This is a genomic window from Hymenobacter edaphi (assembly GCF_003258365.1).
GTDB lineage: Bacteria > Bacteroidota > Bacteroidia > Cytophagales > Hymenobacteraceae > Solirubrum > Solirubrum edaphi.
In genome coordinates, this window is record NZ_QHKM01000009.1 from 57,672 (window position 1) to 115,342 (window position 57,671).

Below are 57,671 nucleotides of genomic sequence, written 5' to 3' on the forward strand. Positions count from 1 at the left end.
CCTGCGGGTTGTTCAGCACCAGCGTGGTGTTGACGCCGAGCGAGAGGGTGCTGATGCCTTTGATGAACTGCTTGCCGCCGGTGCCGTTCAGGGTGAGGCTGGCGGCCGAGGCCGGATCGAAGTACAGGCCGGCGCCGTACTGGGTGGCGCCGTTTACTTCGATGTTGCCCCCGACGCTAACGCCGCCGGTGTTGTTCAGGCTCACGTTTACCGACGTAGCCGGGCTGGCGGGCGGGTAGTTTACCGTCAGGCTGTTCAGCACGGTGGTAGCAAAGGCCCCCGTGGTGGAGTAGCTGGCCTGAAAGTCCCAGTTGGGATACGTGCGGGCCGCGGCCGAAATGGTGCCGCCGAGGTAGCGGTAGGTGCTGCCGCTCAGGAACGAAGTGACGGCCGTGGCGCCGTTGCCGAACGGGTCCAGACCGCTGCTCTGAATAAACGTGGCGCCGGCTTCGAACACGACCGAGCCGGCCCCGGCCTTGCCGGATGCTTCGTTGACGTTGTTGTTGCCCGTCAGCGTTTCGGTACCCGTCGTGCCGAAGGGGTGGCCCACTACTTCGGTCGAGTTGAAGACGGAGCCGCTCTTGAAGCGCAGAGCCCCGGCATCGGCGGCCACGAGACGCTGCGGAATGTTGAGGCTGGTGCCGAGTACGTTCTGGATGGTACCGCTGAGGCTGGCCGTGGTGCCGGTGGGCATGGCCAGGACGATGTAGCGGTTGTCGGTATTCGAGCCGGTGGTCATGGTCAGCGTCGCGCCGGCTTCTTCCACGAAGTCGTCGCCCGTGGTGGTGGCGTTGCCGATCTGCAGCGTGCCGGCGGTGTTGGCCGTGCTGGGCGCGTAGAACGAGGCGCTAACGTTGTTGACCAGGTAGAGCTGACCGAAAATCTGCTCCTGCGTTTGGTTGCCGCCGAAGCCGCGGGAAATCTGCACGGCCGGATTGGCCGTGGTAGCTCCGTTGAAGACCAGGACGTGGTTGGCGTTGGCCCCGTTGGTGTTGGACAGCGTGCGCGCCGGCGTCCAGTTGGAAGCGGTACCAAAGTCCTGGGCGATGGTCGCGTTGGTGTTGTTCCAGGTGTAGGTGGGCAGGGCCAGGAAGGCCACCGTGGCCGGGTTGGTCAGCAGGTAGTCGGTGCCCCCGGCATCCTGGTTGTAGGCGTACACGTCCACCACGTAGTTGGAGCCGGCAGCCAGACCGGTGACGGTGATTTTATTGAACACCGCAGCCGTGGGCGGCACGTCGGCATACACCACGTAGTTACCGGCACCGGTGGTGCGGTTGGTACCGGTGTTGTTGCCGTAGGCCAGGTTGGGAGTGTAAACAACCCCGTCGGTCGGGGCTACGCGCGTGGCGGCGGCCAGGCGCACAATCACCAGATAACGCCCTCCGTCGCCCGCGGTCAGCTTCAGCGCGGCCGACGGCGTGTTGGCCGTGGCGCCGCTGGCCGGGTGGTAGCCTACGACCGGCTGGACGGTAGGCTCCGTTGCCGCCTGAGCCGCATAGCCAAGCCCCATTCCTAGCGTAACCAGGAAGAGCTTCGTAAAATTGTTGATCATGCAAATGGAGTTGGAATGGAAAAACGCGCAAAAGTGGGCGAGCTACGCGTCTAGTCTCATTGCCATCGACAAGACACAGTTCGTCACACAACCCGAAATTATATTATTTTTTTAATAATTGTGTGTATACACCAGACAAATATTTCCAGAATCGGTAAAAATCAGGCTTTTGTTTCCCATTCAGGGACATTGTCGTATTGCACTGAAAAAAGGCCCCCGGCTCCAACTGAGCCGAGGGCCTTTGACAAAGGTAAGCCGAATGCTACTGCCTTACAAAGCGCAGTAGGTGCCGGCCGTTGCCGCCGGTAGTCAGCTCCAGCAGATACACGCCGGGGTTCAGGCTGCTCACCGGCACCCGGTCGGGCTGGCCAGTGCCGCGCAGCAGCGGTGGGCCCACCGGGCTCAGCACCCGCCAGGCCCGCACCGGTGCCGAGGTGCTCACGCGCAGCAGGTCGGTGGCCGGATTCGGGAAGGCGGTGGCGGTGAAGGCCATCGTGCCGCCCAGCACCACAATGCGCGAGTCGGAGGCCGTGCCGTCGCGGTCGACCTGGTGCAGGCGGTAGTACACCGGGCCGGCCGCACCCTTGTCCAGGAAGCTGTAGCTGCTGGCCCGGGTGCTGGTGCCCTGCGCCTGCACCCGGGCCAATGCGCGGAACTCGCGCCCGTCCAGGCTGCGCTGCACCTCAAAGTACGCGCTGTTCTTCTCCTGCGCCGTGGTCCAGCGCAGCAGGGCATCGGCGCCGCGACGCTCGGCCGTGAAGCTGCTCAGCTCCACCGGCAGCGGGTTGGCAGAGAGGTCGGCCGTGCTGGTGGCCAGCACAAACTCCGTCAGGGCTGTAAAGGCCGTGGTGGAGGTAATGGTGCCCGTTGGCACGGCCGTGACGGTGCCGCCGAGGTTGTTCCAGGCGCTGCCCACGCGCTGGGCCACCCGCAGCGTGCTGGCATTGTCCGCCTGGTCGTCGGAGCCGAAGCTGAGGGTAATGGCGCCGTTGGTAAACGTGGTGCCGGCGCTGCTCAGGGTGAAGTACCGCAGGCCCGACACGCGCTGAATGCCCGTCCCCGGCGCCAGATTGGCAGCTCGTCCTTCCGTCTGCACGGCGGTATAGGAGCCGGCAGTGCTGCTCTGCGTGGCCGTCAGCGTCACGGGCCGGTACACGTTGGTGGTGCCGTTGCGCAGCGCGCCGATTGGGAAAGTAAAGGTTTTGGCGCCGGTGGCGGAAGTCGTAATGTTCAGCGGCCCGTTGACGAAGCTGGTGGCGCTGCCGCCGCTGATGAAGCTGGCTGAGTTGGCTTGGTTGGCAATGGCAATGGTTAATGGGCTGCTAACGGACGTGTTCAGCAAGCCATTGGTCAGCACCAGTCCTTCGAAGGTCAGCGGCTTTTGCAGCGTGACGCCGCCGGGGTTGTCGATGGCCAGCCGCACGGTGGTAGGCGAAATGCTGAAGGTGCCGTCGCCCTGAATGTGTTGGATTGTTGCTCCGTTCAAGGTCAGGTTCACGTCGGAGCCGGGATTGAGCTGCAGCGTCCCGCCGTCGACGATGATATTGCCCCCCACCGCAATGCCCGTCGTGGCACTGGTGCCGGTCAGGTTCAGGGTAAGCGTGGCCGTATTGGCCGCGGTCAGCTGCAGGTTGTTGAGGATGTTGAGCCGGGTGGTCCCGGTGTACGTGGGCAACGCGGCGGAAGTGGCAAACACCAGGTTGCCGTACGTGCGGCCCGCCAGGTTGGAGCCGCCCGGGGCGGTGCCCCCGCTGAAGGTATAGGTGCTGCCCGCCTGAAAGGCAGCCGGGCCGTACGGGTCGTCACCCGCCTGTTGAATGAAGCCAGCTCCGCTTTGAAAAACGGCCAGCCCGGTGGTCGTCCCGAAGGGCGTGTCGGTGGGGTCCAGCGTAGCGCCTTGGGTGGTGAGGGAGCCGCCCGCTTGAAAGACCACCGAGCCGGCCGCGCCCAGAAACTTATGCACGCTGGCCGCATTGGCATTACCCCCGACTCCGCTGAACACCACACTGCCCGCAATGCGAGCCGTAGCCCCGGGATTCAACGACGCCACGAAGTTGCTGGCGCTGCTCGAGCCGGTGGAACCGTTACCAACGACCGTAAGCGTGCTTCCGGCATCCACGATAAAGTCATCGTCGGCCGCGGTGGCCTGGATGGTTAGCGTGCGGGTAGTAGTCAGGTTATTGGACGTGCTGATGGAAAACGTGGCATCGGTGTTGTTGCGAAACCGAATGCGCCCGATTGTCTGCGTTGCGCCTGCATCCAGGGTTGCCGAGGGCGTGCCGCCGTTGAACTCCAGGATGTCCGTGGTGGTCGGAGTATTTCGGGGGGGCGTCCAACTGTCAGCAGCACTGAAATTGGCCCCGCTGGCCCCATTCCAAGTGTACGTCGTCTGCGCCAGGGCAGCAGAAGCCGAACAACTCAGCCATATACCGACAAGTACAGGAAGCCTACTGCTTAAGCGGGGGTAGGGTGCTAGCTTTTTCATGTCGCAATGAGGTGTTTGTGTTGGATATTTTTTTCAATTTATATAACATTATTAACATATTAAAAACTACTCCCATTTTCCCCTCCAGGGCGTAGCTTATACCGAGGGCCGCTAAAATGGCAACACCCCTGCACGACGCGCGTGCAGGGGTGTTGCCATTTTAGCGGCCCTCGAAACGACTTACTGCTTCACAAACCGTTTGGTGAGCTGAATGCCGCCATTCGTGGTAAGTTCGAGCAGGTAGCTGCCAGCGGCCAGCGGCGTCACGTCGATACCCGCTTCGGCACCCGAGCCGGTCCGCAGCACCTGGCCGGCCAGGCTCAAGATGCGCCAGCCTTTAACCGGCGCCGCCGCCTCGATGCGCAGCAGGTCGGTGGCCGGATTCGGGAATACGGTAGCCGTGAAAACGGCCGATCCGCTCAGCACCCGCACTTCCGAAAGCGTGGCCGTGCCGTCGCGGTCAACCTGGCGCAGGCGGTAGTACACCGGGCCAACGGGGCGGCGCGCATCCTGGAAGGCGTATTGACGGCCGGTGCTGCTGTGCCCGGCGGCCTGCACCTGGCCAATGGCTTCAAACTCCTGGCCACCGTTGGTAGAGCGCTGCACCTCGAAGTAGGCGCTGTTTTTCTCCTGGGCGGTGGTCCACTTCAGCAGGGCGCCTTCGCCCTGGCGCTGGGCCGTAAACCCGGTCAGCGTGACGGGCAGCGGGTTGGTGCCGGCCGCGGTGGCATTCGTAGCCAGGCTGAAGTCGCCGAGGGCGGTGATGCTGGCCGCAACGGTGCCGCTGAGGAAGCTGGGCCCGGTGGCGGTGATGGTGACGGTGGGCGTGCCCAGGTCGGTGTAGGCGGTGCTGCCGTTGGGCGAGCTGGCCAGGCGCAGGGTGGCCGCGTCGTTCACGCCGTCGTCTTCACCAAAGGCCAGCTCCACGCTGCCGCCGGTGAGGGTGGCGCCGCCGGCTTCCTGGCTGAGGGCCACGTAGCGCACGGCCGACACGTTGGTCAGCGGCGCCGTGACGCCGCGGCTGTTGCCGGTCAGCTCCTGCAGGCGGGCGGTGTAGCCGCTGGCCGGGCCGTTGCTGGCCTGGGCCACCGTCAGCGTCGCGGGGCGGTAAAAGCCCAGGCTGCCGCCCAGCGGGAAGGTCAGCGTGGCGGCCGTGGCGTTGGCGGCCGTGGGCAGCGTCAGGGCGTTGACGTAGCTATTGGCGTTGCCCCCGGTAAGGGTGCCCGTCACCACCAAGCGCGTCGAGGGGGTAAACTGCAGCACGCCGCGGGTCAGCGTCACGTTGGCCACGGTGAGGGTGTTGGTCAGTTCAATGGTCACGTTAGCGGTCCGGTTCAGCACCAGTGAGGCCAGCATGCGCGCCGCCGTCGAGTTGACGAAAGCCAGCGTGCCGACGCTGCCCGTGCCGGTAAAGGCGAGGGCGCTGGTTGCGGAGCCCCGCAGCTGGCCGGCCACCGAGACAATGGGGCCGTCACTGGTGAGCGTACGACCGTTCAGCACCAGAATGCCGGAGGTAAGATTGAGGTTGGTGACGGTCAGGTCGGCTCCCAGGAACAGCTCGTCGGTGGCGTCGGCCAGGTTGAGGGTGAGCGTGCCCAGGGTTTCGCCCGCGCCCAGGTACAGGGTGCCGGGGGCCGAGGTACCGGCCGGCTTGGTCACATCCACGGTGGCGGCGGCGGCGGCCGTCAGCACGCCGCTGCCCACGAAGGTGCCGTTACCGGTCAGCGCCAGCGTGTTGCCGTTCAGGGCCAGCGAGGTGCCGGTGTTCTGCGTCAGGCCGCCGCTGGTGACGGTGCCCAGGTTCAGGTTGGTGCTGCCGCCGGTGGCAGCCAGCACGCCGCCGGCCGTGTTGTTATTGGTCAGGCGGAACAGGTTGATGGCGTTGCCGTTGCCGGTCAGCGTCTGCGGGGTGGTACCGTCGAGCACCAGGGTGTAGGAGTTGTCGGCGGTGCCGTAGGTCACGGTGCCGAGCAGGGTGAAGTTGCCCAGCAGGCTCAGGGTGGTAAAGGTCGGGCTGCTGCTGCCGGCAAAGCCGTTGTAGCCCGTCACGTTGTCCACCGTGAAGTTGCCGCGGATAACGGTGGTGCCGGTGGGTAGGGTCTTGGTACCGCTGGTGAGCTTGAGGTTGCCGTAGCCGCCGCTGGGGGTGCGGCTGGCCGGCACGGCGTAGGTACCGGCCTGGGCGTAGTCGACGGTGCTGCTGGCGGCCACCGCGCCGAAGGTGAAGCTGGGCGCCGTATTGAGCACCGTCAGGGTGCTGTTGGCGCTCAGGTCGAGGGTGCCGGTCAGGTTGAAGCCGGCCGGAATGGTCAGGTTCACGGCGGCCGTGCCGTCGCCCACCACCACTTTGCTGCCGGTGCCCAGCGTCAGGCTGGCCGTCAGCGTCGGGGCGAGGTTATTGACTAAGTTCAGGGTGATGCCGGGGTCGGTTAGGCTGGTGGGCGAGGCACCGCTGCCGTCGGGGTTCAGGCCGAAGGTGGCCGGGTCGTTGAGCGCGCCGGAGGCCTTGGCGTAGTACACGGGCAGCAGCACCGTGAAATTGGTGGTGCTGGTGGCCGTCTGGCCGCCTACCGCCACGCTCACCGGGCCGGTGGTGGCGCCGGCCGGCACCAGGGCCTGCACCTCGGTGCTGCTCACGAAGGTGACACTGGTAGCGGCCGTGCCGTTGAAGAGCACGCCGGTGCCCCCGCTCACGAAGTTGGTGCCGGTAATGGTGACGGGCGTGTTGATCAGGCCCTGATCCGGGGTAAAGGAAACGATGGTGGGCGCCGGGGCCGGCGAACCGTACAGGGCCACGTCGTCGATGCTCCACCGCTCGGCCCCGTCGTTGGTGGTCGGGACGATGCGCACGCGTACCTGCGTTGCCGAGGCCGGCAGGTTGATTTTCACCGTGCTGTAGCCATCGGTGTTGCGCACTCCGCCGCCCGACGGCACAAAGGGCACCGGCGTGTTGTCGCCGTCGTAGGTGGTTTCGGCCACGCCGGTGGCCGTGTAGTCCCAGCGCGCGTTGTTGTTGCCGCCCACCAGCAGGGTGCTGCGCCAGGTCGTGCCGTTGTCCAGGCTAACCTCCACCGTCACGTTATCAGAGGCATCCATGCCGTTGCCGGTCGAGCCAACGGAGAAGGCCCCGAGGCGGAACGTGACGTAGGCATTGCTGTAGCCCACCAACGACTGGTTGGCGAAAGTGGCCGTGGGCGAAGCCCCCGTGGCCAGCCAGGCTTTGGCGCTGCTGGTGAAGAAGGGCGAATTAGCCGGGGAACTGCCGCCGGTGCTGTTGCCCGCCACCGTGGCCACGCTGCCGGTGTACGTCCAGGCAATGGTGGGCTGGTTGTCCTCAAAATCCTGGAAGACCAGCGGGGCGGGCAGCACCGTGAAGGCTACGGCGCTGCTGCTGCCGCCGCCGGGAGCCGGGTTGGTTACCGTCACGCTGTAGGAGCCGGCCGTAGCCACGGCCGCCGCCGGCACGGTGGCCGTCAGCGAGGTGGCCGAGACAAACGTGGTGGCTAGGTCCGCGCCGTTGAAGGTCAGTGCCGAGCCGGCTACGAAGTTGGTCCCGGTGGCGGTCAGCGTGAAAGCGCCGCTGCCGGCCAGGCGGTTAGCGGGGCTCAGGCTGCTGAGCGTGGGCGCGGGGTTGTCGATCAGGAAGCTGCTGCCCGAGGTACCGGTGCCGCCGGGCGTGGTCACGGCCAGGGGGCCGGCCGTCACCCCGCTCGGCGCGGTGGCCGTGATGCTGGTGCTGCTGTTGACGGTAAAGCTGGCGGCGGCTACCCCGTTGAAGGTCACGGCCGTGGCGCCGGTAAAATCGGTGCCGCTGATGGCAACCACGGTACCGGCCGAGCCGCTGGGCGGGTTGAAGCTGGTTACCGTCGGGGCCGGAATGGGCGTGGCGGTGGTTACCGCGAGCAGCGTGGGGGTGGTCTGCAGGTTGGGCACGGCGTCCTCGGCCACCGCGTACACGTCGTAGGCGGTGCTGGCCGTCAGGCCGCCGATGGCCGCTGTGGCGGCCGTGTTGGCGGTGGCGTTGGTGATGGAGCCCGATTGGGCCGCGGCGCTGCCGCTGGCGTCCTGCCCGGCTTTCACCTGGGCACTCGTGGGGGCCGCGGCGCCGCTGGCCAGCACCACGTAGTAGGTTTTGCCGACTTCGTTAATCGTCGAAGAAAGCGTAAAGCCGGTGGTGGTAACGCCCGAAGCCGCAGGCGAACCGCTGCCAAACGTGGGCGGCGTGGTATCGGGCGAAAGGGTCGTCACTTCCAGCAGCGTCGCGGCGGTCTGCAGGTTGGGCACGGCGTCCTCGGCCACCACGTACACGTCGTAGGCGGTGCTGGCCGTCAGGCCGCTGATGGCCGCTGTGGCGGCCGTGTTGGCGGTGGCGTTGGTGATGGAGCCCGATTGGGCCGCGGCGCTGCCGCTGGCGTCCTGCCCGGCTTTCACCTGGGCACTCGTGGGGGCCGTGGCGCCGTCGGGGAGCACCACGTAGTAGGTTTTGCCGACTTCATCAATAGTAGAGGAAAGCGTGAAGCCGGTGGCCGTAGTGCCCGAAGCCGCGGGCGAACCAGTGGCGAAGGTAGGCGGGGTTGTGTCGGCAGGAGTTGTACCCGTAGTGAAGCTAACCGATACTTCATCAATAGCAAGGCCATGATCTGTACCATTGTGGTCTACATCTTTCCACCGTAGCATGATGTAGCGTCCAGCAGCTAGTGGGCTCGAAGTCAAATCAATAGTAGTAGCTGCTATTTGCACTCTATTTGCTGGCGCGTTGCCGTTTAAGGATGCAGCAGAACTGGTGTTAATAGGGCTGGTAAAATTGAGCGCTGCAACATCTGTCCAGCCGGCATCTGCTGTAGGGGCACCACTTGCAACGCCAATAGGAGTTAACGTGGTTATTTGTGACGCACTTGTTTGATAAGAAAAGGTTATGACGTTGGGTGTCGTGTTGCCACCATTGCGCCACTGCTCTCCTACATATGATATCGAAAGGGAGGTAATTGGGGCACCAGTATTATTCTGGAAAAGAATGCCATGAGCAAAACTTCCAGCCGCAGCATTGCTTGAGCCAAGCGTTCCAAGTGCTCTGTCCGTTGCCGAAGCAGCTCCGTAGCTGTATAAATTGCCGCCATTTGCCCCGCCAGCATCAGCAACGATGGACGTGCCTGTACCAGTTCGCTGAGAGTATAGTCCAACAATGGTCCCGTTCTGGGTGAAGGTTGCACTACCTGAAACGGGTAGTGCATCGAAGTTTTGACCATAAGTTGGATTGCTACCCGTTAGAATAACCTGCCCCCACCCTACCAGCGGCGAGCAGAAAAACAACAGGGCGACAAGCCACCTCAAGCGTCGGCGTGGACCGGCGGAACTACGGGTAAGTTGTTGTGTCATGCAATCAGGCTGAAGGAAGAGAGTTGGAGCGAACTAAGATACAAAAGTACCATTTGCGCCCCCCTGCCTGTCGAGTTCGTTGTTAACGAATTGTTATGTAGCCGTTATCCGTAGGCCACAAAAAAAGCCCCTGCCGGCTGGCAGGGGCTTTTTCGTACGGAAGGCAGCGCGGGGCTAGCGCTTGGAAATGCGGCTGGTAGCCACGCCTTCGCGGGTCGAAATTTTCACCAGGTATTGTCCGGTCGGCAACTGGCGCAGGTCCAGGCTACCATCGGCGGCCAGACGGCCGCTCCACACGGGCCGGCCCAGCATGTCGAGCACCGTTACCTCGGCCGCGGGCACGGCACCGGCCAAGCGCACGTGCAGCTGGTCGGTCACCGGGTTGGGGTACACGCTCAGGCCCTGCAGCTTACCGGCATGGGCGGCCGTGGTGCTCGTCACCGTGAAGGTTACGGTGCTGGTGGCCGTGCCGCCCGGCGTGGTCACCGAGATAGTGCCCGACGTAGCGCCGGTCGGCACCGTGGCCGTGATGGACGTAGCCGATACCACCGTGAAGCTCGGCGCATTCACCCCGTTGAAGGCCACGGCCGTGGCGCCGGTCAGGTTGGTACCCGTAATCGTCACCACCGTACCCACCGTACCGCTCGTCGGCGTAACCGCCGTGATGGTCGGGGCCGGGTTGGGCACCGTCACGGTGAAGCTGGCCGTCGAGGTGGCCGTGCCGCCCGGCGTGGTCACGGCAATGGTGCCGGAGGTGGCGCCCGTCGGCACCGTGGCCGTGATGGAAGTGGCCGAGTTGACGCTGAAGGTCGTGGCCGCCGTGCCGTTGAACGTTACCGCCGTGGCGCCGGTCAGGTTGGTGCCGGTGATGGTCACCACCGTGCCCACCGGGCCGCTCGTCGGCGTGAAGCTGGCCACGGTCGGGGCCGGAATCGGGGCGGGCGTCACCGTGAAGGTGGCCGCCGCCGACGTGCCGCCGCCCGGGGCCGGGCTGGTCACGGTCACGTTGTAGGTGCCGGCCGTGGCAATGGCCGAGGCCGGCACGCTGGCCGTCAGCGAGGTGGCCGACCCGAACGTGGTGGTCAGCGCCGCCCCGTTGAAGGTGACGACCGAGCCCGATACGAAGCCCGTGCCCGTCACCGTGAGCGTGAAGCCCGCGCCGCCGGCCACGGCCGTGTTGGGCGCCAGCGCCGTGATGGTCGGCACCGGGTTGGGCACCGTCACGGTGAAGCTGGCCGTCGAGGTGGCCGTGCCGCCCGGCGTGGTCACGGCAATGGGGCCGGAGGTGGCGCCAGCCGGCACCGTCGCCGTGATGGACGTAGCCGACACCACCGTGAAACCGGTGGCTGCCGTGCCGTTGAAGGCCACGGTCGTGGCGCCGGTCAAATTGGTGCCGGTGATGGTCACCACGGTACCTACCGGGCCGCTCGTCGGCGTGAAGCTGGCAATGGCCGGGGCCGGCGTCGGCGCCGTCACGGTGAACGTCACGGCCGAAGAAGTGCCGCCGCCCGGGGCCGGGCTGGTCACGGTTACATTGTAAGTGCCGGCCGTGGCAATGGCTGAAGCCGGCACCGCCGCCGTCAGCGAGGTGGCCGACACAAACGTGGTGGTCAAAGCCGCGCCATTGAAATTGATGACCGAACCGGCCACGAAGCCCGTGCCAGTAGCAGTCAGCGTGAAGCCGGCGCTACCAGCTACGGCCGTGTTCGGCGCAACGCTGGTCAGCGTCGGGGCCGGGTTGGGCACCGTCACGGTGAAGCTGGCCGTCGAAGTAGCCGTGCCGCCGGGCGTGGTCACGGCAACGGCGCCGGAGGTGGCGCCCGTCGGCACCGTGGCCGTGATGGAAGTGGCCGAGTTGACGCTGAAGGTCGTGGCCGCCGTGCCGTTAAACGTTACCGCCGTGGCGCCGGTCAGGTTGGTGCCGGTGATGGTCACCACCGTGCCCACCGGGCCGCTCGTCGGCGTGAAGCTGGCCACGGTCGGGGCCGGAATCGGGGCGGGCGTCACCGTGAAGGTGGCCGCCGCCGACGTGCCGCCGCCCGGGGCCGGGCTGGTCACGGTCACGTTGTAAGTGCCGGCCGTGGCAATGGCCGAGGCCGGCACGCTGGCCGTCAGCGAGGTGGCCGACCCGAACGTGGTGGTCAGCGCCGCCCCGTTGAAGGTGACGACCGAGCCCGATACGAAGCCCGTGCCCGTCACCGTGAGCGTGAAGCCCGCGCCGCCGGCCACGGCCGTGTTGGGCGCCAGCGCCGTGATGGTCGGCACCGGGTTGGGCACCGTCACGGTGAAGCTGGCCGTCGAGGTGGCCGTGCCGCCCGGCGTGGTCACGGCGATGGGGCCGGAGGTGGCGCCCGTCGGCACCGTGGCCGAAATCGTGGTGGCGTTGGTCACGCTGAAGGTCGTGGCCGCCGTGCCGTTGAAGCTCACCGCAGTAGCGCCGGTGAAATCCGAGCCGGTGATGGTCACCACGGTACCTACCGGACCGCTCGTCGGGGTGAAGCTGGCAATGGCCGGGGCCGGCGTCGGAGTCGTCACGGTAAAGGCCGCCGTCGAAGTAGCCGTACCGCCGGGCGTGGTCACGGCAATGGTGCCGGAGGTAGCGCCCGTCGGCACCGTGGCCGAAATAGAAGTAGCCGAGTTAACGGTGAAGCTGGTAGCCGCCGTGCCGTTGAAGGCCACGGCCGTGGCGCCGGTTAGGTTGGTACCCGTAATCGTCACCACCGTGCCCACCGGGCCGCTCGTCGGCGTGAAGCTCGTAACGGCCGGGGCCGGGGTAGCGGAAGTTACAGTGAAGGGCAGCGCCGCGGAGGTACCACCGCCGGGAGCCGGGTTGGTCACGGTCACGTTGTAGGTGCCGGCCGTGGCAATGGCCGAAGCCGGCACCGCCGCCGTCAGCTGGGCAGCCGAAACGAACGTGGTCGGCAGGGCCGTCCCGTTGAAATTCACCACCGAAGAGCCCAGGAAGTTGGAGCCGTTTACCGTCAGCGTGAAGTCCGCGCCGCCGGCCGCAGCCGTGTTGGGGGCCAGGCTGGTCAGCGTCGGGGCCGGGTTGGGAGCCGTCACCGTGAAGTTCAGGCTCGAGGTAGCCGTACCGCCGGGCGTGGTCACGGCAACGGCGCCGGAGGTGGCGCCCGTCGGCACCGTGGCCGAAATGGAAGTAGCCGAGTTAACGGTGAAGCTGGTAGCCGCCGTGCCGTTGAACGTTACCGAGGTAGCACCAGTGAAATTCGAGCCGTTGATGGTTACCACCGTGCCCGCCGGGCCGCTCAGTGGCGAAAAGCTGGCAATGGTCGGGGCCTGGGTAGCGACGTTGATGGGCGCAAAAGCCACGCCCCGGAACACCGTATTCGCCGGCGCCGCTTTGATGGTTGCCAGCGACGAGCCGGCAGTGGGGGCCGCGTTGTAGCCCGTCGCGTCGGTAGCCGAGTACAGCCCGGTAGTGCCGGTGGCAAACAGCGTGGCCGAGTTGCCCGAAGCCTGCACGGTCAGGCCGCGCAGCCCCGCCGTCGAGGCAATGACGCCGTTGTAGGTCCAGGTGCCACTTACCAGCGAGTATTTGTTGATGCCGCCGCCCGCGCCCGAGCGGTCATCGGCCACGTAGGCCACGTCGGGGCCGGGCACCGTGGCATCCAGGTCCACCAGCACAAAGCCGTAGGGCGAAGGGGTAGCCCCGTTGCCCGGGATGACCAGCGTAGTGGTCTGGCCCGCCGTGGTGGGCAGGCCAGTGCCCACGGTATTCACCCCGATATTCGAGCCCGAGCTGGAGGAAATGTAAAGCTGCCCGCCGTAGATGCCGACCGCGCGCACGTTAGTGGGTGCGGTGCTCAGCAGCGTGGAGGTGGTGGCCCCCAGCGTGGCGTAACGGGTGCCGCCGCTGCTGGTGGGCGAGCCGGTGCCGGCCAGCCAGAAGCGCGAGCCGTCGTCGGTGGCCGCGCCGCGCGGGCTGCTGGCCAAGTAGGCGTCGGTCAGCCCGGTGGAGGTGTCTACGTTGCCATTCACGTCGATGCGCGCCACGACGCGCGCCGCGGCCGAGGCCGTAACCGAGGCCGTGGCCGGGGCCGCGTCGTAGCCTACCAGCGTCAGGTAGCGCCGGTCCGTCGAGAGGGTCAGCATGCCTTCCGAGGTGGCGCTGGCCGTGAGCGTAAACTGTTTCTGAGTGCCGCTGCCGGCCGTCGGCAGGGCAATGGACTGGACGAGGTTGCCGTTAGGCGTGTACTCGTCCAGAAACACGGCGGCGGCCGTGCCGGAAGCCACGGCCGCCGTGCCGTCGCCCACGCGCACGACGACAAGGTTGCCGGAAGTAAAAGGAGCAGCCTGTAAGGAAAGTGTGCTGGCGGCCAGCAGGGCTGTCAGGCAGCTCAGGTGCCACCTGCTCGCCCTCGCGGTTGTAGATGTTGTTTTCACGGGCATAAAGCCATTAAAAGGTGGAATGTCAGGTTACGCAACGTCGCTCGGGAGGCGGCGTCGCGGTCCGGGCTTCATACTGAATTAGCCGGGGCCGCGTTGCTGCCGGGAGCATAAAAAAAGCTCCCCGCCGGAGCGGGGAGCTTTCTTTTCCATCAGCAGTTGGAATTACTGCTTGACAATCTTCTGGCTAACCTTTTCGCCGTCGCTGCTAACCGTCACGATGTACGTACCGGCTTTCAGTCGAGTCACGTCAAAGGCGCCGTCCAGGCCCAGCTTGCCGTTCAGCACCACGCGGCCCATCAGGTCGGTTACCTGCACCGTAGCGGCCGAGCTGGCCCCGCTCACGCGGACGTTCAGCTTGTCGGTCACCGGGTTCGGGTACATCGACACTTCCAGCTTGCCACCGTTGCGGATCGATACGGCCGGCAGGATGTGCGGCGTGCCATCGGTGTCCAGCTGGCGCAGGCGGTAGTACGATACGCCGGTCAGCGGCTGCGCGTCCTCGTGGTTGTACTCGCTCTGGGTGGTGGTGTTGCCACGGCCATTCACGAAACCAATGGTCTGGAAGTCGCGGCCGTTCTGGCTGCGCTGCACTTCAAAGCCGCGGTTGTTCTTCTCCTGAGCCGTTACCCAGTTCAGGTAAGCACGACCGTTGCGCAGCTTGGCCGTGAACGATACCAGTTCCACCGGCAGCGGAGTCTGGGGCTGGTTGTTCGGCACCTTGTAGTTCTCGGCGTTCAGCAGGCCGTCGTCATTGAACTCGAAGGCAAAGAAGTAGTAGTTCTCGTTCGCGTCCAGGTTGCCCACCGTGAAGGTGTTGGCCGAGCCGCTGAACACCACGTACGTGCCCGTGCTGATTTCAATGGGGGTACCGGTACCGTACTGGTAAGCGCCACCGACCGTCGAGCCCGGGTTGAAGTTCTGCTTGTCCAGCGGGAAGAGGTTGGTGGGCAGCAGCGTGTAAGTGCGCGAAGCAATTACCAGGCGGTTCTGACCGTAGCTCATGCCCGTGGGCGGATTGGTCGGCAGGAAGTTGATGGTAGCCGTCGTGCTCCCGGTCGGGCGGGTGATGGTAGCCGTCGACTGGGCGGAAGGCTCTTCAGCAATGGCGAAGCCCGTGGCGCGGCCGTTGCCGCTCAGCAGCATCAGCGGCAGGCCGTTGTTCAGCGCCTGGTTGGTGAAGGTCAGTTCCTGCGTCGAAGCACCTACCCGGGTCGGGGCGTAACGCACCCGCAGGTTCACGATGCGGTTGCCGTCCGCGTTGTTGAGCAGCGTGTCAGCAAACAGGTAGCCGTCGTTCGAAGACTGCGCGTTGGGGTTGCCACCGTTGACGATGTCAAACTCGTACTGCGGGGTGCCGGCGGGGTTACGGCCCGGGTCTTCCGTATCGTTCGGGAAGTACAGGTTCAGCGGGCCGGTCAGCAGGAAGGTCTCCAGACGTACCGTCTTCGAAGCCGACTTGGTGTTTTTCACCGTGGCATCCCCAAACGAGCCCAGGGGCTGCAGCAGACGAATCGTCGGTTCGCTGATACCCGTCACCGATACGTCGCGGTCGGGCGCCGGAGCGCTGGTAGCGCGGATCAGAGCGTTGACCGTCAGGGCGTTGTTGCCCGGCACGAAGCGTACGTACAGGGGTTGCTGCGGCACGTTGTTCTGGCCGTCACGGGTCAGCGTTACCGAGCTGAAGAAGTTCACGTTGTCGGTCGATACCTGGAAGTAGCCGCCGTTGGTGCCGTTGGGAGCCACCACGATGTCCTGCAGCAGGTTGGTGCCCGAAATCAGGAACGACTGCGAAACCGAGAACGTCGCCGGACGGGTCGCGAAGGTAAAGGAGTTGTTGGCCGGGTTCGTGATGGAAATATCCGATACGTTGCCGTTCGACGTGGCCGTCACAATCACCGTCACCGGGGTTGCGCCCGGGCTCGTGACCTGAATATTCTGGTTGAAGGAGCCGTTGGCAATCGGCGAAACCAGGCGAACTTCCACCGTGGTCGGCGGCACCGTGCCACCCACCGAAGTAATTACCAATGCCCCGCTGGTGAAGGCACCGCCCGTCGAGGCGTTGCGCAGCTGAATGTTGGCGCTCGAAGGAGTAAGCGTGATGGGGTTCGTACCCAGGTTGGTGCCGCTCACCGTCAGCAGGCGCGTATCGGCCGAACCGCTCTGCGTAACCGTGCCGAAGGCGAGGGTAGTCGGAGTCACGTTCACCGTGGCACCGCCCGGGCCCGCCAGGCCTTCGCCCGTCACGTTTACCTGGGTCGAGGCGTTGTTGGCCGTCACTTGCACCGTTTCATTCTTGATGCCGGCCGAAGCAGGCGTGAAACGCACGTCTACCGTCACGTTCGACACCGAGCCGCCAACGGGTACGATGGTAGCCGACTGGCCGAACGCGTTCGAGCCAATCCGCACCTGGTAGTTGTTGGTTGCCGTGATGGTCACGTTGCTGTTGAGGCCGCTGCCATTCACCACGAACGACTGCGACGCCGTGGCCGAGCCAACCGTGGCCGAGCCAAAGCTCAGCGGATCCGGCGAGTACGTAACAGTCAGCGTGCCCGGTACTGCCGTGCCCTGGCCCGATACCTGCACCGTAGCCTGCGCGGCGCCGGTGCTGTTCAGCGTGATGTTGCCGATGTAGTTCTGTACCTGCGTGGGGTTGAACACCACATTCAGCGTGCCGCCGGCGGCCGGCAGAGTCGTCGTCGAGGCGTAAACGCTGCCGTTGTAGCTAACCAGGAAGCCCGCGGGGGCCACCACGGCAATCGTGCTGGAAAGCGAGTTGCCCGTTACCGTCACCGATTGCGGGGCCGAGGTGGTGTTGATGATCTGCGGCTGGAAACCCAGGGCCGTCGGGGCCACCACGATTTCCGGCGTACCAGCCACCCCGTTGCCCGTCAGGGAAATAGTCGGCGACGAGGCTACCACGTCCCCATTGGTGTCCAGCGTAAAGGCAAAGACGGTCCGGTTGATCGTACCCGTCGCAATAGGCGCGAAACGCAGGTAGACGGTGGTGGGGGCCAGGGTGCCGCCGGTCGGCGAAAGCACAATAGCGTTGGTGCTGAAGCCGCTGGTGGCACTCAGGCTGCCTTCGAAGCGCGAAGGAATGTTGATAGTAACGTCATCAACCAGGCCGCTGCCCGAAACGGTGAACGAGCGGGGAGCCGATTTTTGGCCGACAACGACGTTGCCGAAGTTCTGCGGGCTTCCGGCTACGTCCGGGGTCAGGCTTACAGACTGGGCATAGCCCGTGAGCGACAAGCTCAAGAGAGTGAAGAGTATCGCGCAGAGACGCTGCCAAGCAGGCCGTCGTGTGGCGATTAGGTAAGCGTTTTTCATATGAAAAGCGAGGAATGGTTACGAAGTGAGCGAGGGAAGTCCCTCAGGGGCACATTACGCAGAACGTAATGGTTTGGATGATTGATTTCTGCTTTTATTATTGTAAGTTTCTTAGTCTACATCGGCCGTTGGGCTGCTTGTGAAGCGTGCGCCCGTTAACACATTTCATGCCACACAAAGGTGCGAAGGGAATTCCCATAAAAAAATTTGTTTTTCTTATTCCCAGCCTCTTGCAGTTTTTCATCACATAAATAGTGAGGATAAAACAAATATAAAAATTCAACTATTCTTATACTTATATGGTGTACAGCAGCTTTATTTTCAACAAGAGCGTTAAAACATTGACAACCGATACACGAATCGTAGCATCAAGCTAACAAAATGACATTCGGCGTTCCGGGCTTTGGTCGGAATCCGGCAGCTATACGCACGACTGCTCAAGTGGTTGACAAAAAAAGGGCACTTCCTTATCGGAAGTGCCCTTGGCAGTTCATCGTTGTGTTAAGCTGCCTTACCGCCAGTCCGGGCTGGCCGCATTCTGCAGCAGGCGCACCCGGTTGTTGCCGTCGGCTGCGTCCATCACCCATACTTCCGGCGGCGCGATGTTGTCGTTGGCCACGTTCACGAAGATAATCTTGGCTCCGTCGGGAGAAAAGCGGGGATTGATATCATTGGTCCCGGCTGGTTTGCGGGTCGACAGGTCGAGCAGCCCCGTGCCGTCGGGGTGCTGCACCAGGATATGCGCGTTCAGTTGGCGCCCCGTAGGGTCGTCGATGCCGGCCAGGTCGCGGGTGTAGAGAATCTGCCGCCCGTCCACGCTGAAACTGGGCGAGTCCAGGCGCCCGGGCAGGTTACTCACCACCTGCGTCAGGCCGCTGCCGTCGGGGTTGAGCTGGTATATCTCGGCGTCGTAGGCGTTGGCCCCGATGGTCTGCACCACAATCTTGTTGGCCAAGACCGACCAGTCCAGCTCGCGGAAGTGGCGGCCGGCGGGAGCGGTAGCCAGCAGCGCTAGCCCGGTACCGTCGCGGTTGATGCGGTAGAGCTTGTCGTAGCGGGCATACACGAGCTGCGCGCCGTCGGGCGACCAGTGATAGGCCAGGCCATTGTTGTAGTACCCTTCCACCGGAATGGTGGTGATGCACCGCGCGTCGGAGCCGTCGCGGTTCATGGTGTACAGCTGGTACTGCCCGGTGGCGTTGCTGGTGTAGGCAATCCGGTCGCGCGTAGGGCTAAGCTGCGGCGCGGTTTCGATGAAGGCGCTGGTTGTCAGGCGCAGCAGCATGCCGTTAGCCACGGCATCGGTGGCATAGATATCGGTGTTGCCTCCCGTGGTGCGCGCAAACAGGTAGCGGAGCTCCGGGAAGGTGGTGGTCTGGAAGGCCCATACGTCACCGCGGGCGGTTTCGCCGGCATGGTCGCGCACGGTCACCTGCCAGAAGTAGCTGGTGTTGTATTTCAGCCCGCTCACGGTTACGGCGGTGTCGCGGCTGTTGCTGAGCAATTGCTGCCGTACCGTCGAGCTGCCTTCGTAGAGCACCACGTCGTAGCGCAGGGAGTCGCCTTTGTCGGGGTCGGTACCGCGCCAGCGCAGCGTCAGGCTGGGGGCCCGGTTGCTGGCACCGTTGGCCGGCTCGGGCTGGCTGGGGGCGTGGGGGCGTTGGTTGCCGGTGGATTTCTCCAGGCGGATTTCCACGCTGGTGGCCGGTCCTTCGGCCACGTTCACGTTGAGCGTTTCGCTCTTGTAGTCGGTTTTGCGCAACGACAGCGTGTACTGGGCCACGGTCAGGTTGGGCAAGGCAAAGCGGCCCTCGTTGTCGGTGGTGAAGGAAGACGTGGCCGGGTTGGTCGTGATGACCACGTTGGGCAGCGGCGCGTTGGTGCGGCTGTCGCGCACGATGCCGCTCAGGCTGCCGTAGCGGGCGGGCTCAACGGTATTTTCCTCGCAGGCGCTCAGCAGCAGGCCCAGTGCCCACAGCAAAGCCCACACGCAGGACGAAGCTAGTTGTCGATTCATGGTGGTGGAAAACATGAAGTAAAGGGCTTGATCAGGGCCCGAAACAGCCGTGGCGAGCTGCCGGGCTCCGCGAAACGCCGACGCTAGGGCGCGGCCGGCAGCAGCAGGGAGTCGGCGGCCAGAACGGCGCCTTGCTCGTCGAGCACCCGCAGCCGCAGGCGGCAGGCATCGGTGGCGCCCAGGTTCAGCGTGGTGCGCGACAGCGTGACCTCCTGGCCCGGGGCGGCCACGAAGTTGCCCGCCTGGGCATTGCGCGACGAGCCGCTGCGCCCCTGTTTTTCGGCGCGCAGCTCGTAGGTCCACCGGGCGGCGGGCGGCACCCCGGTGTTGAGGCAATGGCCGGTGATGGTCACGTTGTCGCCGCGGCGCTGCACCTCCAGGCGCGCCTGGCAGCGGGGAGCGTCCGCGGCAGTGGTCAGGCAGGCCACTACCGCGGCGGCCGTCAGGATGGAAGCATGTAGCATTCGTGTGTTAATTAAGGAGTGAATGAAAAAAAGCAGTCCGCCGCCGGTCCCGGACACGCACGGCGCCGGGGCCGGCGGCGGGCCGCCTTCAGGGCGACACTCGCCCCTGCTCAATGGTGAGGCGGATGCCGTTGCCGACCATGCGCACCTCGTAGCCCGGGCCCGGCGCGGCACCGCTTTCGCGCTGCACCAGCTCGTTGGCGTTGCCGCGCTGCTCAACCAGGTAGCGGCGGTTGTCCAGGCTCAGGTCCTGCTGCAGCAGGTTCTGGTTGCCGCGCTGCCGGATTTCGGCCTCAATGCCGGTGCCGGTGAGCTGGCTTTCGATGCGGTTGCCGGCTCCCCGCTGCTCCACCACCGTGCGGTTGGCCGCGCCAATCTGGCCGATGTCGGCCAGGTTGGCCGCGCCCGCCTGCACGATTTGCACCAGATTGCCCAGCGCGGCGCCGGCGTAGCGCTGCTCCACCGCGGCTTCGTTTTGGGAGCCCTGCTGCAGCAGCTGCGTGGTGTTGGGGCCGGTAGCGGCGGCCGAAGCCACCGGCAACCGTTCGGTACCCAAGCGTTCAGCCAGCTGCTGCTCGTTGGAAATACCTTCCCGGTCGGCATTCTGCTGGGCCACCACCGGTAGCGCCACGATGCTCAGCGCGCTGCTGAACACCGCCAAGGAGAGTGGTTTCATACACAAACTGGATAAGTAAGAAAATCTGGAGCGGCGCCCTCAGCGCCCGCGCTCCGCAGCCCTACCGAAGAGCCGGCAACCCTGAAACCCTGCCCCGGCGGCGGCAAGCCGGTCCGGGGCAGGGTTTACGGCAGCGCGACGCTGCGGCGGGGGGTTAGGGATGATCCTGGCGCACGGTGGCGGTGTTGCCGTTGCCGTACTGCTCAATCACGCTGTTCTGGCCGCTGGCACCCTGCCATACTCTGGCGCTGTTGTCATTGCCCACCTGCGTCTGCATGGCGCGGTGGTCGTTGCCGTCCTGGTCCACATAAGCCGTGTTCCGGTCGCCGTTGGTGTACTGGGTAGCGCGGTTGTCGCTGCCTTCCTGGTCGATCTGCTGGCGGTTGTCGTCGTTGATGATGGTCTGCGAGGCGCGGTTGCGGTTGCCGGTCTGCTCCACCAGGGCCACGTTGTCGTCCGAGCCGCCGATGCCGATGGTCTGGGTCGAGCGGTTGTCGCTGCCGGCCTGCAGGGCGCGGGATACGTTCCGGTCACCAATCTGGTCCTGCTCGGCGCGGTTGCGGTTGCCGACCTGCTGGATGCGGGCCAGGTTCAGGCTGTTGCCTTCCGACACCCGGCGCTGGCTTTGCCGGGCGTAGTTGTCGTTGCCGCCTTCCTGAATCACGATGGCCTCGTCGCCCACGGCGCTCAGCTGTTCCTGAATGGACGTGCTGCGGGCGCCGAGCTGCCGGGCCGATGCGCGGTTCAGCGAACCGGTCTGGTACTGCGAGGCGGTGTTGTCCCCGTCGAGGGGCGTGCCGTCGCCCTGCACGATGGTGGCCTGGTTCAGGTTGCCAAGCTGGGTTTGGGTGGCGCGGTTCCGGTCGCCCGTCTGCCGAGCCGAGGCTTCGTTGCCGCCGATCAGCCCCTGGGTCTGCGAGAGGCGGTTGTCGTCGCCGTTCTGCGTGCCGACGGCTTTGTTGGCCAGGCCGGTCTGGCTCTGCTCGGAGCGGTTGCCGTCGCCCGTCGACGTGATGCGGGCGTCGTGGTAGAGGCCGGTTTGGGTCTGGGTCGAGCGGTTGTCGTCGCCGGTCTGGGTGCTGCGGGCTTCGTTGTAGCGACCGGTCTGGGTTTGAGTGGCCCGGTTGTCGTCGCCGGTCTGGCGGCTCTGGCTCAGGTTGTAGCGCCCGTCCTGGGTCTGGGTGAGGCGGTTGTCGTCGCCGGCCTGGGTGCCGTGGGCCTCGTTCATCAGGCCGGACTGCGTCACGTTGGCGTCGTTGGTGCCACCCGATTGCAGCAGCGTGCTGGTATTATTCTGGGCATGGGCGTAGCCCGCAGCTAGCAGTGCAGCTAGCACGAAAGTAATGCGTTTCATCGGTCGCGTTGGGGTTAGAGGGGAAATCGATACGGGTTCCCTCCGGAGGAACAGTACAAATATATATGAGAATAATATTAAATCAAGCGTCAGTAATAAAAAAAGTAAAATACTTTGAAGAAATAATCCTAGCAACAAACCAGCTTGGTTGTATTAATCTGGAACGCTGCCACTTACTGCACTACGCGGCGCTTTCGGGCGCGTCCGTTCCGCTCTCAGACCCTTCTAATGATAGCATTTCGCGCAGCTGACTGGATTGCGCCGGCTGCGGCTGCGCCCGTAGCGCCACTGGGTTGGTGGCACTACGGGCGCAGCGGTAAGCTTCTCGCAACCCCTCAGGGCTGGGGTGGGCATCAGGGCTTGGCGGCCGGGGCGGGTACTGGGGCCACGGTGCGGGGCGCTCCGGCCTTGCGCCCCAGGTACCACACCACCCCTACCCTGCCGGCCCAGTAGAAGTCGTTGTACTTGCCCTGCACCATACCATCGAGTCGGTCGGAGAGGTAATAGTGGTTGTCGACGCTGAGCTGCAGGCCAACCCGGTCGGTGGGCAGCCATTCGACGCCGACGCCGGCCAGCACGTGCGGAAACATTTCGGTGGTGCGGCCCATCATGATGCGGCTGCGGGTGGTAATGCCCGCTCCGGCAAACAGGAAAGGCGTCAGGCGCTCCTGCGGAAACAGGCGCAGGTGGGCGGCGGCTTCGGCGTAGTTGAACGTTTCGCGGTAAAACTCGCCGGCGGCCAGGGTGCTCCGGCCCAGGTTCACGGCCCCGGTCAGGCGCCGATTGCCGCCGTAGCGCAACGTCAGCTCGGCCCCCGGGCGGATCTGCGGGCCGCGATAGTCGCCGCCGTAGCGCAGGGCGGCCGCGGTCAGGCCCAGGCCGAAATTGCTGCGGCGCTCGTGCAGGGAGCGGCCCAGCACGTCGATGGTGGCGTTTTCACTTTTTTCGGCCAGGTAGTCGGCCACGGCCCGGCCTTTGCGGTCGGCGGGGTTGCGCGGTACCCACAGGCCCTCCAGCATGCCCTCGATGACCAGGGCCTGCACCGATTTCTCGATGGCCTCCTTCACGGCCATTTCCGTGGGCTCGTTGTAGGTGAAGCCGGTTTCGGTTTCCAGCAGGCGCTTGAAGTCCACAAACCGGAACAGGCTGGCATCGACCTGCTGCGAGAGGATGGTCTTGGAGGTGTAGACCGTCTTCAGAATCTGCCCGTTGCTGGTGCTGATGGCCCGCAGGTACACCGTCACGCGGTCTTGCCGGTACTGGCCCGAGGCCCCGGCCCCGAAGTAGCGCAGCCCGGCCCCGCCGGTCAGAATGTTCGCGTCGTAGGAAATGATACCGCCTTCCAGAATCACGCCCGCGAAGAGCAGGGGAGGCAGCGCGGGCTCCTTCTGGCCGGTGGCCTCGGAGTACTCGGCCCGGCTGCTGCGGATGATTTTCCGCTCGTTGAGCAAGTTGCCCAGGTTTTCGCGCTCAATGGGCTCAAACCAGCGCGAATCCTCCAAAGCCCGCAGCAGAATGCTGGTAGCACCTTGGGTAATGGCTGTGGAAAAGCTCGACCCGTTGGCCGTGGGCTTGTACTGGCCGGTCTGGTCCCGAAACTTGTAGACGGCCACCACCACCCGCTCGTCGGGGGTGGGCAGGCTGCGCAGGGTGGCGCTGGCCCGCACTTCGGCCCCCAGGCGGGCCCGCTCGGTGGCGAAGGGCTGGTGGAAATACGGCGCGCAGCCGGCGGCCCCGGCCAGCAGCAATGCGGCGGCCGTCCGGGCAAAACGGGTGTGAATACGCATGGTGGAGAGCAGGGCAACGACCGGCGCGGGGCGGCGTGGCGGCCGCCCCGCGCCGGGGTAGCGTTACATAAAGGGGATGGTAATCGTCGTCTGATTGCCCGTGCCCGAGTCGGTTATCTGCACCGAGAGGCCGGTGCCGGTGGGCGTCACGTTCAGCTGGTAGGTGCCGATGGTGTAGGTGCCCTCCTTCACCGCGCCCTCGCCGAACTGCGAGGTGATAAGCTGGCGCGAGAGCTGCGCGAGAATCTGCTGGTTCAGGCTCTGCTCAAACTCCTTGAGCGGGTCGCGCTGGTACAAGGACGACGAGGCGGTCTTGTCCTCAATGGTATTCTGGGCCTGGGCCGAGCTCAGCAGCCAGGAATAGTTGAAGGTGTTGCCGCCCCCGAAGGCCGGGTTTTTCGGCTCGTACACCAAATCCTGCGCCGCGGCGGGCTGCCGCGAGCCCAGCACCAGCAGGCCCAGTAACAGGGCCAGCCGCATGATCAGCGTAAAATGGCTCATGAGAGTAAGGTGTTTGGAAGGTGGAACAATAGCCTCAGAACAGGCCCGACCCGGCTTGGTCGGCCCGTTCGAGTTGCTTGGTCACGGTCTGGGAGCGAAATAGGAAGTCGTAGGCTACGGCCACGGCCTCCTGGGCCGCGGCTTCCACCACCTCGAACTTGGGCTGCAGGGGCATTTCCAGCAGTTCCGTGTCGTTCACGTCCACGGCCACCAGGGTGCTGTTGCCGCGCCCGATCCGCTCCCGCAGGGTCACGGTGAAGTCGGTGGCGCCGGGCGGGGCTTCCCAGGTGGTGTAAAACACGTCGTAGAAGTCGTGACCGACCTTGGTAATCGTCTGGTCCACCACCAGGCCTTCGATTTCGGTGGGCCGGAACCGGCGGGTCTGCGCCGAATCGGCGCGCAGCAGGCGGCGCAGGGCTTCTTCCAGCTGCCGGGTCGACACGGCCTGCTCGCGGGGCGGGGCCGTTTCGTAGGGCCGGGCGGCGGGCGGCGGGGCCGCCGTGCCCGTCTTGGGCGCGGTCTGGGCCGGGGCCAGGCGGGGCAGCAGGCCCAGCACGAGACACCCAAGCGCAATCATCCAGGGCCGCCACCACAGCACAGGCGGTGGTGGCGGAGCAGTTCTAACTGTCCGTCGCATATGTGGTGGAGAAACGCGCGTGAAGGCCGTGGCGCGGACCCAGCAGGCGCAATGGAATAAACTAACCTGAAGGCTGCAGCTGATCAGAATTCCAACAGCCTTACATCAACCAAATGTAATTAAATAAAAGTATCGTACAACAATACCAGCAATAAATATTGCTTAACAATAAATACTTTGCACTTATTTAACAATGCAAGAATATCCCAATGTACCTCTCTTAGCTCAACTCGAAAAGCTCGACCGTATCTTCTGACCTACAAGCCTGAAACCCCGCCCCCAACTGCCCGGGGCGGCCGATTGAGCCTGGTACAGCGCCGTAGCCGCCTGCTTCGGCGGGAAATGCCGGGCAAGCGCAATGCCCGCGGGCCTGGCAGACCGCTCCGGCATTGAAAGAAGCCCGGAACCGCGGCCGCCCGGCGGCTACTCCCACAGGGGGTAATGTTCGAGGTTGACTTCCTGGCCGAAGAACAGCCGGGTGCTTTCAGCAAACGAGGGCGTGAAGTCGGACACGTAGAAATGGTGCTGGGGCGGGCGCACCGCCGCCGGCGCGGCCAGGCCGTGCGCCTGCAGCAGCTCCCGCAGGGCTTCGGCCACAATAGCCGAGGGGTCGAGCACGTCGATCTGGCCCCGGTAGTACTCCTCGATCTGCTCGCGGATCAGCGGGTAGTGCGTGCAGGCCAGCACCAGGGCCTCGATGTCAGTCAGCGCCGGGTCGGACAGGTAGGTGTTGATGACGCTCTGGCTGACGGCGCCGCGCACGAAGCCTTCCTCCACCATGGGCGCCAGTAGCGGCGTGGCCAGGGCGTGCAGGCGAATGTCGCGGTCGAGGGCGTCGAGCTTCTTGCGGTACACGTTGGAGCCCACGGTCTGCTTGGTCCCGATCAGCCCGACTTCGCGCCCGGCGTAGTGCTGCCCGATGTGGCGCACGATGGGGTCGATGACGTTGAGCACCTGCGCCTTGGAGCCCACGTACTCGCGCACCAGCTCGTAGGCCGCGGCCGAGGCCGAGTTGCAGGCAATCAGGATGACCTTGCAGTGCTGGCGCAGCAGCACGTCGCAGATTTTCACCGAGTACGCCTGGATGGCGGCCGTGCTCTTGTCGCCGTAGGGCAGGTGGGCCGTGTCGCCGAAGTACACGAGCCGCTCCTGCGGCAGCAGCTGGTTGACGGCGCGGGCCACGGTGAGCCCGCCGATGCCGCTGTCGAACACGCCGATGGGACGGGCGTCGTGCAGGGCGGGAGCGGCGGAAGCGGGAGCAGGAGCAGACATGGCGCCGAAGGTACGGCGGCGGCGCATTTTGGGCGTGCGCCGCCGCGGCAGGAAGCAAAAAACCCGCTTGACTGGCTGCCGAGCGGGTTTCGTGGAGAATAACGGAGTCGAACCGATGACCTGTTGCGTGCGATGCAACCGCTCTAGCCAGCTGAGCTAATTCCCCGGGTTAGCGGCTGCAACATACGGGCTTTGCGCGGCCGGTGCAAGTGAGTTATCCGTTTGCTATTGCGTCGAAATGTGTATGTTGCTCAGCAAACCACATTGCTTTGTATGCTTCGAAGCGTCATTCTGGAGGAAATCGACCAGGCGCTGGCTCACTACGATTCTTCCAACGGCCGCCCCGTCGCCATTGAGCTGGGCGAGCGGAAATACACCCAGCTGATCCTGGACGTGGCCGCCCTGCACGCCGACGGCGGCGACCTGACCACCAACACCGGCCGCCCCCTGGCCTACCGCGGCCTGGAAATCCTGCGCGACGACGTGCACCGCGACCGGGTACGCATCCTGTGACCACGGATTCGACGGATTTTTCGGATTGCCCGGATTTTGGGCACGATTGTGTACAGCAGCTCACCGGCAGTCATTGCGAGCGAAGCAACTGCAGAGGAAGGCGTCGCCAATCCTTCCTCATCGTAGCACCGCCGTTACGATACTTGCAGACTTAAAACCCGCCCCCTGAAACTACCGTTGCCGGTTTCGGGCGGTGCTTGTACCGTTGTACCGCGAGCGGAAGGGTTGGCTACGCCTTCCTGCGGTTGCTTCGGCTACGCCTCGCAACGATGACCGGTGAATCGTCGTCTGCCATCGTCCCCGAAATCCGGGCAATCCGAAAAATCCGTCGAATCCGTGGTCTACCTTTGCGGGTATGAATCTGCTTTCTGGCGAAAATCTCTCTAAAAATTACGCGGACCGCTGGCTGTTCCGCGACCTGGGCTTTGGCCTGCAGCAGGGGCAGCGCGTGGCGCTGGTCGGCATCAACGGAGCCGGCAAAACCACCCTGCTGCGCATTCTGGCCGGCCTGGAGCAGCCCGATACCGGGCTGGTGTCGGTGCGCAAGGGTATTCGGGTGGCCTTTCTGGGCCAGCAGCCGCAGTTCGACGAGGACCTGACGGTGGAGCAAACCATCTTCGCCTCGCAAAACGACACGCTGGCCGCCATCCGCGACTACGAGCACGTGGTGAACGACCCCAACCACCGCTCCGACGATTTGCAGCGGGTGATGGAGCAGATGGACGCGCTCAACGCCTGGGACTACGAGGCGCAGGTCAAGCAGATTCTGGGCCGTTTGGGCATCCTGGGGCCGCTGCTGGACCGGCCGGTGCGGCAGCTCTCGGGCGGGCAGCGCAAGCGCGTGGCCCTGGCCCGGGTGCTCATCGAGGAGCCGGAGGTGCTGATTCTGGACGAACCCACCAACCACCTGGACCTGGACACCATCGAGTGGCTGGAAAACCGGCTGGCCTCCCCCACCCTCACGCTGCTGATGGTGACCCACGACCGGTACTTTCTGGACAAGGTGGCCAACGAAATCGTGGAGCTGGACCAGGGGCGCGTGCACCGCTACCAGGGCAACTACTCCTACTTCGTGGAGAAAAAGGCCGAGCGGGAGCAGATGGAAGTGGCCGAGGTGGAAAAAGCCCGCAACCTGCTGCGCAAGGAGCTGGAGTGGATGCGCCGCCAGCCCCAGGCCCGCGGCACCAAGCAGAAGGCCCGCATCGATGCTTTCTACGAGACGCAGGAAAAGGCCAAGACCAAGATTGGCGGCCCGCAGCTGGAGCTGTCGGTGAAGACCACCCGCCAGGGCGGCAAAATCATCGAGGTGGAACACCTGCACAAGCAGTTCGGCGACAAAGTAGTGCTCGACGACTTCAGCTACGTGTTCAAGAAAAAGGACCGCATCGGCCTGATCGGGCCGAACGGGGCGGGCAAGTCGACGCTGCTGAACATGCTCACCGGCAAGCTGCAGCCCGACTCCGGCACCGTGGACGCGGGGCAGACCACCGTATTCGGCTACTACACCCAGAACGAGCTGGAGTTTGACGAGACGCAACGGGTCATCGACATCGTGAAGGAGGTGGCCGAGGTGGTGGAAATGGCGAATGGCGACGTGGTGACGGCGTCACAGTTTCTGCAGCACTTCCAGTTTCCGCCGGCCCAGCAGTACACGCTGGTGAGCAAGCTGAGCGGGGGCGAAAAGCGCCGCCTGCAGCTGCTGCGGGTGCTGATCAAGAATCCAAACTTTTTGATTCTGGACGAGCCGACCAACGACCTGGACATTATCACCCTGAACATTCTGGAGGACTTCCTGCTGAATTTCGCGGGCTGCCTGCTCATCGTGTCGCACGACCGGTACTTCATGGATGCGCTGGTGGAGCATGTGTTCGTGCTGGAGCCGGGCGGGCAGGTCCGGCAGTTCCCGGGTAACTACACCGACTACCGCGAGTGGCAGAAGGAGCACCAGAGCGAGGAATACGCCCGCGAACAGGCCCGCACGGCCAAGGCGGCGGCGGGCGTGGCCCCGTCGGCCGAGGTAAAGGCGGCGCCGGCCCCGGCCGGGCAGAAGCGCAAGGCCAGCTTCGCCGAGAAAAAGGAGTATGAGCAGCTCAGCAAGGATATCGAGCAGCTGGAAACCCGCAAACAGCAGCTTATCACGCAGCTGAACTCGGGCAACGGCACGCACACCGAGCTGGCCGACTGGGCCGCCGAGCTGAAGCGCACCGACGCCGACCTGGATGCGAAGGGGGAACGGTGGCTGGAGCTGGCCGATCTGGTCGACTAAGCCGCACGAATTCGCGCGGTTTCTACACGAAGGCCCGGGGCTTAGGCTCCGGGCCTTCGTGCGTTTTGGGGCCACGGCAGGCCAAGTCTTTGACATCTAAAAGCCGCTTCAGGAGGCCGAATGATGCGTTTTTGAATTCAGGCCAGCTAATGACCAGGCTGCGCCACAAATTTTTTCACCCGGTTCCGTGCTACTTTTTCTGCTTTTCTGCATCCATTTCTCAAGCTCCGCCCGCGCTACTCCACCACAGAAAACACCTTAGCTATGAAACAGCCCAACCTCGACCAGTGGACCACTGGCTTCGCGCTGGTGGCGTTTCTGGGCCTGTTCGTGGCCCCACTGCTCTACCTGCAAGCTGGCCGGCGGCACGCACCGGTGGGCTACGTGGTGGCCATCCTGACGTTGTATTCGCTCACGCTGCTGTATTACGTGCTGTGGTGGAGCGGCTACCTGCAATACGTGCCCTATCTCAACGGCGGCGTGGAGCTGTTTACCCTGCTGTTCGGCCCGCTGTTTTACCTCTACCTGCGCCGATTGGCGGCCCCGGCGGGGCGCGGGCCGGCCAGCTGGGCGCACTGGCTGCCGTTTGCCGTCGGCGCGCTGCTCAGCCTGCCCTGGCTGCTGACGCCGCCCCTGCAGCGGCCGCCGCTGCTGCGCGGCGGTAATTTCTTCGCCCTGTTTCACCAAGCGCTGCCCTGGCTGGCGCTGGGGCAGCTGCTGGGCTACGGCAGGGCGCTGCTGCGGCTGCGGCCCGCTTTCGGCGCGGGGCACCCGGCGGCGCACTGGGCCCGCTGGCTCACGGCCTGTTACTGGGGCTTCGTGCTGGCCAATGGCTCCTACTACGTGCTGGCGCAGCTGCCCTTCTTCTCGCGCAGCTGGGACTACGGCATTTCCCTGGCCATGTCGGCCTTTATTTTCCTGGTGGCAGTGCTGGCCTTTGTGCAGCCGCAGGTGTTTCAGCCGGTGGCCGAACCGGCTCAGCTGGCTGCTGATACGCCGGCCGTTGAGCTGGCAGTAACCGCTCCTGCCCCCGCTGCCGGGGCCCCGCCGGCCGAGCCGGCGCGCTACCAGCACTCGGGGCTGCCGCCGCACGTGGCCCAAGAGCAGGCCCGGCGGCTGCAGCTGCTGATGCAGCAGGAGCGGCTGTACCGCCGCCCGGAGCTGCGCCTCGACGCCCTGGCCGAGCGGCTGGGACTGAGCCGGCACCACCTCTCGCAGGTGCTCAACGAGCAGCTCGGCCTGAACTTCTTCGAGTACCTGAACGCCCTGCGCGTGGCCGAGGCGCAGGAGCTGCTGCGCGCTACCTCGCGCCGGCAGCGCAACATTATTGAGGTGGCGTACGCGGTAGGCTTCAACAACAAAGTTTCGTTCAACAAGGCTTTCAAGCAGGCTACCGGGCTTACACCCAGCGAGTTTCGCCAACAGCTGACGGATAACACCGATGGGGATTTACTTTTTCCGCTGACGCCCGGGCTGGAAAAAGGATAAGGTTTATCGGGCTTTACTCGCCGGAGCAGGTCCCCGGAGTCCTTGGAGCAGACCAACTCCCCGGGCTTATGCCACACCTGCTTACTCGGCTACCGGTACGGTTTCCACCCGAAACCCAACCGGCTCCCCCTACCCTTTCGGCGGCATTGCCGCCGGGCGTTTCGTCGCGCCGCCGGCTGGCCGCGCCGTGCTGCTTCAGTCCGCTCCTGCCGGCAGCCGTGTTGCCGGGGGCCTTTTACGGCTGATTCTGCCCTGACTTCTCCGCCCCGGTGCGCCGGGGCTGGTGGCAAGGCGGCGGGCTGAACCTGCCGGACCCCACGGCCGGGGTTGCAAACCCGGTCGTGCGCGAAAGTTTCCGCTTGGTGAGTGGGCGGAAACCCGGCCCCGGCGCAGAGCCGCGGGCTTCGTCCGGCGGGTTTGGACCGCTGCCTCAGCCCCTTCCGCGCCGCCCGATTGGCCGCGCACCTCAGTCCAACTCTCACCTTCTAACACCCACACAACCTGCGTTATGAAACGAACCTTACTTCTATTTGGCGTGCCGCTCGTGCTCCTGGCGGAGCCCGCGGCGGCCCAGAGCCGCACCGTGTCGGGCCGCGTGACGGACCGCGGCACCGGGCAGGCCCTGCCCGGCGCTACGGTACTGCTCAAAGGCACTACTACTGGCGCCTCCACCAATGCCGAGGGCACGTTTTCGCTGACGGTGCCGGCCGAGGGCGGCACCCTGGTCATCAGCTCCATCGGCTACGCCACCATCGAGCAGGTCATCGGCTCGCAGTCGACCATCAACATCGGGCTGGCGGCCGGCACCGAGCAGCTGAGCGAGGTGGTGGTGACGGCCCTGGGCATTGAGCGGGAGCGGAAAAGCCTGGGCTACGCGGTGGAAACGCTGGAAAACAAGGACATCACCCGGGCCAGTGAGCCCAACCTCGTGCGCTCCTTGCAGGGCCGCGTGGCCGGCGTGCAGGTGTCGTCGGCCTCGGGCGGGGCGGGCGGGGCCACGCGCATCGTGATTCGCGGGGCCCAGTCGTTTACCGGCGACAACCAGCCGATTTACGTGGTCGACGGCAACGTCATCAGCAACAACGCGGTGACCAACCTGAGCGCCGCCGCCCCGCGCGGCAACGGCGACGACCTGAACAACGGCGTGGACTTGCCGAACCGCGCGGCCGACATCGACCCGAACAACGTGGAATCGATAACGGTGCTGAAGGGGCCGGCCGCGGCGGCGCTGTACGGGGCGCGGGCGGCGTCGGGAGCCATTATCATCACCACCAAGAAGGGCGCCGGGCTGAAAGGCCGCTCCCAGATTTCGGTGACCAGCGCCGTGACCCTGGACCGGGTGAACCGCCTGCCCAAGTTCCAAAACACCTACGGCTCGGGCTCCGACGGCGTGTACGACCCGCAGAACAACGTGAGCTGGGGCCCGCGCATGGACGGCCGCCTGGTGCCCGACTGGCGCACCTACACCCTGGCCGACCCCAACGCGGCGGTGGTCGACTCCATCCCGCTCACGCCCAAGCCCGACAACGTGCGGGACTTCTTTGAAACCGGCGTGACGACCAACAACGCGGTGTCGTTTTCGGGCTCGAATCAGGCCTCGAACTTCTACGTGTCCTTGGCCGACGTGCGGACCAAGTCGTTTATTCCGAACACCACCTACAAGCGCACCAGCGTGAGCCTCAGCGGGGGCACGCAGCTCTTCAACAAGCTCACGACCAGCGCCACGCTCACCTACGTGAAGTCGGGCGGGGACCGGGGCGTGCAGGGCCAGTCGCGCTCCAACATCCTGCAAACCATTTACAACACCCCGCGCGACATCGTGCTGACCGACCAGAAAAACTACAACGACCCGCGCTACGACCTGACGGGCTACTACCTGGCCGGCTTCCGCAACAACCCCTACTTCCTGCTCGATAAAAACCTGCTCACCGACGACGTGGACCGCCTGCTGGGCACGGCCACGGTGAGCTACGACCCGCTGGAATGGCTGAACCTGACCTTCCGGCAGGGCGTGGACGTGTTTACCGACCGGCGCCGGCAGACCATTTCGCAGGGCACCATCAACAACCTGACCGGGCGCTACCTGGAAGACAACAACTTCGGCCGTAACCTGACCACCGACGCGCTCATCAACGTGACGCGCCGCTTCGGCGAAAACGTGACGCTGAAGGGCGTGTTCGGCACCAACTACCAGGAGCAGATGACCGCGCGCAGCGTGGCCGACGGCGTGGGGCTGGTCATTCCGGAGTTCTACGACCTGAGCAACACCAGCGTGGTGACCAACACCAAGGTGGACACCAAGCAGCGCATTCTGGGCGTGTTCGGCGACGTGCAGCTGGCCTACCGCGACTACCTGTATGTGGGCCTGACCGGGCGCAACGACTGGACCTCGACCCTGCCCAAGGCCACGCGCAGCTTCTTCTACCCCAGCGCCAACGTGGGCTTCGTCTTCACCGACGCCTTCAAGCTGCAAAGCAACTATCTGAGCTTCGGCAAGCTGCGGGCCAACATTGCCTCGGTGGGCAAGCCGCCGATTCCCTACCAGATCGACCCGGTGTTCGTGCGCACGACCGTGGACAACGGCTTCCAGGCGCAGTACGTGTTTCCGCTGCAGACGGTGCCGGGCTTCCGCGTGGGGAACGTGCTGGGCAACCCGCGGCTGAAGTCGGAGCTGACCACGGCCTACGAGGGCGGGCTGGAAATGCGGTTTTTCCAGAACCGGCTGGGGTTTGACCTGACCTACTACAGGTCCGTCAGCAAGAACATCATCGTGAACGTGCCGGTGCCGGGCACCTCGGGCTTCACGGCCCAGACGGCCAACGCGGGCACCATGGAAAACCGCGGGGTGGAACTGGCCCTGAACGCGACGCCGGTGCAACTCAAGAACGGCTTTACCTGGGATTTGAATTTCACCTTCACCCGCAACCGCAACCGCGTAACGGAAGTCACCAACGTGACGCCCAACATCGGCGTGGGCGGCCTCGGCTCGGTGGCGCTGGAAGCCCGCGTGGGCCAGCCCTACGGCAGCTTCTTCGGCACCAAAATGCTGCGCGACGGGGAAGGCCGCGTCGTCATCGACCCGGTGTCGGGCTTTCCGCGCCTCGACCCGGTGCTGACCACGCTGGGCAACATCCAGCCCAAGTTCCTGGCCGGGGCCAGCACCACGCTCAGCTACAAAGGCCTGGCACTGAACGTGCTCTTCGACACCAGGCAGGGCGGCAAGTTCTTCTCCAACACCATCAGCACGCTCTACTTCGCCGGGGCGCTGGAGGAAACCACGGCCAACGACCGGCAGCCCTTCCTCTACCCGAACTCCGTCATTCCGAACCCCGACGGCTCGGGCGGCTTCGTGCCCAACACCGCGGTGCTCACCGACGGGGCCTTCAACTACTGGCGGCAGGTGTCGACGGCGGGCGAAAACAACCTGTTCGACGCCTCTTTCATCAAGCTGCGCGAGGCTTCGCTGAGCTACGCGCTGCCGGCCACCGTGGTGAGCAAGGTGAAGCTGACCGGCATTCAGTTCTCGCTGATCGGCCGCAACCTGGCCCTCTGGACGCCCGACTCGCAGCCGCACGTCGACCCGGAAGTCAGCTCCCTGGGCTCGGGCAACAATCAGGGCTACGAGTTCTTCGCCTACCCGAGCACCCGCTCCTACGGGGCCAGCCTGCGCCTGACCCTCTAACTCCCTCACCGCAACAACTACGGACATGAAAACCAACCTCATCCGACTCGGGGCGGTGCTGGGCCTGCTGCTGGGCGGCTCGGCCTGCGAGAAAGACTTTCTCGACATCAACAAGGACCCCAACAACCCCACCACCGCCGACATCAACCTGGTCTTGCCCTCGGGGCAGGCCACGGCCAGCTTTATCATCGGCGGGCAGTACAACGTGGTGGGCGAAATCCTGGCCCAGCACCTGGGCATTGCGCAGGGCGGCAACCAGTACCGCGCCTGGGACCAGTTCAGCATTCCCACCAGCACCTTCGACGGGCGCGAGTTTTCGGGCGGGCTTTACGCCGGCGCGCTGGAGGATTTTCAGTACGTCATCAACGCCGGCACGCCCGCAAGTGAGTGGCGCATGGTGGGCATTGCCAAAATTCTGAAGGCCCACACCTACCAGGTCATCACCGATCTGTACGGCGACGTGCCCTTCAGTGAGGCCCTGCAGGGCTCGGCCAACCTCACGCCCAAGTACGACCGGCAGCAGGACATCTACGCGGGCCTGCAGGCCTTGCTCGACGAGGGCATCAGCGACATTGCCAAGCAGCAGGGCCGCTTTCCCGGCACCGCCGACATGAACTACCGCGCCGCCACGGAGGCCGATATGCAGAAGTGGGTGCGCCTGGCCAACACCCTGAAGCTGCGCCTGTACCTGCGCCTGAGCGAGGTGGACGCCGCGGGCGCCCGGGCCGGCATTCAGGCCCTGTACGCCCGCAACCAGGCCGCCACCGACTTCAACTTCATGCGCGCGGCCGACAGCTACCAGTTCAACAACGGCACGGCCACCAACTCGGAAAACCCGTTTTACCAAACCAACTTCCGCCTGCCCAACAACCTGGCCGTCAGCAGCAACCTCGGCGACACGCTGGTGCGCTACCAGGACCCGCGCCTGCCCGTTTACGCCCTCGACGCGGACCTGACGACCACGCCGCTGGAGTTCCTGTTTGTGCGCCCGGGCCAGAACGCGCCCTACCCGAACAACTTCACCACCAGCACCGGGCAGGCGGCCGTGCGCCTGTCCTTTCCCGGCACGTTCTTCATCGGGCAGGCCTTCACCAACGTCAACCGCGCCGGCAGCACCTTTCCCGGCATCACGGCCACCGATGCCCCGGCCAAATCCCGCCCCACCCTGCTGCTGACCTACGAGGAAAGCCAGCTGCTGCGGGCCGAAGCGGCCGTGCGCGGCTGGGCCCCGGCCGCCGAAAATGCCCAGACGCTCTACGAAGCCGGGGTGCGCGCCGCCCTCACGCGCTACGGCATCAGCACGGCCGATGCCACCACCTACCTGGCCCGCCCGCAGGTGAGCTGGGCCGCGGCCGGCAGCCCGGCCGCGCAGCTGCGCCACGTGACGGTGCAGAAGTGGATATCGTTTTTCGCCACCAACGGGGCCGAGGCCTGGACCGAGGTGCGCCGCAGCAACCAGCCCCGCCTGCAGGCCCCGCTGGTGAACCTGCTCGGCGGCGGCCGCTTTGTGCGGCGCCTGCCCTACCCCGACTCGGAGCTGCAGCGCAACCCGCGCATCAGCGACACCGGCCTCACGCCCGGCGACGTGACTACGCCGGTGTGGTGGGACGTGAATTAGAGTTGGCCGTTCGGCTTTGCTGACGCCTACCCACAGCCCCGGCCCTCACCGGCCGGGGCTGTTTGGCGGCTCCCGGAACGGCCCGCCCGCTGCTGCCTGACCGGGCATCGGCCCCGTATCGGTCAAAGCGGTATTTTCAGCCGCTGGCTCGGGCGTGCAGCCCCGCGGGCCGGGCGTCGTCAGTAGGGCGCTCCGGCTCGATGCGGAGCCGGAGCTTCGTTCATTCTTTCCCGCCCTACCCTTCCAAACCCATGAAAAAACCCGTTTCCCTGCTGCGCATCTGCGCTATGCTGCTGCTGGCCCAGCCGTTTGTTGGCGCGGCCCAGGCCCAGCCAAAGGTCAAACCCATCGGCGCCATTACGCCCAGCTCCGCGCAGGACCAAGCCAAGCCCAGCCCGGCCGCCACGGCCACCGGCAAAGCCGGCAAGGCCACCGTGACCGTAAAATACAGCTCGCCGGCCGTGAAGGGCCGCACCATCTGGGGCGGGCTGGAGCCCTACGGCAAGGTGTGGCGCGCCGGGGCCAACGAAGCCACCACCGTCACCTTCGACCAGCCCGTGACCGTGGAAGGCAAAGCCCTGCCGGCCGGCACCTACGCCTTCTTCGTCATCCCGATGGAAAAAGACGCCTGGACGGTTATTTTCAACAAAACCGCCAACCAGTGGGGCGCCTTCAAGTACGACGAAAAGCAGGACGCGCTGCGCGCTTCCGTCAAGCCGCGCAAGGCCGCCAGCCTGAACGAGCGGCTTACTTACACCGTGGAAAGCCCCGGCCTGGTACTGCGCTGGGAAAACATCGAGCTGCCGGTGAGTATCAAGTAAGCGTCGCTGGCACGTAAAAAAGCCCCACCGGACTGTTCCGGCGGGGCTTTTTTGTGACTGATGCGCTGGGGCCTACCGGGTCCCGCGGCCGGGCTTGGCCGGGGCCGCCGCCGTAGCCGGGCGGTTATCCAGCCGGAAGTACTGCTGGGTAAACTCGCCCGCCAGCTGGCGGCCGGCCACGGGCACCACCAGGCGCAGGCGGGCGGCCGCGTCGGCGCAGCGGCGAAACCGTACGCGGCCGCGCAGCAGCTGGCCGGGCGCCACGGTGGTTTTGCGCAGCAGGGTGGTTTCGAGCTGCCGCTGCTGGTCGCGGGCAGCGGTGGCCTGCACGGCGTGGCTGGCGCGCTCCTGCTCGTAGCGGGCCATTTCGGTCTGATAGCGGGCTTGGCGGGCGGTGCGGCGGGCGGCGTTTTCGTGGCGCGGGCGGCTGCTCAGGTCGTCCAGCAGGTTGCTCAGCGACGAGAGCATTTCCGCGGCCGGGCGGGCGGCCGCTTTCTGCCGGTGATAGGCGGCCTGCTGCTGCAGGGCCTGAATGTTCTGCTCGGGGTTTTCGGACTGCACGCGCAGGGCCCCCACGCCGGGCGTGGCGGCGTAGGCGTCGAGGTAGAAGGCTTCGGGGGCCACCAGCACCGGGCGGCGGCTGCGGTTCAGCAGCGCCACATCGAACTCCAGCCAGGGGCCGGTGGTCGACACCACGCCCATACGTACGTCGAGGCTGTCTTTCTTGGCGGCAACCACTTCCATGCCGTCTTGCCACTGGCCACTGCCCGCCGCGGGCTTTACCAGCACGTAGTGCGCCGTGGAGCAGGCCCCGAGGCTGAGCAGCAGCGCCCCGGCGGGCCCAAGAGAGGCAAAAACAGAGCGAAGAGTAGAAATTTTCATGCGCGGAGGAGAGAGTGGTCAGGTAAGTAACGACTATTACCCGACCTATCAAAATCCAACCGCTGCTCCCGCCAAGCGCCCGGCAGCCCGCCGCCCATAACGAGCCCTGATCAGTCGTCAGCGGCTTCCGGCAAGGCCTCGGGCAGCTCGAAAAGCCCCGAGGCGGTAGGCGGAAAGTCCAAAACCCGCTGCACGGCGGCCAGCGGAATCGGGCCGAATACGTGGGCGAAGTGCTGCCCGCGGTCTGCGGCCCACTCCCGCCTTACCACGAGGCCGGCGGCCGCCAGGGCGGCCTCGTCCAGCACCAGCAGCAGCACGTCGGGGCGGGCGCGGTAGTAGCGGTTGGCGGTTTCCAGCACCTGGTGCCGCTCGGAGGTGTGAATAAAGCCCTCGGCCTGCAGGTCGGGGCTGGCAAAAAAGCCGGTTTGCTGCGCCTGCTGCCAGTGGGCCCGCTCGGCAATGCGGTAGAGCGTCTTCAATTAAAAAATGAGAATTAAAGATTGAAAATTCCGGGCAGGAAAGCGCCTTGGGCGCAATGCCCGGCTCCCACTTGAGAAGGCCAAAAGCAAAAACGGGGCTGGCAGCCGCAGCCACCAGCCCTCATTATTGATTTTTAACTCTCAATTCTTAACTGAGCCTTACGCCTTCCACAGCTCGTGCTGCTGGCCTTTGCTGGTCAGCACGAAGCGCACGGGGCTGGGCAGCAGCACCAGGCGCACTTTGCCGGGGTACTTTTCCGAGTCGACCCACACGCCGTCTTCGCTGGTGAGCTGGGGGCCGGCGGGCAGGTAGGCGGTGGGCAGCAGCACGTCGGTGTCGGAGCTGAGGTCACCGTGGACTTTCTCCAGGGCGGCTTCCAGGAATTCGCCGTACTCCTCGTTGAAATCGTCTTCGAGGTCGTGCAGCTCTTCCTCCACGTCGTCGTAGCGGGCGTCGCTGTAGGCGAGCTGGTGCAGCTCGTGTTTTTTGGTGAGGAGGGCCGTCAGGGCCTTGTTCAGGGCGTTGGTATCCATATCGGTCTGCAGGGACGGCCAGGTTGGGGATGCGGCGGCGTCGAAGGCAAATTTGGGAAAGAATCAAGAAAGTCGCCACGCCGGCCGCGAATTAGCCCGAAACAGTATTTTTACCACGTCTTTTCCCCGACACCTGTTTTTTTCCACCCCCAACCCGCCCCGCGCATGGAAACGCTGACCCCGGCCACCACGGCTGCCCCGCAAACCGCCGATTTTCTGCCCCTGAACGGCACCGACTACCTCGAATTCTACGTCGGCAACGCTAAGCAGTCGGCCTACTACTACCAGGCGGCCTTCGGCTTCGAGCTGGTGGCCTACTCGGGCCCCGAAACCGGCGTGCGCGACCGGGCCAGCTACGTGCTGCAGCAAAACAAGATCCGGCTGGTGCTGACCACCTCCCTGCTCGCCGATTCGGACATCACCCGGCACGTGGCCAAGCACGGCGACGGGGTGAAGGTGATGGCGCTGTGGGTGGACGACGCCCGCAAGTCGTTCGAGGAAACCACCAAGCGCGGCGCCAAGCCCGCCTTCGAGCCCTACACCGTGTCGGACGAGCACGGCGAGGTGACGCTGGCCGGCATCTACACCTACGGCGAAACCATCCACACCTTCGTGGAGCGCTCGAAGTACTCGGGGCCCTTCCTGCCCGGCTTCGTGGCCCGCACCAGCAACGTGCCGCAGGGCGCGCCGGTAGGCCTGCAGGTGGTCGACCACTGCGTGGGCAACGTGGGCTGGGGCGAGATGAACCAGTGGGTGAAGTTTTACGAGGACGTGATGGGCTTCAAGCTGCTCATCACCTTCGACGACGAGGACATTTCGACGGAGTACTCGGCCCTGATGTCCAAGGTGGTGTCGAACGGCAACGGCTACGTGAAATTCCCCATCAACGAGCCGGCCGAGGGCAAGAAAAAGTCGCAGATCGAGGAGTACCTCGACTTCTACCACGACGCGGGCGTGCAGCACATGGCCCTCATCACCCACGACATTCGCTCGACCGTGACCGAGCTGCGCCGCCGCGGCGTGGAGTTCCTCTCGGTGCCCGAAACCTACTACGAGGACCTGATTGAGCGCGTGGGCCACATCGACGAGGACATCGAGAGCATCAAGGCCCTGAACCTGCTGGTGGACCGCGACGAAGAAGGCTACCTGCTGCAGATTTTCACCAAGCCGGTGGAGGACCGCCCCACCGTGTTCTACGAAATCATCCAGCGCAAAGGCGCCAAGTCGTTCGGCAAGGGCAACTTCAAAGCCCTGTTCGAGGCCATCGAGCGGGAGCAGGCCCTGCGCGGCAACCTCTAGCACCCGGCCCCACCGGCCCCGGCGGGCCGCAGCCAAGCCACGACTCCCACAAGGGGTCGTGGCTTTTGCGTTGGGGTTGCCTGCGGGCGCGAACATGTTCATGCGATTGACGGACGAGCTGATTCGGGGCTATTTAGCGGCCGCTTCCCCGCTGCCCGCCCCGGTTTTGGCGCAGGCGGGGCGCCCGACCCTTCACTTCTTTCTTACCCGCTATGAAATCAACCCTTCGCAGAGCAGGCCTGCTGGCCCTGCTCGGTACCGGCCTCAGCTTCAGCAGCCACGCGCAGCTGGGCGGCGGCGCCCTCTCGTTCAACAACACGCGGCAGCACAAGGCCAGCGTCGCGCTGGCGGCCCCGACCGGGCCGTTCACCCTGGAATCGTGGGTGTACTTCGCCGGCGCGTCCTTTTCCGACGGGGGCACCCACAACACCATCCTGGAGTTTGGCAACGACGACATCTGGTTCGGGGCCACGTACGGCGGCGACCTGTCGGTGTACCAGGTGCTGTCGGCGGGGCCGCTGCCCACCAACACCTGGGTGCACGTGGCCTACACCTGGGACGGCACCACCGGCCGCCTGTACCGGAATGGCACCCTGATCGGGAGCAACACCACGCCGCCGGCGCCGGGCGGCCAGAACCTCGGCATTGGCTACAACGTGGGCGACACCGGCTGGAACGGCTACATCGACGAAGTCATGATCTGGAACGTGGCGCGCTCGGCCAGCCAGCTGCAGGCCGACCGGCAGAGCGGCGCCCCGGGCACTACCCCCGGCCTGCTGGCGTACTTCAAGTTTGACGAAGCCAGCGGCCAGACCTTGACCAACCAGGTACCCGGCGGGGTGGCCGGCGTGCTGGGCTCTACCGCCGGCGCAGACGTGAACGACCCGATTCGAACCATCGTCACCGCGGCCCGCCCGCCGCAGCTGGCCGGCGCCGTTCGGCTGGCCAATTTTCCCAACCCCTTTCAGCAGCACACCACCATCAGCTACACCCTGGAGCGCCCCGCCCCGGTGCGCCTGACGGTGCTGGACGCCACCGGCCGCCTGGTGGCCACCCTCGTGGATGCGCCCTGCCCCGCCGGCCCCCAGCAGGTGCCGTTCCGGGCCGGTGCCCTGCCCGCTGGCTTGTACCGCTGCCAGCTGACCATCGACGGCCGGAGCACCTCGCGGACAATGCTGGTGCAGCCCTAGCGCGTGAGCGGGCCCGCGTTCGGCGCGGGCCCGCCGCCCGGACAACGCAACACGCCCCGGCCAGAACGGACCGGGGCGTGTTGCATTCACCCGCGTAGGGGAGCCGGGGCGCTACTTCGAGCCGACGAGCACGCCGCCGACAAAGTAGTTGCCGGTTTCGGTGCGCAGGTTGTACACGACGGGCGCGGTGCCGGCGGCCTGGCGGTCGGTAAGGTGGGTGGTTTCCAGGGCCGCGGCGCTGCTGAGCTGCAGCAGGTTGTCGGAGGGGCGCAGCGCGTCGGCGCGCAGTTGCTGGCCCTCGGCCGTCACGATGGGGTGGTTGGGCGTCACGGTCAGCTCGGCGGCGGGCTTGTAGGGGCGGCCGGGCGTGTTATCGAGGCCGGCGTATACCGGCGGCACGCCGATGGTGAGCTGCACCAGCGGGTATTTCTGCTCGTCGTGAATGTCGAGGCGCACGACGCGGGTGGGCACCACCCGGCCGGTGCGCGCGTCGCGGCCGAGCACCACGTCGCCGGGGCGCACCTTGCTGATGTGCACTTCGCGGCCGTCGGGCAGGGCCACGCGGGCGTAGGCGGGAAAGCACACGGCTTCCTCGCACTTGAAGGGCCGGTCGTAGAGGGCTTTCAGGTCGAGGTATTCCTGGTTCAGGTCGTAGATGGCGCTGCTGTAGCCTGCCAGCTGCTGCACCTGCCCCAGCATCAGCTGCTGGCCGCCCGCCAGGGCGCTCAGGAAGTTTTTCTCCTCGGGCCGCTGAATGTCGTCGCCGTAGTGAATCTTGGCCAGCTCGGTCTGGAAGGGCGTCACGCGGCTTTTCACCAGCGTCTTCTGCGTGGTCCAGGCCGTGTTGAGCTGGGGCAGAAACCGGGTGTAGAGGTCGAGGCGGCGCTTGGTGTACTGGCGGTAGAAGTCGAAGTTTTTGCGCTGGCCGGCGCAGTCGCCCTCGCGGGCTTCGGTCACGGGCCGAGCTTGCTCCTGCTGCTTCACGGCCTCCAGCTCGGTTTGGAGCTGCTGCTGCACCCGCGTAAAGGCATTGCCGCTCATTTCGGCGTTGAAGGCTTCCACCATTTTGCCGTGGGCTTCCAGGGCCGCCGTGGCCACCAGCGGGGCCATTTTCGCAGGCCGCTGATTACCGCCAATGGCCTTCATCTTGGCTTCGTCCAGGCCGTGCTTGCGCATGAGCTGCTGCATGTAGGCGTCTTGCTCGGCCTCCGACTTCTTGTCCCAGGCCGTGCGGAAGGCCGGGCTTTTCATTTGCTGCATGAAGTCGGCCTGGGCGGCCTGGAAGCTCGGGTCCGACACCATGCGCTGCTGGGCGCTGCCGGCCGGGGCCATCTGCGCCTGCATAAACTGGGCCTTTTCGGTGTCGCTCATTTTGGCCAACCGGGCCTGAAACGCCGGATCCTGCATCTGCTGGGCCAGCTGCACGGCCTGGGCGTTGTAGCCGGGCGTGCCCGCGCCGTGCTGCTGCATATAGGCCATTTTCTGCTGGTCGGTCATCTTATCGACCCCGGCTGCCTGGGCCTGCCGGGCGGTAGTCAGGTGGGCCTGCTCGTCGCGGGTCTGCTCGGCGGTGCGGCCCGCGCCGATGCTGGCCCCGAGCTGGCCCAGCTGCCGGTCGAGCTCGGCCAGGGCGGCCGGGCGCTTCAGGGTGGGGCTAAAGGCCGCGGGCGGGGCCGGAATCCGGTCGAAGTAGGGCAGCACGTCGGTCTTGACGGGCTTCTGGGCGAAGGCCACCGCGAAAGGCAGCACCACGAGCAGGGCCGCCAGCAGAAACATCAGCAGACTGGCCAGACGGTGAACAGTTTTCATAGCGGGTAAGCAGGAAAAAGGGAAACGGAACGGTGGCAACCTGAACGTCATGCGGAGCGGAGCCGAAGCGCAGGAAGGCGCAGCCAAGCAGCTCGACCGCTTCGCCGGATAGTGAGTCACGGCCTCTCAGCAGCCCGCGGGATGTCTCGACCAGCCCGACACGACGGTCTTTATTGACTCGGAAAAACCTAGTCGCTAAGACGGCTGCAAGTGCGGAAAAAATCGGGCGCACTTCAATCGCATGATAATGTGAGCTTTATCCAACCGCGTCTCCACCGTGTGCAAACTTCCGTTTTCTTTGGCGTAGAAAACCCTCCTTCTGACTTTCCCCGCATATGGCCCTATCCGCTGACGTTCAACAGAAAATCCAAACCTGGCTTACCGGCAACTACGACGACGAAACCAAAGCCGAAATTGTGCGGCTGCAGGCCGAAGGCGACGAGGAAAGCCTGAACGACGCCTTCTACCGCGACCTGGAGTTCGGCACCGGCGGCCTGCGCGGGGTGATGGGCGTGGGCTCGAACCGCATGAACCGCTACACCCTGGGCATGGCCACCCAGGGTTTGTGCAATTACCTGCTGCAAAGCTTCCCCGGCCAGGAAATCAAGGTGGCCGTGGCCCACGACTCGCGCCTGAACTCGCGCGCCTTTGCCCAGACGGCCGCCGGCATCTTCTCGGCCAACGGCATTACGGTGTACCTGTTTGAGGACCTGCGCCCCACGCCCGAGCTGTCGTACACCATCCGCCACCTGGGCTGCCAGAGCGGGGTGGTCATCACCGCCTCGCACAACCCCAAGGAGTACAACGGCTACAAGGTGTACTGGAACGACGGCGCCCAGGTGGTGGCCCCGCACGACAAGAACATCATCCGCGAAGTGGGCGCCATCCAGAGCGTCGACGCGGTGAAATTCCAGGCCGACGACGCCAAAATTCACATCATTGGGGCGGAAGTGGACGATGCTTACCTGAGCCAAGTGGCCAAGCTGAGCATCAACCCCGAGGCCATCAAGCGCCAGCACGACCTGAAAATCGTGTACACGCCCATTCACGGCACGGGCATCACCATGGTGCCGCCCGCGCTGAAGCGCTTCGGCTTCACCAATATCCACATCGTGGAGGAGCAGGCCACGCCCGACGGCAACTTCCCCACGGTGAAGTCGCCGAACCCGGAGGAGAAGGTGGCCATGCAGATGGCCCTGGACAAAGCCAAGCAGCTCGACGCCGACCTCGTCATTGCCACCGACCCGGACTCCGACCGCGTGGGCATCGGGGTGAAAAACGCCGCCGGCGAGTGGGTGCTGGTGAACGGCAACCAGACGGCCGCCCTGCTGACGCACTACCTCGTATCGGCCCGCCAGCAGGCCGGGCAGCTCAATACCGAGAAGGACTACATCGTCTACACCATCGTGACCAGCGACGTGCTCGGCGACGTGGCCCGGCGCCACGGCATCCGCTCGTTCCAGACGCTGACGGGCTTCAAGTACATTGCCGGCGTCATCCGCGAGTTTGAGGCGCAAAACGACGGGCACTACTACATCGGCGGCGGCGAGGAAAGCTACGGCTACATGATCGGCGACTTCGTGCGCGACAAGGACGCGGTGTCGGCCTGCTGCCTGATTGCCGAAATGGCCGCCGTGTCCAAGGACCAGGGCCGCACGCTCTACCAAGAAATGGAGCAGATGTACCGCACCTACGGCCTCTACAAGGAAGACCTCATCTCGCTGACCAAGAAGGGCCAGCGCGGGGCCGAGGAAATCCAGGAAATGATGGCCGAGCTGCGCCAGAACCCGCCCGCCTCCCTCGGCGGCTCGCCCGTGGTGCAGCTGCTCGACTACCAGCAGCAGGTAGCCCGCGACCTGCGCACCGGCCAGACGACGCCCCTGCACCACGAGAAGTCCAACGTGCTGCAGTTCGTGACCGAGGACGGCTCCAAGGTGTCGGCCCGCCCCTCGGGCACCGAGCCCAAAATCAAGTTCTACTTCAGCCTGAAGCAGCCGAATTTCGGCGCCGAGGAGTCGTTCGAGAATGCGCTGGCGGGCCTGGACGGGCGCATCAAGCAGATCATTCAGGAAATGCAGTTGCAGTAATCTGCCCTGCATAACAAAAAAGGCCCAAGGTAATTTGGGCCTTTTTTGTTATGCAGGGCAGCAATTTGATATTTAGGTATTATTCTTTATCATGACTCACATTTTGCTTTTACATCATCTAAAATATTTCTGAAAGCATCATTCGTTGCTGCATATGCTTCAAGCTCTTCTAAAATACCTTCATAAACAAACAAATATTTGGCCCTGACAATTTGAGCTGGAAGTTTTTGCAAATAAATCAAGGCCTGCTTTATCTGACGTTGTTCAAATGGGTTATGAGCATTAATGTCGACAGTGTTGACTTGTAGCATCCGTTCCAGTAGCGCAAACAGAATCTGCTTGGTATTAGCGGGCTTCGCACCTTGCCGAAACTGATCAAACAGCTCAAAAAAAGAATGAAGCGCGGATTCTTCGCAGCCGTAGTGCTCCGCTAGCAGCACCTTGCACCAACCCGCCGTGGTTTCTCCATGCAGGTAATAAGCTGCTACGAACCGGTGAAACTCACCGAAATCCGGCGTAAGTTCTTCCTCTACTCCGTGATTATAGCAGGCGCTCAGATAGCCTTCTATGTAATGATACAATGCTGTTAGCGAAAGTCGACCCAAGTACATAGCAGGCCGTTGCCTGATTAGATCAATATGCGCATACAAATCCCGAGGAATGAATTCAGAGGCTATTTGCATAAGGCGGGTATTTTAATAAGATAAATATACCTAAAATATTTCGCTTTATCTAGTGCCTTTAGTGCACTACTGCTAACTCACGCTCCTGTTCGTTCCTGGCTCCATTATCGGCGAGGTAATGACCAAGTTTCCACTGCGCCAACGCGCACTGTCCATTGCCATTGAGCAGCGGCTAGCCAATGTGCTGGGCGTGCCGCTGCTGATCCTGAAAGGTGCTAACCGCTACAGCCGCACCCCGATGCCCGGCCCGAACAGCACAAACCACTTGTACTGGCCGTTGAGCAGGTAGCCCCCGCCCAGGTACAGCGGGAAGGTGAGCTTGGCGTCGCGGCGGGTGGGGTACACCGAGCCCAGCACCACGATGCCCAGGTTGCGGTTGGCGTTGTTGTCCTGGCTGAGATTGAAGGCGTTCAGCGCCACGAAGCCCGCCCCCACTTTGTAGGGCCGCAGGCGGTTGATTTTCTCGGGGTTGTAGAAGCTGAACTGGGCCAGCGTGGCCAGCGAAATACCGCCGAAGGACGTGTAGCTGCCGTTCGGCTCCCCGATTTTGCGGGTCAGCAAACCGGCCGGGAAGCTGATGTCGATGTCGAACTTGTAGGTGCGCTTGAGCACCAGCTCCACCACCTGCGTGAAGCCCGGGTCGCTGTACTGCCCGGCCTGATGCTTCACCGTCACAATGATGCGGCTCCACTCGTCCAGGTCGTAGGTTTTGCGGCCCAGCAGGCTGTTCAGGCTCAGCGCATCGGTGCGGCAGGCTTTGTCCTGGTAAAACACCGCGCGTGGCGAGTTGTCGCCGGGACAGATGACCACGTTGTCCACGTTGCGGATTTCCACCAGCTCGCCCTTGGCGTTCAGGGTGCGGATTTCAAAGCTCAGAAACTGCTTGCCGTACAGCGCCTTGTCCGAGTCGATGCCGTTGGGGTTGAAGTTGAACACCACGTCGCGCACGGTGTGGCCGAAGAGCACCGGCCCGTTGAGCTGGGTGATGGGCCGGGGCGCCTCGCCGTAGCTCACCGAGACGAAATCCAGCGGGTGCGGGCGCTGAAACTCGCGCACCGACAGGGCAAAGCCGGTGGCCTGCCCGGCGTTCAGAATGCTGCTCTTGCGCTTGTCGAAGGTGATGGGCACCTGCACGCGCAGCACCACGCGGGCGTCGGTGCGGATGGAGGAATCGGAGGGAATGACGGGCAGGTCCTCGAAGTGGAAGCGGGCCTTCTGCAGCCCCTCCCCTTCCAGGCGCACGTCCACGGTTTCGCCGGGGCTCACGCTGAGCGAGGACGTCCAGTCGCCGCCGCGGTGCAGCACCTGCACGCCGGTGATGGTGGTTTTGGGCGTGATGTCGAGGTTGGTGACGTACAGCGCCTGGTCGTTGAGCTTGAGGTAGAGGTAGCCCTCGGTCTGCCGGTGGGTGTTGTAGGGGCGCAGGTAGCACAGCACCCGGTCGTTCGAGAGGTACTGGCGCGTAAACAGCTCGCCGATGAGCGTGCCGCCCGGCTCTTCCTGGTCCTCGATGCGGTAGGTGCGGCGCAGTTCGAAAAAGCGGCCGTTGTCGAGAATCAGCTCGGCACCGCGGCGGCGGCTGGCCTCGTCCAAAGTCACCATGCGCTTGTCGGGCGTGAGGAAGCGCAGGCGGGTGGCTTTCACGGTGAATTCCTGCCGGAGCGCGGGCAGCTGGTAGTTGAGCCGGCCGCCGTTCTGCAGCATGGGCCGCTCGCTCTGCAGCTTCACCGCCAGGGTACGGCGGCCCAGCTGCTTGGGCAGCACGTGCAGGCGCAGGGTGCCGTTGGGCTGGCGGGTCACGCGGTAGTCAAATTCGTCGGTGCGCACCCACTCGCCGGTGGCGCGCACGTTGCGCGGGTTCGAGCTGTTGAGCTCCAGCACCTTTTCCTCGCCCACAAACAGCTCGTCGTCGGCTGAGCGCAGGCTGACGGCGGTGTAGGCCACCGGCAGCAGCGGCACCACGTCGCGCAGGGTTTCTTCGCCGGCGGTGCCGGGCTGCTCCACCACCAGGCGGATAAACTGGCTGCTGGTCAGGTCCTGAAACCGCAGGCGGGTGCGCCAGCCGCCATCCGGCTCGCGGGTAAGCGAGTCGAGCTGCTGAAAATCGGCCGACTTGCGCAGGCGCAGCGGTTTGTCGCCGGCCACGCGCTCGGGGTACAGCCGCAGCTCCACCGTCTCGTCGTCGCGCCGAAACCAGAAGAACAGCGTCGGCTCGCCCTGCACCACCACCGTGTGGCGGCTGAGCTGGTAAGTGGCCGTGTCGGTGCGCAGCGTCACGTCGCGCAGCAGCGGTACCTGGGCCTGCGCCTCGCCCACACCGTACCAGAGCAGAACGCAAAAGGCGCCCAGCAGTCGTAAAATCCTAGAAAGTCCCACGGTGCAAAAATAGACCACGGATTCGACGGATTTTTCGGATTACACGGATTTCGTGGATGGTGCGGCCGTCATTGCGAGCGAAGCGCAGCAACCGCAGGAAGACGTAGCCACTCCTTCATCTAGCAGCACCGCCGAGCCAATGCCCACCAACCGAAAACGGCACCGCCCAAAACTGGAGTTACCGGTTTCGGGCGGTGCTATTGTGTTAGTCGGCGCGTTGGCCAGGACCGATTACGTTGCTTCGCTCGCAATGACGACGGGGCGGACCGGCTCAATCGTCCCCGAAATCCGCCTAATCCGTCGAAACGAAGTTCGGCGAAGCCAATTCGTGGTCAGCTTTTTTCCTTCCGAATCGTGAGGATAAAGAGCACCAGCAGCCAGAAGCCGGTGGCGCCCAGGCCCGCCCACGTCACGCCGGGCAGGCCATGGTAGTAGGGCATCTGGCCGGCGGGGTAGTTGCCGAGCAGGCTCAGCCCCGAAAACAGCAGAAAGGCCACCGCCAGCACGGCAATGATGCTGCGCGACACCAGCCGCTCGGCCGTGCGCAGCAGGGGCAGGTAGCCGCTCAGCTGGGCCTGCACGCGCAGGTCGCCCTTGCTCAGCTTGCGCACAATCTGGCGCAGATCCGTCGGCAGGGTGTACATCAAGGCCAGCAGCTGCTGCCCGGTGTACTGCAGCTCGGTCGTCACGTTCGACACTGAATACTGCTCCAAAATCAGCCGGCGGCCGTAGGGACGCACAAACTCGAAGGTGTTGAACGAGGGGTGCAGCACCTTGCCGATGCCTTCCAGAATCACCAGGGCCCGCAAGATCAGGAACACCGAGCCCGGCACCTGCAGCTTGAAGCGGTAGATGACCGTCTGCAGGCGCTCGGCCAGGGCACTCATGCTCATTTCCTTCACGTCGAGGCCGGTGAAGTCGTCGATGAGCAGCTGCAGCTCGGCCTCAAAGGCGCGCATGTCGCGGATGTCGGCCGTAATGGCCAGGCGACGGAAGTTCAGAGCCATGCCGCGCGCATCCTGCTGGCTCATGCTGATGAACACGCCCGCAAATGCGTATTTCTGCTGCTTGGTCAGCCGCCCCACCATCCCGAAGTCGATGAGCACGATGGTGCCGTCGGGGCGCACCAGCACGTTGCCGGGGTGCGGGTCGGCGTGGAAGATACCGAACTCGAAAATCTGGGTCAGGTAAATGTCCATGCCCGTTTCGGCCACCGTGGCCGGGCTCAGGCTCCAGCGCAGCAGCTGCTCCTTGTCGGTAATCTTGCAGCCGCTGATAAACTCGATAACCAGCACCCGGCTGGTGCTCAGCTCGCGGTAGGGCCGCGGCACGTAGAAGGTCTGGTACTCGGCATAGAGCTTGCGAAACTGCTCCATGGCCCGGCCCTCGGAGGTGTAGTCCAGCTCCTGCATCATGCTGCGCTCGAAGGCCTCCACGATGTCCTGCGGGTTGCTCAGCCCCTGTTTGCGCAGGTAGCCGCCGGTCAGCTTCACCAGCTCGCGCAGCAGGGCCAGGTCGGTGGTGATTTTGTCGCGGGCGTCGGGGCGCTGCACCTTCACCACCACGTCGGTGCCGTCGAGCAGCTGGGCTTTGTGCACCTGCCCGATGGAGGCCGAGCCCAGCGGCACGTCCTCGAACGCGCTGAACACCTCCCCCAGGGGCCGCCCCAGCTCTTTTTCGATGATGCGCTTGGCCTCGTCGGTGGCGAAGGGCGGCACCGCGCTCTGCAGCTTGGCAAACTCGTCCACCAGCTCCTGCGGCAGCAGGTCGGCGCGGTTGCTGAGCACCTGCGCCAGCTTCACAAACGTGGGCCCCAGCTCCTCGATGACCATGCGCACCCGCTCCCAGCGCGAGGTTTCGAACACCGTCTGCTCGCCGTGCTGCCAGGTGCGGCGGCGCTGGCGCGGCACCAGCCGCCGCAGCGCGGTGCTGGTTACCACGTCCTCAAAGCCGTAGCGCAGCAGCACCTCCGCCACTTGGCGGATGCGCCCCAGGTTGGTCATCGTGTTCTTGAACATCGAGCGTGAAAATGGGGAAATATGTCCGGGGTTGAGCGTGCGGGTGTTTTTTCTGCCCGCCGATGACGCGGAAGAAACGCAGAGGAAGCAATGCTCAGCGCCTTCTGCGTCAGCCTCTGCGTCCTCGGCGGGCTACCATCGGCTGCCCGATACATACAACAAACCCTGCCCCCGAAACCGCGGGCAGGGTTTGAAAATAGCTACCGAGTAGCTTACGAAGCGCTTTCAGCCGAATCCGACTTCTTGGCCGCAGCCGCGCCGCCCTTGCTGCCCGCGGCCGATTTCTTGGCGGCCGTCGAAGCAGCGCCGGCGGCTTTGGTGGTAGCCTTGGCGGCCGTTTTGGCCGCGCCCGTGGCCGAAGCCGCCGGGGCGCTGGCCTTTTTCGAGCCGGTGCCGGCGGCTGCGCCCGAAGCTTTGCTGCCCGAGCCCTTCACGGTGCGCTTCAGCTCTTCCACGTCCGAGCTGGAAGCTACGCCCATGCCCTTCATCACGCGCTTGGCAATGCTGTTGATCTGGGTTTCGAACTCCTTGCGCTTGGTGTCGGTGTTTTTCTGCAGCGACTTCAGGATTTGCTCACCCTCCTTCTGGGAGAGTTTGTTTTCCTGCACCAGCTGGTTGATGGTGTCCTGCACCCGGTCGTTGGTGCGCGAAACGAACCCCACGCCGGCGTAGATGAACTTCTTAAACAGGTCTTCCATGAGGGGAAAAGGTTGGATTGGTGAAAACCGGCGCGGCAGGCTCCGCAGTCACAAAATAGTATGCATGCCGACTACCTGACACAAACCTACGAAAAGCTAAATATTCCGGGCTGATTGAGCGCCACTTTTTTGCTGAAAAAAATCAGCCGGCGGGCGGAAGCGCCGCGGCTCTCAGGCCGCAGCACGTAGCTGAGGGGCAGCACCTTTGCCCGGCCGGCGCCGCACCGGGCCGCCCGCTGCGGTCTGCCGGGCTGCGGCTTGGGCCTGCCACACGGTTGCCACAAACCCGGCGGCGCGGCCCAGGGCAGCTTTGGCCTCGGGCACGGTGCGCCAGAACAGGTGCCACCAGTGCACCAGCCCCTCAAATACCTGCACCGTGACGGGCACCCCGGCGGCGCGGGCGCGGGCGGCCAGAGCCAGCGTATCGGGGTACAGCAGTTCCCCGTCGGAAACCTGCAGCAGCAAGGGCGGCAGGCCGCGCAGGTCGGCGTAGAGGGGCGAGAGCAGCGGGTTATTCAGCGGGGTGGCGGCGGCGTAGCGCTGGCCCCAGGTGCGGATTTCCAGGGCTTCCACGAACTGGTCTTCGGCGTGCGGGTGGGCGGCGCGGCCGGTCAGGGCCAGGTCGCTCCAGGGCGAAAAGCAGAGGGCGGCGGCGGGCAATGGCTGGCCCGCGTCGCGCAGCTGCTGCAGCAGGGCCAGCACCAGGCCGCCGCCGGCCGAGTCGCCGGCCAGCACCACGTCTTCGGCGCGGTAGCCCTGCGTCAGCAGCCAGTGCCAGGCGGCGCGGGCGTCGTCGAGGGCGGCAGGAAAGGGGTGCTCGGGGGCCTTGCGGTAGTCGGCGGAAAGGGCGCGCAGACCACAGCGCTGCGCCAAGGCCCCGATGAAGCCGCGGTGGGTGTTCAGGGAGCCCATGACGTAAGCCCCGCCGTGCAGGTAAAGCAGCACGCGGCCGTCGGCGGCACCTTCGGGCTCAATCCATTCGGCCACCACGCCCTCCGCGGCGGGTACGCGCTCGAAGTGCACGTGCCAGGGCATAAACTGCAGCAGGGTGCTCAGTTCCAGGCCCAGGCGCAGGCTGTCGGCGCTGGGGCGACGCCGGGCAATGGGCCCGGCCGCGGCCGCGAGCAGCCGCTTGACGATGTGGTGCTGAAAGGAAGGCATTGCGGGTGGGAAGGCGGAGAACGGTGCGGCAGCTTCGGCAAGCGGCCGGCGGGAGCGAAGGGCGTGGTACTTCTGTAACGAAGCGCCGCGCCAAAGAGTTGAAATGTATGAGGTTTCCGGGCTATTTGCACCCTGTCGAAGCCGCTGTAGAGACGCCTGATTGCGTCTCGCCGTTGAACGACCGGTGTTGCACCGGCGCGGGCGGAAGCCGGGTCGCAACGCACGGCGTTTGCGACCCGCAACCTCAGCGGCGGCGGCGCAGGGTTGCGCTTATACCACGCGCCCCGCCCGGCTTACTGCTGCCCCGGCAGCTTCTGCCCGATGCGGTGCCGGCGGTAGCCGCGGATGGCTACCGGAATCAGTCCCAGCACCGGAATGAAGAAGGTGAAAACGAACGGATTGCGCCAGAGCAGCCGCAGCGTCGTGCCGAAGCCGCTGAGCCGCAGCTTGTACTGCGGACCGTATTTGCGGTAGCCGCGCTCAAACTCGTGGAACAGCAGCGGCCAGAACGGCGGCAGGTAGAACGGGAAGTAGCGCCAGTTGGCCTTCATGCGCTGCCACAGCTCCCCTACTTGGAAGGGCTTACGGCCGTAGCGGTCCACGGCGTCGGTCAGCTCCTGCTGCATCTGAGTGTGCACGCGCCCGGTCAGGGCCACGAAATCGTCGCGGGTCAGGTCGTCGAACGGTTTATCGGTCCAGTCGGCGGGGCGCAGGCGGCTGCCGAGCACGAAGGTGAGCTTGGCCGGAAAGGCCATGTAGAACACCCAGGGCTGCAGGATGATGCCGATCAGCAGCCAGGTGATGGGCAGGAAGGGAATGCCGATTTTCTTGACCCAGCGGTTCAGCCAGTCCCAGCTGTAGGCACCGGGGTTAAGGTACTCCGCGTTGACGGTGGAAAACAGCATCAGGTCGGTCTGGTGCTGAATGCTGAGGCGCACCACGCTGCTGGCCAAGCGCTGCAGCTGGTACTTGCGGTTGAAGCCCTTACCGATGCCCGGCACGCCCTCCGGGTACAGCATCAGGTTGTGGTCGTTGTAGTACATCATCGTCTCGAAGTTCAGCGTGGTGGCGTCCACGCAGCCGGCCCGCTTCCAGAAGTCCGGAATCAGGAACGGGTTCATCAGCACCGACTGCGAGAGCAGCGGCGCGGCCAGCGGCCGGGGCATGTCGTGGGGCCGGGGCACCGAGCGGTACAGGCTGGCCAGGGCCACGATGGCGTCCCAGGGAAAGGCCATGCCCGAGTGGTTGGAGCAGAATATCAGTGGCCGCTCGGGGTTGTTGCGCTGCGGAAAGTTTTCCAGGAAGCCCACCAGCTCGGAACGAAACCAGACGCGGTCGAGCAGCTGCAGCACGTTCTGGTCGAGGGCACGCACGAAGTCCTCGTCGAAGTAATCGGAGTAGATGTGCTGGTTGGCGCGAATGGCCGCCGACGGCGACTGGGACGGCGGAACGGCGGGGGCGGAAGCCGGGGGCATGGGCGGAAATGCGGCGGGCGAAGAATGGAGCCGGCGGGGGCCGGATTCCAAGATAGGACTTTGGGCGGGACATGCGCCGCGCCGTGCGCCGGCGCACGGCGCGGTGGGCGCGCCCGGCGGCAATATCCCTCCTTATTCCCGCAACGGGCCGCCGCGGTTTTGGCGGCCGCACCCCGCCGCGGCGCTACAGCTGCCGCCGCAGCGTCATGTTGGTCACGAACAGGTCGCCGTCGGGGCGGCGCACGAACATGATCAGGCGGCGGCCGTCGGCGGAGTGCAGCAGGCGCGTCACCTGGGTCAGCGACATATTGGCCACGGGCTGCAGGTTGATGGATATCAGCTCGTCCTTGGGCAGCAGATTGGCAATGGCCGCGGGCGAGCCGGGCTCCACGCGCTGAATGATGTAGCGCCGGTACTGGGGGCCGCCGGCCAGTATTTCCAGCCCGCACATGTCGTGCTCGAACGGGTCCCGAAACAGGGCGTTGGGGCGCAGCCACAGCCGGTTGTGGGGATAGTCGATGACGACGGAAAAGCGCTTGAGCAGCTCAAAGCCGATGTTGCCGTTGCGGGCCACGCCCACCCGCGCCCGCACCGCGGCCTCGTCCGGAAACGAGGCCACCAGGGACTTGATGCGGTAGCGGCCCAGCTGCAGGGCTTTCACCCGGCCCAGGTAGCCGCTCACGTCACCGTTGAGGCCGCGGCCGAGGTAGGCCCGCAGCCGCTGCGTGGGCACGGCCAGGCGGCGGTCGGAGCCGGTTTCCAGCGAGAGGGCGTGGCCAGCGCCGGTGTCCAGGATCAGGCGCATGGGCATGGCCACCGAGTCGTTCAGGGCCACGTCGGTGTTGATGTAAGCCCGGTCGCCTTCAATTTCCAGGGGCATTTCCACCCAGCTGCTGCCGCGGGGCGGGCGGTATTGCTCGGGGCGGTGCAGGGTCAGGATCTGCTTTTCGGCCTCCACCTCCACCGCGAAGCTGCGGAACACGTCGGCGCCGAGGATGCCGTGAATGGGCCGCCCCACGTAGCCGGAGAGGTCCAGGATGTCGTCGGAGAGCAGCAGCAGGGACAGGTGACGGGCGGTGGCGGCTGTTTTCTCGCCCAGCTCCACCTGCACGCTGTCGGTCTGAAACGCCACCAGCGGGGCCTCCTCGCCCACGCCGGCCACCAGGTACTGCTGGCCGAGGCGCAGGTTCAGCGAATCGCGCAGGCCCGCATCGGTGATGATGGACTTGCCGACGCCGGTGTCGAGAATAAAGAAATAGGGGCCGCGGCCGTTCAGGCGCACGGGCAGCACAATCAGGTTGCGCTGCAGCTCAAAGCGCAGCTCGGCCCGCCGGGCCCGGGGCCGGCGCAGCTGAAACGCGGGCGGCTGGGCCAGCGCGTCGGCCGCCGCCAGCAGCCAGCACAAGGCCAGCATCAGCCCCGCACGGCTGCGCAACAAAGGGAATAATGACCAAGGCGCGGCCATGGGTAGCAGCAGACGGGAGGGGTGGGAGTATCGAGGGTATAAGATACTAAATCTTCCGCCCGTTCGCCAGACTTATTAGCTAGGCTGCTCCCAGGGGCCGCGCGGGTCGTAGTACAGCTGCCCGCCGCGCACCTGCAGGGGCGCGGCTAAGTTGTTGTGGTACAGCTGCCCCGTGCCGAGGCCCTGCGCCATGTCGCCCACGGCAAATTCGGCGGTGAACTGGCTGATGGCATTCAGCCCCACGTTGGATTCCAGGGCCGAGGTCAGCCACCAGCCCAGGCCGCGCGCCTCGGCCAGCTCGATCCAGCGGCGGGTGGCGGCCAGCCCGCCCAGCAGCGTGGGCTTGAGCACCACGTAGGCCGGGCGCACGGCGTCGAGCAGCTGGGCCTGCCGGGCTGGCTCGGTTACACCAATCAGCTCCTCGTCGAGGGCCACGGGCACGGGCGAGGTGCGGCACAATTCGGCCAGGGCCTCCCACTGCCCCGCCCGGATGGGCTGCTCGATGGAATGCAGCCCGAACGCGGCCAGCCGGGCCAGCCGGGCGGGCGCCTCATTCGGGGCAAAGGCGCCGTTGGCATCCACGCGCAGCACCAACTCGGCGGGCCCGGCCACGGCCCGGATTTCGCGCAGCAAAGCCAGTTCCGCTTCGAAGTCGATGCCGCCGATTTTCAGCTTCAGGCAGCGGAAGCCCTCGGCGAGCTTTTTGCGAATCTGCGTCTGCATAAAGGCCGCGTCGCCCATCCACACCAAGCCGTTGATGGGCAGGCCCACCTCGCCGCGGCTGAAGGCGTTGTCGAACAGCTGCCGCCGGGCGCCGCCGCGCCAGTCGAGCAGGGCCGTTTCGAAGCCGAAGCGCAGGGCGGGCCAGGCGGGCTCCACCAGCGCGGCCACGGCCGCCAGGTCGGCGTCCGGGTAGCGGCGGGCGGTGAAGTCGGCGCACAGCTGCTGCAGGCGGGCTTCGAAGCCAGGGCCCTCGTCGGGGCTCAGGCCGGCCAGCGGGGCGGCTTCGCCCAGGGCCAGCCGGCCGGGCCGGGCCTCGTCGGTGAGGTGCAGGTACCAGGCCACGTGCTCGGTGAGGGCCCCGCGCGAGGTGCGGGCCGGAAAGTTGAAGCGCAGAACGCGGCGGGAATAGTGCAGACGCAGGGCCATCGGCAGACAGGGCGGGGAAATACAAGCCAAAAGTAAGCGCCGCGCCCCGGCGCCCAAACGGGCCCGGCGCGCGGCGCGGCTATGGGTCGGGGGCGGCGCTCAGTCCTGCACCGGGCCGGTGCTGGCCTCGGGGCTGCGGCCGATGGGCGAGCCTTCGGCCGTGTTCAGGCTGTCTTCGGAAATGTCCAGCGGTTCGCCGCGCTGCTGCTTTTCACGCTCCAGCGCGTCCACCAGCGCGTCGTCGTAGCGGTTGCTCATGCCGCTGCTGCTCTGGCTGCCGGGCTCGTTGGCGCGGTTGATTTCGGCGTCGGGCTGGGGTTGGTCGGCGGGATTCGGGTGCTCGGTCATGGCGGCAAAAGGGTTTGGGTGAGAGGAGGCGGAACCTGCCCTGCATACGCCAAAGGCGGGGGCGGCGGTTGCGCAGCCGCCCCGGCTTGCGCGGCAAACCGGGGCGGTAAACCAGGGTGCGGTCAGCGGCTTACGCTGGTGGCCGCGGCCTTACTCGTCGCTGGCGCCGGACTGCACGCGGCTTTCCCCGCGCTTATCGGTGGGCGCCGTGCCGGGGCCCTGGGCCTGGTCGCGGTTCAGGGCGGCGGTGCTGCTGTCCCCGGCTTCGTGGCGCTGGCTCGGAATGCCCGACACCCCGCTGTGCACCGAGCGGTTGCCCTCGATGGAGCCCGCCTGCTGGGCTTTGTCCGACGATTGGTTGCTTTGCTGCTGGCCCTGGTTCTGCGACGCGTTCGGGTCGTTCTGACTGCGTTGGCTTTGCTGACTGGACATAAGTGAAAACGGTTTTAGGTGATGGGAATGCGCCGCGGCGCTTCCGCGGAAGCGGGCCGCGTGGCCCGGGCCGGCGGCGAGTGGCTTGCTGGGTTTACGCCCGACCGGGGCGGCGGTTGGCATTCGGCGCCGATTTTTCGCCCCGAATCAGCCAAGCTCAACCATACTGCCGCTCAATTATTTAATCAGAATTTCCCGCCGGCGGCTTAGCCAAAGTTGCCGCTCGACGGTTATTTGTCGTACCTATCTGCTCCTGCCGTTTCTGCCTATGTCTTCCCCTGCTGTGCTGGCTCCCGCGCCCGCCGCGGCTCCGGCCGCCCCCGCTTCCTTTGCCGCCCGCTACGCCGCCGTGCGGGCCCAGACCGCGGCCCTCTGCCGCCCGCTGCTGCCCGAAGACACCGTGGTGCAGCCCGTTATCGACGTGAGCCCGCCCAAGTGGCACCTGGCGCACACCACCTGGTTTTTCGAAACCTTCCTGCTCCAGGAGCACCTGCCCGGCTACGAGCGGTTTCACCCGCAGTACGCCTACCTGTTCAACTCCTACTACAACTCGCTCGGCTCGCGCGTGAACCGGGCCGACCGCGGCACCCTCTCGCGCCCGGCCCTGGCCGACGTGTACCGCTACCGCACCTACGTCGACGAGCACATGCAGCGCCTGCTGGCTGGCGCCGACGAAGCCCGCTTCGCCGAAGTGCTGGAGCTGGGGCTGCAGCACGAGCAGCAGCACCAGGAGCTGCTGGTCACCGACATCAAGTACATCCTGAGCACCAACCCGCTGGCGCCCTCGTACTTCGGTGCCGACAATCCCGCCCCGGCCCCGCAGCCCGCCCTGCCGGCGGCCAGCTGGCTGCCCGTGCCCGGTGGGGTGGGCCGCATCGGCTTTCAGCCCGAGGCCGGCGACGCGCCGGGCTTCTGCTTCGACAACGAGCTGGACGCGCACCCGGTGTACGTGGCCCCGTTTGAGCTGCAGAACCGCCTCGTGACCAACGCCGAGTACCTGGCCTTCGTGGAAGCGGGCGGCTACCAGGATTTCCGCTACTGGCTGGGCGAAGGCTGGGACCGGGTGCAGACCGAGGGCTGGCAGGCCCCGCTGTACTGGGTGCGCCCCGAGGCTGCGGGCGGGGCGTGGCAGCGCTTCAGCCACCACGGCCTGCAGCCACTCGACCCGGCCGCGCCCGTCACCCACATCAGCTTCTACGAGGCCGACGCCTACGCCCACTGGGCCGGCGCCCGCCTGCCCACCGAGCCCGAATGGGAGCTGGCAGCCCGGCACTTCGGGGCCGAAGCAGCCGGCGGCAACTTCGTGGAAAGCCAGCGCTACGACCCTGCCCCGCTGC

At 65.2% G+C, this 57,671-nt stretch carries 37 protein-coding genes and 1 tRNA gene (2 of these 38 cut by a window edge); 10 read left to right on the forward strand and 28 right to left on the reverse strand.

All coding sequences use genetic code 11. The annotated features are described in order from the left end of the window. The 14 genes from DLM85_RS20960 to DLM85_RS21030 all read right to left on the reverse strand — a co-directional run. On the reverse strand, positions 1 to 1,552 hold the 5' portion of the coding sequence (locus DLM85_RS20960) for a T9SS type A sorting domain-containing protein (protein WP_111480140.1). 1,160 nt of this gene lie to the left of the window's left edge; only the first 1,552 of its 2,712 coding nucleotides appear in the window; it begins with the start codon at positions 1,550 to 1,552; its stop codon lies beyond the left edge, outside the window. A gap of 262 nt (positions 1,553 to 1,814) precedes the next feature. Further along, positions 1,815 to 4,037: a beta strand repeat-containing protein gene (locus DLM85_RS20965; RefSeq protein ID WP_133257180.1), complete on the reverse strand. Its 2,223-nt coding sequence runs from the start codon at positions 4,035 to 4,037 to the stop codon at positions 1,815 to 1,817. 180 nt (positions 4,038 to 4,217) lie between these two features. Next, positions 4,218 to 8,714 (reverse strand): T9SS type A sorting domain-containing protein, encoded by a 4,497-nt coding sequence (locus tag DLM85_RS20970; protein WP_133257181.1) that lies wholly within the window; start codon positions 8,712 to 8,714, stop codon positions 4,218 to 4,220. A gap of 873 nt (positions 8,715 to 9,587) precedes the next feature. Beyond that, complete coding sequence (locus DLM85_RS20980) at positions 9,588 to 13,694, reverse strand: IPT/TIG domain-containing protein (protein WP_165822234.1); 4,107 nt, start codon at positions 13,692 to 13,694, stop codon at positions 9,588 to 9,590. A 291-nt stretch (positions 13,695 to 13,985) separates the two neighbouring features. After that, positions 13,986 to 17,081 carry a T9SS type A sorting domain-containing protein gene (locus DLM85_RS20985; RefSeq protein ID WP_165822235.1) on the reverse strand — a complete coding sequence of 1,032 codons (3,096 nt, stop codon included), beginning with the start codon at positions 17,079 to 17,081 and terminating at the stop codon, positions 13,986 to 13,988. Positions 17,082 to 17,664: 583 nt separating this feature from the next. After that, positions 17,665 to 19,170: a carboxypeptidase regulatory-like domain-containing protein gene (locus DLM85_RS20990; protein ID WP_165822236.1), complete on the reverse strand. Its 1,506-nt coding sequence runs from the start codon at positions 19,168 to 19,170 to the stop codon at positions 17,665 to 17,667. 83 nt (positions 19,171 to 19,253) lie between these two features. Beyond that, positions 19,254 to 19,634: a curli-like amyloid fiber formation chaperone CsgH gene (gene csgH / locus DLM85_RS20995; RefSeq protein ID WP_111480147.1), complete on the reverse strand. Its 381-nt coding sequence runs from the start codon at positions 19,632 to 19,634 to the stop codon at positions 19,254 to 19,256. Positions 19,635 to 19,722: 88 nt separating this feature from the next. Beyond that, complete coding sequence (locus tag DLM85_RS21000) at positions 19,723 to 20,310, reverse strand: hypothetical protein (RefSeq protein WP_111480148.1); 588 nt, start codon at positions 20,308 to 20,310, stop codon at positions 19,723 to 19,725. 154 nt (positions 20,311 to 20,464) lie between these two features. Next, positions 20,465 to 21,664 carry a hypothetical protein gene (locus tag DLM85_RS21005; protein WP_111480149.1) on the reverse strand — a complete coding sequence of 400 codons (1,200 nt, stop codon included), beginning with the start codon at positions 21,662 to 21,664 and terminating at the stop codon, positions 20,465 to 20,467. Between the two features lie 353 nt (positions 21,665 to 22,017). Then, entirely contained in the window at positions 22,018 to 23,451 is a 1,434-nt protein-coding gene (locus DLM85_RS21010; protein WP_111480150.1) for a CsgG/HfaB family protein, read from the reverse strand. A gap of 63 nt (positions 23,452 to 23,514) precedes the next feature. After that, positions 23,515 to 23,952 carry a curli production assembly/transport component CsgF gene (locus tag DLM85_RS21015; protein ID WP_243636081.1) on the reverse strand — a complete coding sequence of 146 codons (438 nt, stop codon included), beginning with the start codon at positions 23,950 to 23,952 and terminating at the stop codon, positions 23,515 to 23,517. 34 nt (positions 23,953 to 23,986) lie between these two features. Further along, entirely contained in the window at positions 23,987 to 24,550 is a 564-nt protein-coding gene (locus tag DLM85_RS21020; protein WP_133257182.1) for a CsgE family curli-type amyloid fiber assembly protein, read from the reverse strand. A gap of 462 nt (positions 24,551 to 25,012) precedes the next feature. Then, the gene (murI, locus tag DLM85_RS21025) at positions 25,013 to 25,861 is read right to left on the reverse strand and encodes a glutamate racemase (protein WP_207891074.1); all 849 of its coding nucleotides are present in this window, start codon (positions 25,859 to 25,861) and stop codon (positions 25,013 to 25,015) included. Positions 25,862 to 25,953: 92 nt separating this feature from the next. Next, positions 25,954 to 26,027 (reverse strand) — tRNA-Ala (locus DLM85_RS21030). Positions 26,028 to 26,134: 107 nt separating this feature from the next. Between DLM85_RS21030 and DLM85_RS21035 the strand changes: the two genes are divergently transcribed. The 6 genes from DLM85_RS21035 (at position 26,135) to DLM85_RS21060 (ending at position 36,249) form a co-directional block, all read left to right on the forward strand. Next, positions 26,135 to 26,374: a hypothetical protein gene (locus DLM85_RS21035; protein WP_111480152.1), complete on the forward strand. Its 240-nt coding sequence runs from the start codon at positions 26,135 to 26,137 to the stop codon at positions 26,372 to 26,374. 355 nt (positions 26,375 to 26,729) lie between these two features. Then, positions 26,730 to 28,640: an ABC-F family ATP-binding cassette domain-containing protein gene (locus DLM85_RS21040; RefSeq protein ID WP_111480153.1), complete on the forward strand. Its 1,911-nt coding sequence runs from the start codon at positions 26,730 to 26,732 to the stop codon at positions 28,638 to 28,640. 264 nt (positions 28,641 to 28,904) lie between these two features. Further along, positions 28,905 to 30,128, forward strand: a complete 1,224-nt coding sequence (locus DLM85_RS21045; RefSeq protein WP_111480154.1) for a helix-turn-helix domain-containing protein — start codon at positions 28,905 to 28,907, stop codon at positions 30,126 to 30,128. A gap of 508 nt (positions 30,129 to 30,636) precedes the next feature. Then, entirely contained in the window at positions 30,637 to 33,810 is a 3,174-nt protein-coding gene (locus DLM85_RS21050) for a SusC/RagA family TonB-linked outer membrane protein (RefSeq protein WP_111480155.1), read from the forward strand. A 25-nt stretch (positions 33,811 to 33,835) separates the two neighbouring features. Beyond that, positions 33,836 to 35,428, forward strand: coding sequence for a SusD/RagB family nutrient-binding outer membrane lipoprotein (locus DLM85_RS21055; protein ID WP_111480156.1), 1,593 nt, complete (start codon positions 33,836 to 33,838; stop codon positions 35,426 to 35,428). Positions 35,429 to 35,679: 251 nt separating this feature from the next. Beyond that, complete coding sequence (locus tag DLM85_RS21060) at positions 35,680 to 36,249, forward strand: DUF2911 domain-containing protein (RefSeq protein WP_243636082.1); 570 nt, start codon at positions 35,680 to 35,682, stop codon at positions 36,247 to 36,249. A 72-nt stretch (positions 36,250 to 36,321) separates the two neighbouring features. On the opposite strand, the gene DLM85_RS21065 is transcribed toward DLM85_RS21060, so the two are convergent. The 3 genes from DLM85_RS21065 to DLM85_RS21075 form a co-directional block, all read right to left on the reverse strand. Beyond that, positions 36,322 to 37,131, reverse strand: coding sequence for a hypothetical protein (locus tag DLM85_RS21065; protein WP_133257183.1), 810 nt, complete (start codon positions 37,129 to 37,131; stop codon positions 36,322 to 36,324). 110 nt (positions 37,132 to 37,241) lie between these two features. After that, positions 37,242 to 37,610, reverse strand: coding sequence for a DUF952 domain-containing protein (locus DLM85_RS21070; protein ID WP_111480158.1), 369 nt, complete (start codon positions 37,608 to 37,610; stop codon positions 37,242 to 37,244). A gap of 159 nt (positions 37,611 to 37,769) precedes the next feature. Further along, positions 37,770 to 38,144: a hypothetical protein gene (locus DLM85_RS21075; protein ID WP_111480159.1), complete on the reverse strand. Its 375-nt coding sequence runs from the start codon at positions 38,142 to 38,144 to the stop codon at positions 37,770 to 37,772. A gap of 165 nt (positions 38,145 to 38,309) precedes the next feature. Between DLM85_RS21075 and hppD the strand changes: the two genes are divergently transcribed. Further along, positions 38,310 to 39,443, forward strand: coding sequence for a 4-hydroxyphenylpyruvate dioxygenase (gene hppD, locus DLM85_RS21080; protein WP_111480160.1), 1,134 nt, complete (start codon positions 38,310 to 38,312; stop codon positions 39,441 to 39,443). A 212-nt stretch (positions 39,444 to 39,655) separates the two neighbouring features. After that, entirely contained in the window at positions 39,656 to 40,633 is a 978-nt protein-coding gene (locus tag DLM85_RS21085) for a LamG-like jellyroll fold domain-containing protein (protein WP_111480161.1), read from the forward strand. Positions 40,634 to 40,744: 111 nt separating this feature from the next. On the opposite strand, the gene DLM85_RS21090 is transcribed toward DLM85_RS21085, so the two are convergent. Beyond that, the gene (locus DLM85_RS21090; protein ID WP_111480162.1) at positions 40,745 to 42,442 is read right to left on the reverse strand and encodes a Hint domain-containing protein; all 1,698 of its coding nucleotides are present in this window, start codon (positions 42,440 to 42,442) and stop codon (positions 40,745 to 40,747) included. A 335-nt stretch (positions 42,443 to 42,777) separates the two neighbouring features. Between DLM85_RS21090 and DLM85_RS21095 the strand changes: the two genes are divergently transcribed. Beyond that, positions 42,778 to 44,529 carry a phospho-sugar mutase gene (locus tag DLM85_RS21095; protein WP_111480163.1) on the forward strand — a complete coding sequence of 584 codons (1,752 nt, stop codon included), beginning with the start codon at positions 42,778 to 42,780 and terminating at the stop codon, positions 44,527 to 44,529. A gap of 89 nt (positions 44,530 to 44,618) precedes the next feature. Here the strand turns inward: DLM85_RS21095 and DLM85_RS25160 are convergent, their stop codons facing one another. The 10 genes from DLM85_RS25160 to DLM85_RS21140 form a co-directional block, all read right to left on the reverse strand. Next, positions 44,619 to 45,212: a hypothetical protein gene (locus DLM85_RS25160; protein WP_133257184.1), complete on the reverse strand. Its 594-nt coding sequence runs from the start codon at positions 45,210 to 45,212 to the stop codon at positions 44,619 to 44,621. A gap of 222 nt (positions 45,213 to 45,434) precedes the next feature. Beyond that, positions 45,435 to 47,528, reverse strand: a complete 2,094-nt coding sequence (locus DLM85_RS21100; RefSeq protein WP_111480164.1) for a hypothetical protein — start codon at positions 47,526 to 47,528, stop codon at positions 45,435 to 45,437. Between the two features lie 392 nt (positions 47,529 to 47,920). Further along, entirely contained in the window at positions 47,921 to 49,606 is a 1,686-nt protein-coding gene (locus tag DLM85_RS21105; protein ID WP_111480165.1) for an ABC1 kinase family protein, read from the reverse strand. A 212-nt stretch (positions 49,607 to 49,818) separates the two neighbouring features. Then, positions 49,819 to 50,304 (reverse strand): phasin family protein, encoded by a 486-nt coding sequence (locus DLM85_RS25815; protein ID WP_207891075.1) that lies wholly within the window; start codon positions 50,302 to 50,304, stop codon positions 49,819 to 49,821. A gap of 171 nt (positions 50,305 to 50,475) precedes the next feature. After that, positions 50,476 to 51,465, reverse strand: a complete 990-nt coding sequence (locus DLM85_RS21115; protein WP_111480166.1) for an alpha/beta hydrolase — start codon at positions 51,463 to 51,465, stop codon at positions 50,476 to 50,478. A gap of 293 nt (positions 51,466 to 51,758) precedes the next feature. Next, entirely contained in the window at positions 51,759 to 52,940 is a 1,182-nt protein-coding gene (locus tag DLM85_RS21120) for a lysophospholipid acyltransferase family protein (RefSeq protein WP_111480167.1), read from the reverse strand. A 184-nt stretch (positions 52,941 to 53,124) separates the two neighbouring features. Further along, positions 53,125 to 54,378, reverse strand: a complete 1,254-nt coding sequence (locus DLM85_RS21125; RefSeq protein WP_165822237.1) for an aspartyl protease family protein — start codon at positions 54,376 to 54,378, stop codon at positions 53,125 to 53,127. A 102-nt stretch (positions 54,379 to 54,480) separates the two neighbouring features. Beyond that, positions 54,481 to 55,554: an o-succinylbenzoate synthase gene (locus DLM85_RS21130; protein ID WP_111480169.1), complete on the reverse strand. Its 1,074-nt coding sequence runs from the start codon at positions 55,552 to 55,554 to the stop codon at positions 54,481 to 54,483. A 99-nt stretch (positions 55,555 to 55,653) separates the two neighbouring features. After that, positions 55,654 to 55,902, reverse strand: a complete 249-nt coding sequence (locus DLM85_RS21135; protein WP_111480170.1) for a hypothetical protein — start codon at positions 55,900 to 55,902, stop codon at positions 55,654 to 55,656. 150 nt (positions 55,903 to 56,052) lie between these two features. Continuing rightward, a complete protein-coding gene (locus DLM85_RS21140; RefSeq protein ID WP_111480171.1) occupies positions 56,053 to 56,334 on the reverse strand; it encodes a hypothetical protein in 282 nt (93 codons plus the stop codon). Between the two features lie 268 nt (positions 56,335 to 56,602). Here DLM85_RS21140 and egtB point away from each other — a divergent pair, with 268 nt between their 5' ends. Then, positions 56,603 to 57,671 carry the 5' portion of an ergothioneine biosynthesis protein EgtB gene (gene egtB, locus DLM85_RS21145; RefSeq protein WP_111480172.1) on the forward strand. It continues 260 nt past the right edge of the window, so 1,069 of the gene's 1,329 nt are visible here — the first part of the coding sequence; it begins with the start codon at positions 56,603 to 56,605; the stop codon falls past the right edge of the window.

What these genes read in the sequence shown, in the direction of transcription:
- DLM85_RS21130 (WP_111480169.1), bottom strand. Translation starts at nt 55,554, where the DNA reads ATGGCCCTGCGTCTGCACTATTCCCGCCGCGTTCTGCGCTTCAACTTT.
- DLM85_RS21095 (WP_111480163.1), top strand. Translation starts at nt 42,778, where the DNA reads ATGGCCCTATCCGCTGACGTTCAACAGAAAATCCAAACCTGGCTTACC.
- DLM85_RS21050 (WP_111480155.1), top strand. Translation starts at nt 30,637, where the DNA reads ATGAAACGAACCTTACTTCTATTTGGCGTGCCGCTCGTGCTCCTGGCG.
- DLM85_RS21000 (WP_111480148.1), bottom strand. Translation starts at nt 20,310, where the DNA reads ATGAAACCACTCTCCTTGGCGGTGTTCAGCAGCGCGCTGAGCATCGTG.
- DLM85_RS21035 (WP_111480152.1), top strand. Translation starts at nt 26,135, where the DNA reads ATGCTTCGAAGCGTCATTCTGGAGGAAATCGACCAGGCGCTGGCTCAC.
- DLM85_RS21055 (WP_111480156.1), top strand. Translation starts at nt 33,836, where the DNA reads ATGAAAACCAACCTCATCCGACTCGGGGCGGTGCTGGGCCTGCTGCTG.
- DLM85_RS21075 (WP_111480159.1), bottom strand. Translation starts at nt 38,144, where the DNA reads ATGGATACCAACGCCCTGAACAAGGCCCTGACGGCCCTCCTCACCAAA.
- DLM85_RS21115 (WP_111480166.1), bottom strand. Translation starts at nt 51,465, where the DNA reads ATGCCTTCCTTTCAGCACCACATCGTCAAGCGGCTGCTCGCGGCCGCG.
- DLM85_RS20990 (WP_165822236.1), bottom strand. Translation starts at nt 19,170, where the DNA reads ATGAATCGACAACTAGCTTCGTCCTGCGTGTGGGCTTTGCTGTGGGCA.
- DLM85_RS21105 (WP_111480165.1), bottom strand. Translation starts at nt 49,606, where the DNA reads ATGTTCAAGAACACGATGACCAACCTGGGGCGCATCCGCCAAGTGGCG.
- DLM85_RS21135 (WP_111480170.1), bottom strand. Translation starts at nt 55,902, where the DNA reads ATGACCGAGCACCCGAATCCCGCCGACCAACCCCAGCCCGACGCCGAA.
- DLM85_RS25160 (WP_133257184.1), bottom strand. Translation starts at nt 45,212, where the DNA reads ATGCAAATAGCCTCTGAATTCATTCCTCGGGATTTGTATGCGCATATT.
- DLM85_RS21090 (WP_111480162.1), bottom strand. Translation starts at nt 42,442, where the DNA reads ATGAAAACTGTTCACCGTCTGGCCAGTCTGCTGATGTTTCTGCTGGCG.
- DLM85_RS20965 (WP_133257180.1), bottom strand. Translation starts at nt 4,037, where the DNA reads ATGAAAAAGCTAGCACCCTACCCCCGCTTAAGCAGTAGGCTTCCTGTA.
- DLM85_RS25815 (WP_207891075.1), bottom strand. Translation starts at nt 50,304, where the DNA reads ATGGAAGACCTGTTTAAGAAGTTCATCTACGCCGGCGTGGGGTTCGTT.
- DLM85_RS21065 (WP_133257183.1), bottom strand. Translation starts at nt 37,131, where the DNA reads ATGAAAATTTCTACTCTTCGCTCTGTTTTTGCCTCTCTTGGGCCCGCC.
- DLM85_RS21045 (WP_111480154.1), top strand. Translation starts at nt 28,905, where the DNA reads ATGAAACAGCCCAACCTCGACCAGTGGACCACTGGCTTCGCGCTGGTG.
- DLM85_RS21120 (WP_111480167.1), bottom strand. Translation starts at nt 52,940, where the DNA reads ATGCCCCCGGCTTCCGCCCCCGCCGTTCCGCCGTCCCAGTCGCCGTCG.
- DLM85_RS21060 (WP_243636082.1), top strand. Translation starts at nt 35,680, where the DNA reads ATGAAAAAACCCGTTTCCCTGCTGCGCATCTGCGCTATGCTGCTGCTG.
- csgH (WP_111480147.1), bottom strand. Translation starts at nt 19,634, where the DNA reads ATGCTACATGCTTCCATCCTGACGGCCGCCGCGGTAGTGGCCTGCCTG.
- DLM85_RS20970 (WP_133257181.1), bottom strand. Translation starts at nt 8,714, where the DNA reads ATGCTACGGTGGAAAGATGTAGACCACAATGGTACAGATCATGGCCTT.
- murI (WP_207891074.1), bottom strand. Translation starts at nt 25,861, where the DNA reads ATGTCTGCTCCTGCTCCCGCTTCCGCCGCTCCCGCCCTGCACGACGCC.
- DLM85_RS21085 (WP_111480161.1), top strand. Translation starts at nt 39,656, where the DNA reads ATGAAATCAACCCTTCGCAGAGCAGGCCTGCTGGCCCTGCTCGGTACC.
- DLM85_RS21140 (WP_111480171.1), bottom strand. Translation starts at nt 56,334, where the DNA reads ATGTCCAGTCAGCAAAGCCAACGCAGTCAGAACGACCCGAACGCGTCG.
- DLM85_RS21015 (WP_243636081.1), bottom strand. Translation starts at nt 23,952, where the DNA reads ATGAGCCATTTTACGCTGATCATGCGGCTGGCCCTGTTACTGGGCCTG.
- DLM85_RS21005 (WP_111480149.1), bottom strand. Translation starts at nt 21,664, where the DNA reads ATGAAACGCATTACTTTCGTGCTAGCTGCACTGCTAGCTGCGGGCTAC.
- hppD (WP_111480160.1), top strand. Translation starts at nt 38,310, where the DNA reads ATGGAAACGCTGACCCCGGCCACCACGGCTGCCCCGCAAACCGCCGAT.
- DLM85_RS21010 (WP_111480150.1), bottom strand. Translation starts at nt 23,451, where the DNA reads ATGCGTATTCACACCCGTTTTGCCCGGACGGCCGCCGCATTGCTGCTG.
- DLM85_RS21040 (WP_111480153.1), top strand. Translation starts at nt 26,730, where the DNA reads ATGAATCTGCTTTCTGGCGAAAATCTCTCTAAAAATTACGCGGACCGC.